Below are 55,845 nucleotides of genomic sequence, written 5' to 3'. Positions count from 1 at the left end.
GTGGTCGGGCGGCGCGGCACGGTGGATCAGCGCCTCCATCGTGGGCAGGAACTCGTCGGCCACGGTGCAGCACAGGCAGCCGTTCGCCAGCTCCACGATGTCGTCGTCGCCGCAGCCCTGGATGCCGCAGGCCGACAGGATCTCGCGGTCCATGCCGATGTCGCCGAACTCGTTGATGACCAGGGCGATGCGCCGACCGCCGGCGTTGGCCATCAGGTGGCGGATCAGGGTGGTCTTGCCGGCGCCCAGGAAACCGGTGACGACGGTGGTCGGGATCGGTCGGGCCAGGGCCATGCGGAGTCCTCCGGGCACGGGTGAGGGGGGCGGGTTGCCTCGCATGTAGGCATGCCGCCCGCCGGCTGGCAAGGCACCGGGCCGCCGGGAGACGTCCGTGTTCTTTGATCGTTCTTTTCGCTTGCACGTCGGAACAAAACGTGTACGGTCGGGACCGAGACCGAGGTCCGCGCGGCCCGGTCCACCGCGGCGACGGTCCCGCCCAGCGCGGACCATCCCGCCTTGCACCGCGCCGGACCCATGTGGAATAAGGGGGCACCCTCATGTCGCAAAGCGCGCTCCGCCTCGTGGATCGGGACACCATGGACAAACAGAAGGCGCTCGACGCCGCCGTCAGCCAGATCGAACGGGCCTTCGGCAAGGGCTCGATCATGCGTTTGGGCCAGCGCGACCGGGTGGTGGAGATCGAAGCCGTCTCCACCGGCTCGCTCGGGCTGGACATCGCGCTCGGCATCGGCGGCCTGCCACGCGGCCGGATCGTGGAGATCTATGGCCCGGAAAGCTCGGGCAAGACCACGCTGGCGCAGCACGTCGTGGCCGAGGCCCAGAAGCGCGGCGGCACCTGTGCCTTCATCGACGCCGAACACGCCTTCGATCCCAGCTATGCCCGCAAACTCGGCGTCGACCTCGACACCCTGCTGATGTCGCAGCCGGACGCCGGCGAGCAGGCGCTGGAGATCGCCGATACCCTGGTGCGGTCGGGCGCCGTCGACGTGCTGGTGGTCGACTCGGTGGCCGCCCTGGTGCCCAAGGCCGAGCTGGAGGGCGAGATGGGCGACGCCCACGTCGGCCTGCAGGCGCGCCTGATGAGCCAGGCGCTGCGCAAGCTGACCGCCTCGGTGGCGCGTTCGAACACGCTCATCATCTTCATCAACCAGATCCGGATGAAGATCGGCGTGATGTTCGGCAACCCGGAAACCACGACCGGCGGCAACGCCCTCAAGTTCTACGCGTCGGTGCGCCTGGAAATCCGGCGGACCGGCGCGGTCAAGAACAAGGAGGAGACAGTCGGCAACCAGACCCGGGTCAAGGTGGTCAAGAACAAGGTGGCGCCACCGTTCAAGACCGTCGAGTTCGATATCATGTACGGCGAGGGCATCTCCAAGATGGGCGAGATCCTCGACCTGGGTGTGCGCGGCAGTATCGTGGAAAAATCCGGCGCCTGGTTTTCATACAATTCCCAGCGCATCGGCCAGGGCCGCGAGAACGCCAAGCAGTTCCTGCGCGACAACCCGACCATCGCGGAGGAGATCGAGAACGCCATCCGCGCCAACGAGGGCCTGCTGGCCGACGCCATGATCTCCGCCCCGGGTGGCATGGACGAGACCGACGACGCCGCGCCCGCCGCCGGGACCGAGTAGGGGGGCGAACGCACGCCCCCGCCGGAGCGGGGGCGCGAGAGCCCATCCTGTCTTGGTCCCACGCGCCCGCGTGGGACCGCGGGACGCACGTACGCCCCCGCCGGAGCGGGGGCGCGAGAGCCCATCCTGTCTTAGTCCCACGCTCCCGCGTGGGAGCGCGTGACGCGCGTACGCCCCCGCCGGAGCGGGGGCGCGAGAACCCATCCTGTCTTGGTCCCACACTCCCGCGTGGGACCGCGTGACGCACGTACGCCCGCGCCGGAGCGGGGGCGCGAGAGCCTATCCTGTCTTGGTCTCACGCTCCCGCGTGGGACCCATGGAGCGCGCGTACGCCCCCGCCGGAGCGGGGGCGCGAGAGCCCATCCTGTCTTGGTCCCACGCGCCCGCGTGGGACCGCGTGACGAACGTACGCCCCCGCAGGAGCGGGGGCGCGAGAGCCCATCCTGTCTTGGTCCCACGCGCCCGCGTGGGACCGTGCGCGCGGCCGAGTAACGGGCGACCTAGTAGCGGTAGGTGTCGGGCTTGAACGGCCCCGTCGGCTCGACGCCGATGTAGGCCGCCTGCTCGGCCGAGAGCGTCTCCAGCTCCACGCCCAGCTTGCCCAGGTGCAGCGCCGCCACCTTCTCGTCGAGATGCTTCGGCAACACGTAGACCTGCCGCTCGTACTTGTCGGCGTGGTTCCACAGCTCGATCTGGGCCAGCACCTGGTTGGTGAACGACGCGCTCATGACGAAGCTGGGGTGGCCGGTGGCGCAGCCCAGGTTCACCAGCCGGCCCTCGGCCAGCACGATGATGCGCTTGCCGTCGGGGAACTCGACCTCGTCCACCTGCGGCTTGATGTTGTCCCACTTGCAGTTGCGCAGGGCGCCGATCTGGATCTCGCTGTCGAAGTGGCCGATGTTGCACACGATGGCACGGTCCTTCATCGCCCGCATGTGGTCCAGCGTGATGACGTCGATGTTGCCGGTCGCGGTCACGAAGATGTCGCCGCGCGGCGCGGCGTGGTTCATCGTGACCACCTCGTAGCCCTCCATCGCCGCCTGCAGGGCGCAGATCGGGTCGGCCTCGGTGACCAGCACGCGGCAGCCGGCCTGGCGCAGCGATTCGGCCGAGCCCTTGCCGACGTCACCGAAGCCCGCGACCACGGCGATCTTGCCGGCCATCATCACATCGGTGGCGCGGCGCACGCCGTCCACCAGGCTCTCGCGGCAGCCGTACTTGTTGTCGAACTTGGACTTGGTGACGCTGTCGTTGACGTTGATGGCCGGGCACAGCAGCGTGCCCGACTTGGCCATCTCGTACAGCCGGTGCACGCCGGTGGTGGTCTCCTCCGACAGGCCGCGCACGTCCTTCATCAGCTCCGGATGCTTCTGGTGCATGACCAGCGTCAGGTCGCCGCCGTCATCCAGGATCATGTTGGGGCGCCAGTCGTCGGGGCCGAAGATGGTCTGGTCGATGGCCCACCAGAACTCCTCCTCGCTCATGCCCTTCCAGGCGAACACCGGCACGCCGGCGGCAGCCACGGCGGCGGCGGCGTGGTCCTGGGTCGAGAAGATGTTGCAGGACGACCAGCGCACCTCGGCCCCCAGGGCCGTCAGGGTCTCGATCAACACCGCGGTCTGGATGGTCATGTGCAGGCAGCCGGCGATGCGCGCGCCCTTGAGCGGCTGGCTCGGCCCATACTCCTCCCGCACCGCCATCAGGCCGGGCATCTCGGTCTCGGCGATGGCGATCTCCTTGCGGCCCCAGGCGGCCAGATCGAGGTCTTTGACCTTGTAGTCGGTAAAACTCATGAACGCTGTCTCCGGTCGAGAAGGGATCGGGCGTGGGGGCGCGCGACGCCGGCGCGCCATTTGGTCGCCGCCGGTGGCCGCCGGTCGCCCAGGCGACGGCACGGCCCCGGCCGGGGCGCCGCGACGCAATGACGTGCGGAATATAAAGATATCTTTATATGTTTATCAAGCTCGATTCGCATGCCGCGGCACCGGCCTTTGCAGCGGCGCCGGGGCGGCGTATCCTCCTGCGCGCGCCCTCTCTCGGAGACCCGTCATGAGCCTGGACCTGTGGTTGCTCTATCTGGTCGCGGCCATCGGGCTGAGCCTGACCCCGGGCCCCAACGGCCTGCTGTCGCTCACCCACGGTGCCCGATTCGGCGTCCGCCGCACCGCCGTCACGGCGTTCGGAGCGATCTGCGGCTTCCTGCTGCTGATCGCGGCCTCCCTGGCCGGCCTGGGCGCCCTGATGGCCGCCTCGGAGCAGGCCTTCACGATCGCCAAGTGGATCGGCGCCGGTTACCTCGTCTGGCTCGGCCTGCGGCTGTGGCGGGCGCCACCGCCCCGCGTCACCCTCGACGCCGCGGACCACGCCGACGCCCGCCCGCTGCGCCTGTTCGCCCAAGGCTTCACGGTCGCGGTCTCGAACCCCAAGGTGCTGATCTTCTTCGCCGCCTTCCTGCCCCAGTTCATGACCCCCGGGGCCGGCTTTTGGCTCCAGTTCGCCGTCCTGGGCGGGACGTTCGCCGCCGTCGAGTTCGCCTACGAGGTGCTGCTGGCCGGGACCGCCCACCGGCTCGCGCCGTGGCTGGCGCGCGGCGGCCGCTGGTTCAACCGCGTCACGGGATCCACGTTCATCGGCATCGGCGGCCTGCTGACCACCGCCACCCGAACCGGGTAGCGGCCCGCGCCGCCTCAGGCGGCGCCGGCACGCTCCAGGAACACCACCGCCTTGTCGTGCGGGCCGTGGTCGCAGCGCCCGATCACCCCGAAGCCGAGGGCGGCATGGAAGGCGAGCGAGCCCGGATTCGGCGGCCGCTCGTTGACCTCGCAGACCACGCTGGCATACCCCTCGCACCGGGCCGCATCGAGCGCCGCCCGATACAGGGCGCGCCCCACCCCGCGCCCGCGCGCCCCCGGTGTGACCACCACCCGGTCGACGTAGAGGAACTGCGGCCGCCGCCCCACCACCCATCGGTAGTTGGCGCTGTCGTAGGGCAGGTCCGGCGGTAGCGCCAGCAGGAAGCCGAGCAGGCCGCCGTCGTCGCCCCGGGCGCCGAGGGCCACCGCCGCCCACGCCCACAGGCGGGCCAGGCCGTCGGCGTCGAGGACGTTGACATGGGGCGCGGCGGCGTTGTTGAGGGCCAGGGCGGCCGGGAGATCGGTCGGCGTCAGGGGGCGGGGCGCGAGCGGCATGGCGGCAGCGGGATCCGGAGTCCACATCGGGACGAGGGGCGAGACAGGCGACGAGACGGGATCATGACGGAACGGAGACAAGAGTATCATAGGCGCGTGCCGCGCCGCACACCAGATGATGCACCGCACGATCGCGCCTGCACCCGCTTGGCACCGGCCCCGGCGGCGGGCACAGTGGCGCCACCATGACGCCACCACCCCCGCATGCCCTGATCGACCGCCTGGTGTCCGGCTTCTCGCCGCTGGCGACGCTGGAGCCCGAGGCGCGTCGCCTGCTGGCCGACGCCGTACGCCCCGTGCGCGTGCCGGACGGCGCTGTGATGTTCCGCGACGGCGACACCTGCGAGAGCTACGCCCTGGTGCTGGACGGGCGCGTGCGGGTGCAGAAGGTCTCCGAAAGCGGCCGCCAGATCGTGCTGTACCGGGTCGAGGCCGGCCAGACCTGCGTTCTGACCACCAACGCCCTGCTGGCCGCGCTGCCCTACGGCGCCGAAGGCGTGGCCGAAACCCCGGTGCTGGCCGCCGTCCTGCCCGCCGACGCCTTCCACGCCCTGCTGGGGCAGTCGGCGGCGTTCCGCCGCTTCGTCTTCTCGGCCTACGCGACCCGCCTCAGCGACCTGCTGCTGCTGATCGACGACGTGGCCTTCGGCCGCATCGACGCCCGCCTGGCGCACCTGCTCTTGACCCGTGCCGACAACGGCGGGATCGTAAGGGCGACTCACCAGGATCTGGCGATCGAGCTGGGCACGGCGCGCGAGGTCATCAGCCGCCAGCTCAAGGATTTCGAACGCCGGGGCTGGGTCGGTGCCGCGCGCGGTCAGGTCCGGGTGACCGACGCCGGGGCCCTGGAGCGGATCCGCGGTCGCGATTGACCCGACGGCGCGGTGGCCGTCGGCGTGCCGGTGCGACCGGTCGGTCTCCGGTGAGACGGAGAACGAACTGCGCGGGGAGGGACGGCCCGGCCCACGGGATGCGCCCCGCCCCAGGAGCGAGGAGGGCAAGATGTTCCCGACCGAGAACAACGTCGGTTTCTACGATCAGATGGCACGCATCGTCGTCGGGGTCTTCTTTATCGCCGTCGGCGTGTTCGGCGGCCCCACCATGTGGATCATCGGCATCATCGGCCTGGTGCCGCTGATCACCGGCCTGACCGGCAAATGCCCGGCCTACAAGATGATGGGGGTGAACACCTGCAAGCTCGGCTGACACCCGGTCCGTGAGCGTCCGCCCGTCCTCGGGCGCCCGGCGCGGGCCGGCGCGGCGCGAGGACGGGTGGGGTTCCAGGTCCGAAGTCCCGGGGGTCCGCCAGTTTGTGTGACCCAGGTTCTGTGTGACCCAGGTTCTGTGTGACCCAGGTTCTGTGTGACTAAGTTACGGACCCCGGGCGGCCTGCGGTGTAGCGGTGAGGGTCAGCGGCGGGACCGGTCCCGCTGTCCCCTCCCCTGCCAACGGAGACTGACCCAATGACCAAGAACGTCGGCGGCATCGACCGCATTGTCCGGATCGTGATCGGCCTGGCCTTGATCGCCAGTGTCTTCATCTGGCCGGTGATGAACCCGTGGGGCTGGATCGGCGTGGTGCCGCTGGTCACCGGCCTGGTCGGCTGGTGCCCGGCCTACCTGCCGTTCGGCATCAAGACCTGCAAGTCGGCCTGAGCTGAGCTGACCTGACCTGACCGGCCCGGCCCGCCCACCGGCCGGGTCCGAACCTCCGCTCGACGCCCCCGGCGCCCCCCGCGCCGGGGGTTTTCGTGTCCGGACCCTGTGCCGCGATAGCCAGGGTTGAAGGTGGCGCGACAGCAATCCACATCGGGGTGAACCCGTCGGGACTGCGCTCCGCCCGCCCAGGCGCGGGCGAACAGATCCGCGACCCGGACGCGAACCCGACCCTCACCGGAGACGGAGGACCCATGACCTACACCTTCCACAAGACCTTGCCCGGCCGCACGGTCGACGAGGCCGTCACGGCGGTCACCGCGGCCTTGCAGGAGCAGGGGTTCGGCATCCTCACCGAGATCGACGTGCGGGCGACGCTGAAGCAGAAGCTGGATGCCGAGTTCCGCGACTACCGCATCCTGGGTGCCTGCAACCCGCCGCTGGCCCACCGCGCCCTCCAGGCCGAGGACCGGATCGGCGCCATGCTGCCCTGCAACGTGATCGTGCAGGCCCGCGACGATGGCGCCGAGGTCGCCGCCATCGACCCGGTGGCCTCGATGCAGGCGGTGGACAACGACGCCCTGCGTCCCATCGCGGAGGAGGTGCGAGACCGCCTCAAGAGCGTCGTCGAAACGCTCTGACGCGACCGCGGGACGGCGCTCCGGGGCCGGATCACGGTGTCCCCCGAACCGGTCCCGGAGCCGTCTCTCAGGCGCACGCGCAAACCGCCCGCCCCGCCGATCGGCGGGCGCGGGCGGTGGAGCGGGAGGTAGCGGGAGGTCGCGGGACGGGGGTCTCAGGATTCGGCGCGCGCGTCGCCGCGTCCCAGGCGCAGCATCCAGGCCCCGTTGAGCAGCAGTTCCACGGCGACCAGCACGCCCAGCAGCCACGGCGACACCACCGGCACCAGGAACAGGATCAGCAGCCCGACCACCAGCGCCAGCGCGCCGCTGCCCAGGGTCCAGTCCCATCCGTTCAGGCGCCGCATGGCCAGGCCGAAGACAATTTTCACCAGCCCGGAGGCGGCGAACAGCGCCCCCACCAGGAAGGTCAGGGTCATCGCGCCGGTGAGCGGCGAGACGATGAACAGGACGCCGGCCACCAGGGACACCAGCCCCAGGACGAGGTACCAGCCCGCACCGCGGCCGCGCCGGAGCGGGAGCGCGTGCAGGGTGGCGAAGCCGCCGGCGGCGACCAGGGCCGCGCCCAGCAGCCACTCCAGGGCGAGGGTGACGAAGCCGGGCACGATCAGCGCCACGGCCCCCGCGATCAGGAACATCACCCCGACGCGGGACAGGTCGCCGGGGTCGACGCCCCAGGGCTGGGGTTCATCCGCGCCGGCATTGCGCGACTCGGAGTCGGTGGCAGTCATGGATAGAGCCATGGTTGCAATCCTCCTGAATCCAGAGGGTCTGGGATTGAGAGGCGCTGGCCTGTCCGTCGGGTCACGCCGGCCGCCGCGCCAGAGCCAAGGGCGCCCCGGCCCGCGCCGTCGGGAGACCGCGGACCGAGGCGCGCCGCGCTAACGCCGCGAGGCGTCGAAGACCTTCTGGATCGAGCCCCACAGCGACTGCACGCCGCTGTTCACCTTCTGTGTTGCCGCATCGGCCGCGTCCTGGGCCTGGCGCGTCTTCTCGTCGTACTGGTCCTTGAGCGAGCCGGTCCCGGCCTGCGGGGTCGCGGCCTCATCCGACGTCTCGGGAGTGGTCTGGGGGGTCTGGGGGGTCTCGGTCATGGAGTCCTCCGAATCAGGGTGAGATGTCATGGGATGACGGTTACGGGATGAAGTTCGCGTGTGGGTATGGTTTGCTGATGGGTGGCGAGACCACTTTGCCCTGCCCCGCCCCGACTGTCCGTTGCGGGGCTTCGCGGGTTCTCGCCGCTTGCGACAATAACGCCACGGCTGGCTCAGGGTTCCGTCCGGATCGACCCGGAACCGGATCGAACGCCACCATCGGGCCGCCGCCGACGAGGGACGGCCGTGCGAGCCCGTGGAACGCCGGTCTCATCGGGGCGTTCCGGTGCCATGCCCCCTCTGCGAACACAGGAGACCCACCATGAAGAACGTGCTCATCGGACTGGCCGTGCTGGTCGCGGTCGCGCTCGCGGTCTACGCCGGCATGAGCCTGACGCAGGACCCGGCACAGGAGTCGGCGCAGCAGGCCTCGGAGCCGGTCGCCGAGCAGGCGAGTGAGGCGGTCGAGGACGCCGGCGATGCCATCGAGGACGCCGGCGATGCCGTGAACGAGGCGGCACAGGGCGCCGCCGAGCAGATCGGCGAGGACGTCGAGGCCGTCACGGACCAGGTCGAGGAGTCGGCCGACGACGCCGCCTCCTCGGGCAACTGAGTCCCGGGGACGGGCCAGCCGGTCTCGGGACCCTGGTCCCGGAGGCCGCCGGGACTCCCGTCACGCCACCCGCTGGGCGTGGCCGCCGTCGACGAAGGCGGCCGAGTCGGGGTCCCGGTGGTCTTCCCCCGCCCGTAAAACAGGCGGAAACACGAGTGTGAAGGTGGCCCCCCGGCCCAGGTCGCTGTCCAGCTCGATACGCCCGCCGTGGCGTTCGATGAGGGAGTGGACCAGGGCCAGGCCGAGTCCGGATCCCTCGATCTCGCGGGTCTGGTTGTTGATCGCCTGGCGGAAGGCCTGGAAGATGCGCCTGTGATCGGCCGGCGCGATGCCGACGCCGGTATCGGCCACCGCGACCTTGACGGTGCCGTCGGATTCGCGCCAGCCCGTGATGGTCACCGCGCCCCCGGGCGGCGTGAACTTGGCGGCGTTGGAGAGCAGATTGATCAGCATCTGACGGACGGCGCGCTGGTCGGCGATCAGGTCGCCGGCATCCGTGCGCACATCCACGGTTAGGCGCAGGGTCTTATCGCGCAACCGTTGCTTAATCATGTTGACGGCCTTGCCGATCTCCTCGCGCAGGTCGAGGTGCACCGGCTCCAGCGGGGCATGGCCGGTCTCGACCCGAGACAGGTCGAGGATATCGTTGATCAGGCTGAGCAGGTGGCTGCCACTGCTGTGGATGTCGGTGGCATAGTCGCCGTACTGGGGGACGCCGGCCGGGCCGAGCATCTCGTCCTTGATGACCTCCGCGAACCCCAGGATCGCGTTCAGCGGCGTGCGCAACTCGTGGCTCATGGAGGCCAGGAAGTCCGCCTGCGCCTTCTTCGAACTCAGGGCCATCTGAAGCGCCTGGTCGCGGTCGCGCTCGGTGCGGCGGCGCTCGGTGACGTCGATGATGACGCTGAACAGGTAGTCCTGGCCGTTGAGCGGGAAGGCGGACGCGAAGACCTCGGCGTCCCGCAAGGCGCCGGAGCGGGCCCGGAAGGGCATGATGAACCGGCGCGCGCGCCGTTCCAGGACCAATTGCCGGGCCTCGGTGAGCACCTGGGGCGTGGCGCCCCAGATGTCGTTCATGCTCATGGTCAGCAGGCTGGCGCGGTCGTAGCCGAACAGGGCACAGGCGGCCTCGTTCACTTCGGTGAGGGCACCGCTGGTGGGCTCGTTGACCACCATCGCCACCGGCGTCTTCTCGACGATGGTACGGTACTTGTGCTCGTTGGCCTCCAGCGCCCGCTGCGCGGCGGCGAGCCGCGTCAGCAGCCCGTTCAGCCGCCGCAGCAGGCGCCCCAGCTCGTTGCGGCGGTGGACGGCCGGAATCGGCAGCGGCTGCGCCCCCGGGCAATCGGGGTCGATGGCATCGACGCGCTGCGCCGTCGCCACCACGTGGCGCGAGATAAAGCCGTGCATCACCAGACTGGTGGCGGCGGCCACCACCAGAACGATGAACAGCAGCCCCAACGACTGGTTGGTCAGGCGGTCGGCAATTCCGGCGACCACGGCGCCATGGTCATAGACCAGGCGCACCTGCCCCAGCGGGCCGGACCAGCGCACCGGGGAGCCCAGGTCGGTCTCGTCCAGATGCAGCACCTGCACCCGCTCCAGGGCCAGAAGACCGGCGAGAAACCGGTGCAACGGCCCGGTGGACCTTGCCTGCGTCTCCGTGCCCTGGACCTCCGCCTGGGCGAACAGAGTGCCGTCCGGGTCGCGCACATCAATCCGGATCAGCGGGCGCGAGGCCAGGGTGCCCGACAGGATGGAGCGGGCGGTGTTGGCGTCGAAATGCCACAACGCCTCCGACAGGCCGGCGCGCAGCGAGGCGGCGGTGAGCGCCCGCTGCTCCGCGAAGTCCCGGTCCGCCTCGCGAATCTGCCACGCCCCCTGACCGACCAGGAACAGGGCGGCGGCCAGGACGCTGACGGCGACCACGCGAACCGTCTGCTGAAGCGCAAGGGACGAGACCGTCATCGGCGAGTCCTTCCCGTCGAGCCGCCCGCGGCCCAACGACCCGGCCTCCGACGGGGAACCGTCGGGCTGGGCGTCGGGCCCCGCCCCTGCCCCGGCGCCGGCCCGTCCGGGCGCAGCGGGGACGATGGCGGCGGTCGGCCCATCCGCGCCGCCTCCCGCGGACCCCAGCCGATCCGGCTGAGTATCGTCCAGTCTGTCCGGCACGTGGCCATCCCTTGGAGGAGCCTGCTTGTCCGAGGAGAAGTATCTTAAGAACGATCCGGGGAAACGCAAGCGAGGTCCGATCGGGCGCCCGACATCGGATCCGATACGAACAACAATACCAGAACCCCCGTGCCTGTATCGCCGTAAACCGGGCAAAAAAAGCGCGGACCGCCCCCGAACGAGGCTCACCCACAGAGAGTCCAGTCTTAGCACGGCTTGAGGCGCCATTTGCGGCGCTCCGCATCGGCCAATGCCATCAAGACTATTGACACGGGGGATGCCATTTTTCCTCTTATACTCACGGAATGCCTCTGCAGGGTTGCGTGCCCATCGGCTGTCCCGAACCAGTGGTCCACGCCGGTTCTCCTGCCAAGTCACGCCCGGGCGCCGCGCCGCCCCCTCCCCCCCCAGCCGACCGCATCACGTGTCCCGGGCGAGTCCTGAAGCGGTTCAGGTTTTCTACATATGGATGTTTGAGCGGACAAGATCGCTCTATAAGTCGAGCCTGCCCCCCTGTTTCCGGTCAGTTCATGATCGAGAACAGATCGTCCCCATGCGCCCCCAACATCGTGCGGTCGCCGACCACAGGGGGATAAGCCGGCCCTTCAGACCGATACAAGCAACCCGCATCGCCAGAACGGGGGCACCGCCATCTCTTTAAAAGAGCAGCACGGCTCACAAGAACTACGCCAAGAGTCGAGAAGAGATATAGGGCACATCGAATACTAAGCATCGACGCCTCGTTTAACATATTATTTATAGTCTAAGCAATTAAAATGCCATCAGATATCGGACAGGCGCATCGGTCACAGGGGGCAGGTTCATGACGCTCAGGAACATCAGGATCGGCACCAAGATCTGGTTCCCGACTCTGATCGCGGCTATCGGGTTCATGGTCTTGGTGGCCATCGCCGCCGTCATGACGCGCCAGGACATCCTGGCCGAACGGACAGCCCAGGTGCGCGCGGTCACCGATGCCGCCCGCAGTATCGCCGCCTTCTACCACCAGGAGGCCGAGGCCGGTCGCCTCGACACCGAGACCGCACAGGACCTGGCCGCCACGGCCATCCGCGCCATGCGCTACGGCGAGGGCGGCAGCGAATACGTCTTCGTCAACGATTACAGCGGCATTGCCGTCGTGATGCCGGTGCGTCCCGACTGGGAGGGCACCGACCTCCAGGGCTTAAAGGATGTCGACGGCAAGCCGATCGTGGTCGCGTTGACCCGGGCCGCCCAGACGGGCGGCGGCGCGGTGGACTACCGCTTCCCGCGCCCCGGCTCCGAGACGGCGGAGCCGAAGATCTCGTGGGCGTCGGGATTCGATCCCTGGCGCTGGGGCATCGGCACCGGTGTCTATGTCAGCGACGTCGACGCGGCGGCCCTCGACCAGGCGCTCGATCTGTCGCTCGCGGCCGGCCTGGTCCTGCTGGTGGCGGTCGGCACCGGCTTCGTCGTGATCCGCGGCATCGTTCAGCCTCTGCGCGGCCTGACCACCACCATGACCACGCTGGCCGGCGGCAACCTGGAGACGGAGGTGCCGGACACCGCGCGTCGCGACGAGATCGGCGAGATGGCCGGCGCCATCCAGGTCTTCAAGGACAATGCCCAGGAGGTCCAGCGGCTCCAGGCCGCGCAGGCCAGCGAGCAGGCCCGCAACGCACGTCGCGTCAAGGCCGAGATGCTGGCCCTGACCAATGCCCTGGACGAGGAGGTGCGCAGCGCCATCGCCGAGGTTCTGCACGGCGCCGACTCCATGCAGACGGCCACCGGGGATATGGCCGAGGCGGTCTCGGACACCGAGCGCGGGGCGGACGCGGCGGCCGCCGCGTCGCGCGAGGCGGCCGACAACGTGGACGCCGTGGCCGCGGCGTCGGAGGAGCTGTCGCACTCCATCGCCGAGATCGGCACCCAGGTCAGCAACGCCGTGGACGTGGCACGCCGCGCCGTCGAGGAAGCCGAAACCACCAACGAGCGCATCGCCGGCCTGGCCCAGGCGGCCCGGCAGATCGGGGAGGTGGTCGACCTCATCAGCGATATCGCCAAGCAGACCAACCTGCTGGCGCTGAACGCCACGATCGAGGCGGCCCGCGCCGGCGAGGCCGGCAAGGGCTTCGCGGTGGTCGCCAACGAGGTCAAGACGCTCGCCAACCAGACGGCCAAGGCGACCGAGAACATCGCCGACCAGATCGGCGGCATGCAGGCGGCAACCGAGGCGGCCGTGGAGGCCATCGCCGGCATCACGGGCGTCATCGGCCAGCTCAACGAGATCGCGACCGCGATCTCCGCCGCCGTCGAGGAGCAGACCGCCGCCACCGGCGAGATCAGCGCCAACGCCCAGCGCGCCGCGTCCAGCACGGAGAACGCCTCGCAGAACATCACCACGGTCTCCAGCAGCAGCGAGACGACCGGCACCCATGCCCGCTCGGTGCGCGCGTCCGTCGACGAGGTGCGCACGCGCATCGAGGGCATGCAGACGTCGCTGGCCCGCATCATCCGGTCCGGCAGCGACGCTGACGACGCGACCAGCGGAGCGCGCGTCGTCGACACCCGGGTGACCCTGAGCTTCGACGACGGCCGGACCGAGTCCTGCACGCTGCATGCGCTGTCGCTCGGCGGCGTCGGCACGCTCGATCGCGTCCTGCGGATCGACGGCGACCGCAGCTTCCGGGTGGCGCTGCCGGGCGTCGGCACGCTCTCGGGCGCCGTCGTCACCGCCACCGACATCGCCACCCACATCCGCCTGGAGATCGGCGAGGCGGAAAGCGATGCCCTGCGGGCCTTCGTGGACCGGCACGCCCGCGTCTGACCGCCGGGTCCCCTGACGATAACACCCTACCTCTCCCAGGGTTTACCTCCGCCGCGTCGGTGCCGTACAACGGGGACCCGCGGGGACAGCCCCCGGACGCAGCCCCGGCGCCCTTCGGGCCCCGGCGCGGATGAACAAGGAGCGTGCCCGGCGTGCGGGTCGGGTGCGGGCATCATGATCCGGATTGAGGACCTCACCCACGTCTACCCGGGCGGGCGCCGCCAGCCGCCGCGCACCGCGGTGTCGGACCTCTCGCTGCATGTCCCGGAGGGTCGGTTCGCCATCCTCTCGGGGCCCAACGGCAGCGGCAAGAGCACCCTGTTCCGCATCCTGTGCGGCCTGGCGCGGCCGAGCCGCGGGCGCGTTTTGATCGGCGGCCGCGACCTGCTGGCCGATCCGGCGGCGGCGCGTGCCCTGATGGGGGTCGTGTTCCAGAGCCCGGCGGTCGACAAGCATCTGAGTGTCCAGGAGAACCTGGCGATCCACGCGGCCCTGTACGGGCTCGCCGGCGCCGCCTTCCGGGACCGGATGGCGGAGGCGCTGGCCTGGACCGACCTGGAGGGCCGCCTGGGCGACCGCGTGGATACGCTCTCGGGCGGCCTGGCGCGCCAGGTGGAACTGGCCAAGTGCCTGCTGACGCGGCCCCGGCTGCTGCTGCTGGACGAGCCCACCACCGGCCTGGACCCGGCCAGCCGGCGCAGTTTCCTGACCGCCCTGACGCGGTTGCGGCGCGAGCGCGGCATGACGGTGCTGATGACCAGCCACATCTTCAGCGAGGCCGAGGACGTCGACAGCGTCGCCATCATGGCCAACGGCCGGCTGCTGGCCTACGATACCCCGCAGGCCCTGCGCGCGCGCCTCAGCGGCGACGTTCTGGTGATCGACAGTGCCGCCCCCGACGCGCTGGCCGCACGCCTGCGCGAGGACCTGGGGCTCACGGCCCTGCGCAACGGGGACGAACTGCGCGTCGACGATCCGCCCAACCAGGACGCCGTGGGGCTGCTGGAACGCGTTCTGGCCGCCTATCGTCCCCTGGTGCGCGGCATCACCGTCAAGCAACCCGCGCTGGAAGACGTCTTCATCCATGTCACCGCCGAGGCCCGCGACGACGCGGGCGACGGCCGCGGGGCGGCGACATCGGAGCATCAGGAGAGCGCCGCATGACCCTTGCCGGCCAGGCCCCGTCGCAGGTTTCGTCCCCCGGCGCGGACGACGACGCGCCCTTGTCGCGCGCCGACACCAACGCCGATGCCGACGCCGACGGGACGTCGGGGGCGTCGCTGTGGGCCGTCAGCACCGCCCTGGCCCGGCGCGAGTTCACCCGCTTCATCCGCCAACCGCACCGCGTCATCGGCTCGGTCGGACAGCCGCTGATCTTCTGGCTGCTGCTGGGCGCCGGCCTGACGCCAAGCTTCGACGCGCCCGGCCTGGGCGGCATGACGTACCTGGAGTACTTCTACCCCGGCGTGCTCATGATGCTGATTCTGTTCGCGTCCGTGTTCGCCTCCATCACCATCATCGAGGACCGCGATCAGGGCTTCCTGCAAGGCGTGCTGGTGGCGCCGGTGCCGCGCCTCGGCATCGTCATGGGCAAGGTTGGGGGCGCCTCGCTGGTGGCCCTGTTCCAAACCGCGATCCTCCTGTTGGCCGCCCCCTTCATCGGCCTGGGCGTCGGGCCGGGCGCGGCGGCGCTGCTGGCCGCGACCCTGGTCCTGATCTCCCTGGGGTTCACCGGGCTGGGCTTCCTGTTCGCCTGGGGCATGAAGTCGACGGCCGGCTTCCACGCCATCATGATGGTCATCATGATGCCCATGTGGGTGCTGTCGGGCGCCTTCTTCCCCGCCGCCGGCGTGCCGGGATGGCTGCACGGGATCATGCTCATCAACCCGGTCACCCATGCCATGACGCTGCTGCGGGCGCCGTTCTACAGCGATCCGGTGACGCTGTTCGGCCGCACCGACTACCTGATCGCGTTGGCGGTGGTGGTGGCCTGGGTGGTCGCCTGTCTGGCGCTGGCGGCGGCCCGGGTCAGCAAGCGAGACCGCGGCGTCACCGCCTGAGCGCGGCCGGCGGCGGCCGGCGCGAAACCGCCACCCGGGATGGGGTCACCCCTGGCGGTGGCGGCGACCATGGTGTAAACACGCCGGCGCAATCGCGACTCGTCGCCTCGTCGCCCAGGTCCGTCCCTCTTGCGGTGCGCCGGCATGCCGACCCCTCCCGTCTTTCCCAATCCGGTCTTCGTGGCCCTCGATACCGCCGACCTGGAGCAGGCCCGGGCCTGGGCGCGCGCCCTCGCGCCGGTGGTGGGCGGCGTCAAGCTGGGCCTGGAGTTCTTCGCCGCCCATGGCGCCACGGGGGTGCGGGCGGTCGCGGGCGCGGAGGGCGGCCCGCCGCTGTTCCTCGACCTGAAGTTCCATGACATCCCCAACACCGTTGCCGGCGCCGTGCGGGCGGTGGCCCCGCTCGCCCCGGCAATCGTCAACGTGCACGCGGCCGGCGGGCGCGCCATGATGGCCGCGGCCCGGGACGCGGCAACGGAGGCGGCGGACCGGCTCGGCGTGACGCCGCCGAAACTGATCGCGGTGACCGTGCTGACCAGCCTCGACGCCGCCGACCTGACGACGACCGGGGTCCCCGGCGCGGTCGCGGATCAGGTGCGCCGGCTGGCCGCCCTGGCCGTCGCGGCCGGGCTGGACGGCGTGGTGTGCTCGCCCCACGAGGCCGCGGTGCTGCGCGCCGACCTGGGCCCGGACGCGCTGCTGGTGACCCCCGGGGTGCGGCCGGCCTGGGCCGCGACGGGCGACCAGAAGCGGGTGACGACCCCGGCCGAGGCGCTCGCCGCCGGCGCCAGCCACCTGGTCGTCGGCCGCCCCATCACCCAGGCCGACGACCCGGCGGCGGCGGCGCGGCGCGTCGTGGCCGACCTGGCGACGTGACGGAGGCCCGGCCATGGCGCGGCGCCCCCCGATCGAGATCAAGATTTGCGGCCTCACCGACCCCGACGCCGTCGACGCGGCGGTCGAGGCCGGCGCCGACTGGCTGGGGGCCGTGTTCTTCGCGCCCTCGCCGCGCGCCGTGACGGCGGAACAGGCGGCCGACCTGTTCGACGGGCTGCCCGACGATGTGGGCACCGTGGGCCTGTTCGTGGACCCGGACGACGCTCTGCTCGACCAGGTGCTGACCCGTGTCCGGCTGGACCTGATCCAGCTCCACGGCCAGGAATCGCCGGCCCGGGTGGACGCCATCCGGCTGGAATACGGCCGTCCGGTCATGAAGGCCCTGGGGGTGGCGACGCGCGCCGATCTGGCGGCGGCGCAGGCCTATGCCGACCATGCCGACCGCCTGCTGCTGGATGCCCGCCCGCCGCCCGGGGCCGACCGCCCCGGCGGGCACGCGCGCGCCTTCGACTGGTCGATCCTGGCCGGCTGGACGGCGCCGCTGCCGTGGATGCTGGCCGGCGGCCTGACGCCGGAGACGGTGGCGGCCGCCCTGCGCGCCACCGGGGCGCCGGCGGTGGACGTGTCGTCGGGGGTCGAGCGCGCCAAGGGGGTGAAGGACCCGGCCCTGATCGCACGCTTCTGCGCCGCCGTGCGCGCGGCCGAGGCCGACCGGACAGAGGGGGACCGGGCATGAACGCACCACCGTTCCGTCAGCATCCGCAGCGTGAGGAGCTGGTGCGCGAGTTGCACGCGCGCCCCTCCGACCCGATGCGGCCGCCGCTCAAGCTGTCCCAGTTTTCCGTCCTGTCGGGCGAGCACGGCGCCGAGAGCGACCGCGCCCACCTGGGCCTGCTGTGCGCGCGCAAGGGTGGCACGGCGCCGGCGGCCGGCGCCAAGCATCACGTCACCGACCTGGGCGGCCTGACCGTCAAGTGGGAACGCCACACCGAGTTCTGTTCCTACCTGTTCTGGCGGCGCACCCACTTCACCGCGCCGTTCGAGGACACGGTGATGGACGAGCTGCCGGAGGACTGGCTGGCGGAAATGCCGGGCGAGGTGCTCTCCGCCCTGCACATGGCGCTACTCCCGGAGGACGTCGCCCTGCCGGAGAACGACGAGGTCTCGCTGCGCTACTTCAACGGCAACGCCCTGACCGGCAACACCGTGGCCGGCGGCAAGGCCATGGTGTGGGCCGACTTCCGCCTCCACGCCGACGGCTTCTCGCGCATCCTGATCCAGGACCGCGGTCTCGACGCGCGCCACGCCGGCCGCACGGTGCAGCGCCTGATCGAGTTGAACACCTACCGTGCCTTGGCCCTGCTGGCGTTCCCCTTGGCGCAGGAGGTGTTGCCCCGCCTGCGCACCATCGACGAGAGCCTGGCCGACGTCAGCACGCGCATGGCCGATGCCTCCGACCAGAGCACCGACGGCGAGTTGCTGGCGCGCCTGTCCGACCTGTCGGCGCAAATCGAGAGCCTGGCGGCCCGGACCAGCTACCGCTTCGCCGCCTCGCAAGCCTATTACCGGCTGGTGCAACAGCGCCTGCGCGACCTTCGGACGGCGCGCGCCGAGGGTCTGTTGACCATCGACGGCTTCATGGACCGGCGCATGGGGCCGGCGATGGCGACCTGCGAGTCCGCCAACGAGCGTCAGGAGTCCCTGGCGCAGCGCGCGGCCCGCATCGGCAGCCTGCTGCGGGCGCGCGTCGAGGTCGGCCTGGAGGAACAGAACCGCGACCTGCTCAACAGCATGAACGAACGCGCGCGCGTCCAGGTAAAGCTGCAGGAGACCGTCGAGGGCCTGTCGGTGGTGGCCATCAGCTACTATGCGGTGGGCCTGGTCGGATACCTGTTCAAGGCGATGGAGAGCGGCGGGGTGCCGCTGAACGTCGGTCTCGCAACCGGCCTCGCGGTGCCCGTCGTGGCCGGCCTGGTGTGGTACGGCGTGCGGCGGGCCAAGCGGGCGGTGGTCAAGCGCCGCGCCGACTGAGGTCCGGGCGCACCACGGTCAGGGGGAGGACCGAGTCATGGGCGTGGATCGCCTGTTCGAGAACAATGCCGCCTGGGTGGCCCGAAAGACCGCGGGCGACCCGGACTTCTTTCACCGCCTCATCAACCAGCAGGCGCCAGAGTTCCTGTGGATCGGCTGCTCCGACAGCCGGGTGCCGGCCAACGACATCGTCGGGCTCGCGCCGGGCGAGCTGTTCGTGCACCGCAACGTCGCCAACCTGGTGGTGCCGTCGGACCTGAACCTGCTGTCGGTGCTCCAGTACGCGGTGGAGATCCTGCGCGTGCGCCACGTGATGGTGTGCGGCCATTACGGCTGCGGCGGTGTCAAGGCGGCGCTGCGCCAGATCGAACTGGGGCTGATCGACAATTGGCTGCAACCGATCAAACAGCTCATGCTGACCCACGGCGCTGAACTCGACCGGCTCGACGAGACCGCGCGGCTCGACCGGCTGTGCGAACTCAACGTCATCGCCCAGAGCCGCAACGTCGCCGCCACCTCCATCGTCCAGGACGCCTGGGCGCGGGGCCAGCCGCTCCAGGTGCACGGCTGGATCTATGCCCTGGAAGACGGCCGCCTGCGGGACATGGGCTGCACCCGGTCGCGGGGCGAGGACCTGGACGCGGCCTTCCGCCTGGCCCGCGCCGACACCGGATGATCGTGATACACTTTCCCGCGTCCACTCTTCCGAATTGAAACGGTTTCGCCGCTGCGGTAGACTGTCCGCCGTCAAACGGGCGCGCGCTCGCGCCCGGCGACCAGGCGACAGGACACGCCGGCACGGCCCCCGGGGCCACCGGCCCCAGGATACGGGCCATGATGGATTCCCTTCAGATCATCCGGAACGAGCATCGCAATCTGTACCGCGTCGTGCACCTTCTGGGCTCGCTGGCGCGCGACCAGGCGGCCGGCCAGGCGCCCGATTTCGACGTCATGACCCAGATCGTGGACTACCTGGACACCTTCATGGACCGGTTCCACCATCCGAAAGAGGACCGCTACCTGTTCGCCCGCCTGCGCGACCGCGACCCCCAGGCCGGCGCCATCCTGGACGAACTGGAGGACGAGCACCGCCGCTGTCCGGTGGGTCTGATCGACCTGCGGCGCGCCCTGGAGGCCTACCGCGCCGGCCAGCCGGGGGCGGAGGCCGCGTTCCTGGAGGCGGTGCGCACCTACCTGCGCTTCCAGACCAAGCACCTCCAGAAGGAAGACGGCATCGTTCTGCCGATGGCCCGGCGCAGCCTGACCGCCGAGGACTGGGCCGAGATCGACGCCGCGTTCGCCGACAACACCGACCCCCTGTTCAGCGACTCGGCCCGGGCCGAGACCCGGGCGCTGTTCCACCGCCTGGTCAACGCCGCCCCGGCGCCCTACGGCCTGGACGGGTAGGGCCGGTCACGGGAACGGAGATCACGGGAACGGAGATCACGGAGCGGGACATCTCGGAGCGGGGCGTCACGGGCAGGGATACGTGAACTCGGCGTGGATCGCCTCGATGCCCTCCAGCACGCTGTCGGGCAGGGTCAGGTCCGCGCTGGCGAGGTTGCTGGCGAGCTGCTCCAGGCTGGTGGCCCCGATGATGGTGCTCGCGACGAACGGCCGGCTGGTCACATAGGCCAGGGCCATCCGGGCCGGGTCCAGCCCGTGCTCGCGCGCCAGCGCCACGTAGCGCTCGGTCGCCGCCACACCGCGCGGTTTCTGGTAGCGCGGGTAGGTGGCGTTGAACAGCGTCAGGCGCGCACCCTCGGGCCGGCGGCCGTCCAGGTACTTGCCCGACAGCGTGCCCATGCCCAGCGGCGAGTAGGCACACAGCGGCACCGCCTCGCGGATCGCCGGCTCGGCCAGCCCGACCTCGAACGAGCGGTTCAGCAGGTTGTAGGGGTTCTGGATGCAGGCCGGCCGCGGCCAGCCCCGGTCCTCGGCCAGCCGCACGGTGCGCATCAGGCCCCAGGCGGTTTCGTTGGAGAGCGCGACGTGCCGGATGGTGCCAGCCTGCACCTGCTCGTGCAGGGCCTCCAGCGTGTCCTCGATGGCGATGGCCTCGGCGTCGCGCACCGGATCGGGGACATAGCCCAGGCGGCCGAAGAAGTTGGTCGCCCGCTCCGGCCAGTGCAGGTAATAGACGTCGATGTAATCGGTGCGCAGACGGCGCAGCGAGCCCTCGACCGCCGCCCGGATGTTGGCCCGGTCCAGGCGCGCCGCGCCGCCGCGAAACTGCGGCATCGGCCCGGGCCCGACGATCTTGCTGGCCAGCACCACCTTGTCGCGGCTGCCGCGGCTGGCGAACCAGGAGCCGATGTAGGCTTCGGTGCGCCCCTGGGTCTCGGGCTTCGGCGGCACCGGATACAGCTCGGCCGTGTCGAACCAGTTGACGCCGTGGTCCAGGGCGTAGTCCATCTGGGCGTGGGCCTCGGCCTCGGTGTTCTGCTGGCCCCAGGTCATGGTGCCCAGGCACAGCGCACTGACGGACAGGCCGGACCGGCCGAGCGGACGATACTGCATGGCAAGGCTTTCGCGTTTTGGGGGATGTGGCCGGAAAGGGCGGACGCCCGGGCCGGGCGCACCATGACGGCTCGTGCCGCCCAGGGCAAGCCCGAGTCCGTGCCTGAGGCTTTGCGACCGCTCGGCGGTCTGTGGCAGGAGCGCGCGACCGCCCGGGCCGACGGGGCGGTGCCGGCGGTGGCGGGGGCCTACCTGCTGGCGGTGTGGCTGCCGGCCCCGGTCGCGCTGCCGCCGCGTCTCGTGACGGCCGCCCGGCCCGCGCTGGCGCCGGGCTGGGTGGTGTACGCCGGCAGCGCGCGCGGTCCCGGCGGGCTGCGCGCCCGGCTGGCCCGCCACCTGCGCCCCGACAAGCGCCGGCGCTGGCACGTCGACTGGCCGACCACGGCGCCCGGCGCGCGGATCTGGGTTCAGGCGGTCCCCGGCGGCGACGAATGCGCGCTGGTCGCCCGCCTGCTGGCGGAGGCCGGCGCCACGGTGCCGGTGCCCGGCTTCGGCAGCAGCGACTGCCGCACCTGCCCGGCCCATCTGTTGGCGCTGCCGGAGGCGCCGCGACACGGACTCCGGCGAATACGCCGGCGGGCCACCGGGACACTTGAATCCGCATCAGAATCAGTCCTGTAGAGCCGCCCGGCGTCGGCGACCGGACCGCATCTGCGGTTCCGATTTCGAACAATCGGCTCTATGATCGCGCCGCCCGGCGGCCGCGTGCCGCCGGCGGCCGCGATCCCGGGCGGCGCGTTCCGGGCAGCGATCCGAGAGCAATGTCCGTCTCCCCTACCGTACCCCCGACCGACCCGCCGGCCGCCCCGCCGGCCGCCCCGACCTCCGCCCGGGCCTCCGCCCCCGCCGGCCGCGCCGGCACGCTGGCCCTGGCGCGGCGCCTGATCCGCACCTTCCTGCGGCCGTACTGGGGGCGCATGGGTCTGGCGGTGGCCTGCATGGTGGTCATGGCGCTGGCCACCGCGGCCACGGCGTGGCTGCTGGAGCCGGCGATCAACGAGGTGTTCCTGGGCCGCAACGCCGCCGCGCTGTGGTGGGTCGGCGGCGGCATCCTGGCCGCGTTCGTGCTGCGCGCGATCGGCAACTACGGCCAGTCGGTGCTGGTCACGCGGGTCGGCTTCCTGATCCTGGCCGAGGCCCGCGACCGCCTGCACGCCAAGGTCTCGGCGATGGAGCTGCGGTTCTTCCAGGGCCACAGCACCGGCGACCTGGTGACCCGCTTCACGTTCGACATCAACCGCATGCGCTTCGCCACCGCCAATGCCCTGACCGGCCTCGGGCGCGACCTGGTGACCTTGGTGGCGCTGGTCGCCCTGGTGCTGTGGCAGGACTGGGTCCTGGGCCTGCTGGCCTTCCTGGCGGCGCCGCTCACGGTGGTGCCGGTGCGCCGACTGGGCCGCAAGGTGCGCAAGCGCGCGCGCCACACCCAGGAGGAGACCGGGCGCCTGCACGCGCTCATGACCCAGACCCTGCGCGGCATCCGGGTGGTGTGGATCGACGGCCGCGCCGACGACATGCGGGCGCGCGTCGACACCCTGATCGAGCGCATTTTCCGCCGCCAGGTCAGCGGCGAGCGCGCGCGCACCCTGATCACGCCGATCATGGAACTGGCGACCGGGATCGCGCTCGGCCTGGCGCTGTTCGTCGGCGGCCAGCGCATCCTCAGCGGCGCCAACGACCCGGGCTCGCTGACCTCCATGCTGGCGGCGCTGCTGATGGCCTACCAGCCGGCCAAGCGGCTGGCCAACCTGTATTCCATCGTGCAGGAGGGGCTGGCGGCGGTGGAACGCCTGTTCGCGGTGCTGGACACGCCCCCCGACATCACCGAGCGTCCCGGGGCGGTCGCGCTGCCGCCCGGGCCGGGGCGCCTCGAGCTTGCGGGCGTGCACTTCGGCTACGGCCCGGACGCCCCGGTGCTGCACGGCATCGACCTGAGCGTCGCCCCCGGCGAGGTGGTGGCGCTGGTGGGCGCCTCCGGGGCCGGCAAGTCCACTCTGCTCAACCTGATCCCGCGCTTCCTGGACGTCTCCGCCGGCGCGGTGCGGATCGACGGCCACGACGTGCGCGACGTCACCCTGGCGTCGCTGCGCGCCCGCATCGCGCTGGTCACGCAGGAGACCTTCCTGTTCGACGACACCATCCGCGCCAACATCGCCTATGGCCGTCCGGACGCGAGCGCGGCCGAGATCGAGGCCGCCGCCCGCGACGCCGACGCCTGGGACTTCATCGCCCGCCTGCCGGCGGGGCTCGACACCCGCATCGGCGACCTCGGGGGGCGCCTGTCCGGGGGCGAGCGCCAGCGCCTCGCCATCGCCCGGGCGATCCTCAAGGAGGCCGATATCCTGCTGCTGGATGAACCGACATCCGCGCTCGACACCGAGGCCGAGCGGCGGGTCCAGCGCGCCCTCGCCGCTCTCAGCCGCGGCCGCACCACGCTGGTGGTGGCGCATCGTTTGTCGACGATCCGGGACGCCGACCGCATCTGTGTCCTGGAGGCAGGCCGAATCGTGGAGCAAGGGCGCCACGGCGACCTGTTGGCGAAGGGCGGTCTCTACACCCTTTTTTGCAGCGGAGAGGCAACCGGTGGGGGGACCTGCGCGTAACGGAAAGGAGGGGATGCGCGGGGCATCCGGCACCGATCGGGCGAACCGGGTCCGGTGGGACTGAAAATAACGGTGGTCAGAGCTGACCTGGTCTGAAAGGATTACATCGAAAGGCTGTTGTTCGGTCCATGCGAGGGCATGCGCGGGGCGAGTGGCCGTTCCGCAGAAGGCGGCAACCTGGGGGGAAGCGGCGAGTCCAGATCATGACGGTGCGATCCAAGGATGCCATTGCGAACGATCCGCGCCTTCGTGCCACGGGGCTCCGGATCCGGCACGACGATCCGCGCCTGGCGCTGGATGCCGGGTCCTTCTGCGCCTTGGCCGAGACCGTGCCCGGAATCGTCTTCCGGCGTGTGCTGCACGCCGACGGCACGATCGCCTACCCGTATGTGTCGGCCTCCGCCGCGACCTATCTCGGCTTCGCGCCGAACGAGATGCAGGTGACCGACGACGGCTGCCTGGACATCATCCATTGGGCCGACCGGGACGCCTATCTCGATCGCCTGCGCCGCTCTGCGCGCACCGGGGAACGCTGCGAGGAGGCGTTCCGCGCCATCGCCCGCAGCGGCGAGATCCGCTGGCTGGCCGGCGCCAGCGTGCCGCACCACGACGACGACGGCGCCGTGGTCTGGGACGGCACCCTGATCGACGTCACGGAGCGCAAGCGGGCCGAACAGTGGCTCGGCACCATCCTGGATCACGCCGCCGACGTGATCGTGACCCTGGACGAAAACGGCTGCATCGAGTCCTCGAACGCCGCCTCGGCCACGGTGTTCGGCCACGACCCCGATGCGCTGATCGGCCGTCCCGCGTCGGTGCTCATGCCGCAACTGGACCAGGGCGACCTCAAGGAGGCGCTGGGCCGTTATCTGGTCACCGGCGAGGAGACGATGGTGGGCGCCGGGGCGCGCGAGCTGCTCGGCCGGCACCGCGACAACTCCCTGTTCCCGATCGAGATGGCGCTGTCCGAGGTGCTGACCGGCGACCGGCGCCTTTTCATTGCCGTCATCCGCGACGTCAGCCAACGCAAGGCGGCCGAGACCGCGCTGCTGGAGACCCAGCGGCGGCTCACCAATATCGCTGATAACCTCCAGGGCCTGGTGTTCCAACGCCTGCTCGGCGGGGATGGGCGGCTGCGCTTCCTGTACATTAGTGGCAGCGCCCTGGAGATCCTGGGCCACACACCGGATGCGGTGATCGAGAACGGCGACCTGATGCTGGACGCCATGGACCCGGAGGACCGGCACCGGTTCCTCGCCGACCTGCGCCGCTCGGCCCGGACGCTGCAACCGATGGAGGACGACTACAAGATCATCGGCCCCGACGGCACCGAGCGGTGGTTGCGCGGCTGGTCGCGCCCGCACCGCTCGCCCAACGGCGACGTGGTGTGGGAAGGGGTGGCGCTGGACGTCACCGACCGCAAGCACGCGGAAAGCCGGCTGATGTTCCTGGCCTATCACGACCCGCTGACCGGCCTCGGCAACCGGTCCCTGTTCCTGGACCGCTTCACGGCCGTCGCGGCGCAGGTCTGCGTCGAGACCACCGGCGCCGGCCGTCTCGCGCTGGTCGCCATCGGCCTGGACCGCTTCAGCATCATCAACGCCACGCTCGGCCACACCATGGGGGACCGGGTGCTGGTCGCGGTGGCGCAGCGGCTGCGCGACGCCCTCGGCCCCGACGGCCTGCTGTGCCGGAGCGGCGGCGACCGCTTCATGGCCATGATCACCGACTGCGCGGACGAGACCGCCCTGAAGGCCGCCCTGGGCCGTCTGTCCGCCGTGTTCCAGCGCCCGATCGAGGCCAGCGGCCACCAGTTCGATCTGTCCATCAGCATGGGGGTCAGCCTGTGCCCGGACCACGCCCGGGACGCCGAGACCCTGACCATGCACGCGGATGCCGCCCTGCACGAGGCCAAGCTGGACGGCGGAGACACCTGTCGGGTGTTCACCCCGGAGATCGTCGCACAGGCCAACCTGATCCTGACCATGCGCCACCGCATGCGGCGCGCGCTGGAAGAGAAGCAGTTCAAGGCGCACTTCCAGCCCCAGCTCGACCTTCAGACCAACCGCGTCGTCGGCACCGAGGCGCTGGCGCGCTGGATCGACCCGGACGGCACCATGGTCCCGCCCGGCGAGTTCATCCCGATCGCCGAGGACTACGGCCTGATCGACGAGATCTGCATTCAGGTGCTCCAGGATGCCTGCCGCTGGACCGCGCGCTGGAACGCGATGGGCTTCGGCCCGATCTCGGTGGCGGTGAACATCTCCGGCCGGCAGTTCCACAATCCGCGCCAGCTCATGGACATCGTCGGCAACGCGCTCGACCTGCTCGGGCTGCCGGCGCACCTGCTGGAACTGGAGCTGACCGAAAGCACCGCCATGAGCGACCCCGAGAACGCCAGCAAGGTCATGCGGCTGTTCACCGACCGGGGCATCGGCTGTTCGATCGACGACTTCGGCACCGGCTACTCGTCGCTGTCGGTGCTGAAGCGGTTCGCACTGCGCAAGCTGAAGATCGACCGCTCGTTCGTCCGCGACGTCACCACCGACGCCAACGACGCCGCCATCTGCGCCGCCATCATCGCCATGGCCCACGCGCTCAACCTCAAGGTCTGCGCCGAGGGCGTCGAGACGACTGACCAGCTCGCCTTCCTGCGCGAGCAGGTCTGCGATCAGGTCCAGGGCTTCCTGATCGCGCGGCCGCTGCCGCCTGTCGACCTGGAACGCCTGCTCCGCGACGGCGTGCCCGACCACGCGTCGTGAGCGACCAAGGCCGTGATACCCCTCGCCCCATGACGTGACGTCATGGGGCGAGGGGCCGATGCGACCGCACCGGCGCCGCCCGGCGGAGGGGCGGTTCCGCCCAGCGGCCGGAACCGCCGTTCCCTACTGGTCCAGGAACGCGTCCAGGGCGGGAGCGGCCTGAGCCATGGACAGCACACCGTCCAGGTGGCCACGCGTCCCCTGAAGCTCGACGATCTGCACCGGGGTGCCGTCGCTCTTGATGATCGCGGCGGTCTCGCGCACGGCATCGCCGGGGAAGATCAGGTCCTCGTTGGTGTGGATCATCAGGACCGGCGAGTCGATCGCCAAGAGGCCGGCGTACAGGGTCTCGCCATGGCCGGCGTAGAAGAGCTGGCACGCCTTCGCCAGGTAAAGGAAGTGGTTGGCGTCCGAGGTGGCGGCGCGGGCGGCGCCGGCGGCATCCAGCGTGGCCTCGATCTTGAACAGGTTGTCGAAGCTGTCGGCCGGGTCGGCGTCCTCTCCGGCCCAGGCACGGCCGAACACGCCGTTGGACCACTCCGGGTGCTGGGCGTGCAGGGTCACCACCTTGAGCGCCTCGGCGAGACCGCGGGTGGGCGGATCGCCGTCGTAGTAGGCCCCGCCGTTCCAGTTCGGATCCAGGCGGATCGGCGCGCTCCAGATGTTCATCCATGCGATCAGGTCGCCGTCGGCCCAGCCGGAGCCGATCACCGGGATCACCCGCTCGACCCTCTCCGGATAGCTGGCGGCCCACTCGTAGGCCTGCAGGGAGCCCATCGACGCCCCCATGACGGCATGCAGGGTGTCGATGCCGAGTTGATCGAGCAACGCCTTCTGGGTCTCGACGAAATCCCGGATCGTCAGGATCGGAAAGTCCATGCCCCAGGGCTCGCCCGTCTCCGGGTTGAGGGTGGCGGGGCCGGTCGTGATGACCTTCGGGTTGTGAACGCCCAGGTTGACCGGCGTGTCGACGGCGATAACGTAGTAGGCGTCGGTGTCGATCGCCTTGCCGGACCCGATGATGGCGTCCCAGTAGCCGGGCGCGGCGTCGTCGGCGCTGTAGCGGCCGGCGGCATGGGAGTTGCCCGAGAAGTAGTGCGTGATGAGGATGACGTTGTCCTTGGCCTCGTTCAGGGTGCCGTAGGCCTCCCAGCCGAGCGTCATGTCCCGGATGGTCTCGCCGCCCTGGGTGGTGAACGTGGGGATCGTGAAGCTCTGCTTCTCCACCAGTGGCTCGTAGGCCAGGGCGGGGGTCAGGGCCGGCGCCGTCAGCACGGCGCCCAGCATCGCGGCACCGGCGGCGGCGCGCGACAGATGGTGGGGCATCGGTGTCCTCCCTGTGTCGGTCCGCCCCGCATGGTCCGGGGGCGGTGCAAGCGCCACGCGCGCAACGTGCGCGGGCGTCCGGCATCATGACGCGGGACGCGACGTCTCGACAAGAGGGCACACGGGCGGAAGCGGGGGCGGGGGCGCGGAGGCCGGGCGCGCCGGTCAGCCCGCGCCGTCGGCCTCCAGCACCCGGTCCAACGCGGCGCGCAACTCGCTCAGACCGAACGGCTTGCGCAGGATGGCGTCGGCCATGTCGGCCAGATCGGCGAGGCTGGCGTCCCCCTCGATGGCGAAGCCGCTGGCCAGGATCACCGCCATGTCGGGGTGCGCGGCCTCGGCGGCGCGCAGCAGCACCCGCGCCCCGCCGCCCGGCATCGAGACGTCGGTGATGAGGACGTCGTGCTGGGCCGCATCGAGCGCCGCCACGGCCGTGGGCACATCGCCGGCCACCGTGACCTCGCACTCCTGGTCGCGCAGGAACTCGGCGATCTCGGTGGCGGCCTCCACCTCGTCCTCGGCCAGCAGGACCCGCACCGGACGGTCGTCGTCGACCGCCTCGCCGGCCGCGTCGGTCCCGCCACCCGGAGACGCCCCGGCGTCCGCGGCGCGTCGGCCGGTGACGCGGGCCAGATCCAGACGCACGCCCCGCAGCGCCCCCTGGTCGTCCACCAGCATCATCAGGTGCCCCCCCAGACCGGCCAGCGCCAGGGCCGCTAGGACCACGCGCCGCGACAGGGTCAGGTCGGGCGCCACCGGGACCAGCGGGGTGCCGCGGGTCAGGGTCTCGTCGCGCACCATGTCGACGATCAGCCGGCTGTCCCCGGCGGCCGCGCCGGCCTCGGGGTCGACCCGCACCACCACGGCCCCGACCGGCCCCGCCGCCGGACCACCGCGCCGCACCGCCGCGCCGCGCGCCTGCGCCCGCTCCGCCGCCTCGCCACCGACCGCCTCGGCCAACACCGTCAGCACGGCGAACCCGATCTGGAGCAACAGCACCGGTTCGCCCCAGGCCCGCGGCAGCTCGGCCGGCGTCACCACCTCGGGGCGCAGGCCGGCGGCGCGCAGCGGGCCGCGCGCCAGGTTGGCGGCCTGGCTCATGATCGCCCCCAGGTCCACCGGCTCCAGATCGGCCGGCCCCGCCACCGCCGGCGCCCCCTGGACCAGCGCGACGGTCCCGAACAGGGCCTCGGCCTGATCGGCCAGGCGCGCGAAGCGGTCGGCGGTGGGCGCCACACCAGCGCCGACGTCGCCCACCTCCGCTTCCAGGGCGGCGCGCTCGGCGGTCAGGCGGATGATGTTCAGCGGCTGACTCATCTGGTGGGCCAGGGCGCCGCCCATCTCCCCCAGCAGGGCGTGGCGCGCCAGCACCGCCATCATCTCGTCAAAGCCGCCCTCGTCGCCGCCGGAGGCGTGCGCCTGATCCTCGGTGACCCGGCACGGCCACAGGGCATGCAGCACGGCACCACCCGCGCCGACCTCCCCCCCCGCCGCCGGCGGCAGCGGCAAGGGCCGCGACCACACCCAGAACGGGGCCGTCCCGCCGCCGCCCAAAGGCAGGTCGCGCCAGCCGCCGCCGCGCTCGGCGCCCGACCCGGGCAGCCGGCCGGACCAGGCGGCCGCGTCGGCGTCGCTCAGCTCCAGCAGACGCCGCGCCCGCCGGTTCAGACGCCACGGCCGCCCCTCGGTATCGGCGATGACGAGGGCCTGTGGGGCCGCTTCGAGGGCAGCGTCGGCCAGGGCCTCCAGGGCCGCAGGTGGCAGGGACGGACGGTCGGTCACGGGACGGTCTCCGGTGAGCCTGCGCGGATGGTGAGGCGGACAGCGGGGCGGATACGACGAGCCAGGCGCCGCGCGACGGCCGACCATGCCGCGAAGCGCCGCGGCCGTCCAGTGCGCGACCGGCGGCGCACCGGCGCGGCGGGCGTTGACGGCCCGGGCCGCGCGGGTCAGAGTGCCGGCCATGACTCGCACCCCCCGTCCGCCGGAGGCCGGGGCGGCGCCGTCCGACCGCGACGATGCGTCCGCCGCGCCCGCTCCGCGACCGCGCCCCGACCGACTCGACCGCAGCGCCGCCGCCCTGCGCGCCAACTTGGCCCGCCGCAAGGCCCAGGCGCGGGCGCGCGCGGCCGGGGCGGACCGCGCCGGCGACGCGGACACGCCGGACCCCAACGGGCCGACCCGGAGAGACGACGCCTGATGGCCGTGATGCCCGATTCCTGGATCCGTGCGCGCGCCGCCCGCGACGGCATGATCGAACCGTTCGTGGACCGCCTGGAGCGCGCCGGCGTGATCTCCTATGGTCTGTCCTCGTACGGCTACGACGCCCGCGTCTCGGGCGAGTTCAAGGTGTTCACCAACGTCGATTCCGCCGTGGTGGACCCCAAGGACTTCTCCGACAAGAGCTTCGTCGACCGCCGGGTCGACGACCACGTCATCATCCCGCCCAACAGCTTTGCCCTGGCGCGCACGGTCGAGTACTTCCGCATCCCGCGCGACACCCTGGTGATCTGCCTCGGCAAGTCGACCTATGCCCGCTGCGGCATCATCGTCAACGTCACCCCCCTGGAGCCGGAGTGGGAGGGTCACGTGACGCTGGAGTTCTCCAACACCACCCCGCTGCCGGCGCGCGTCTACGCCAACGAGGGGGCGTGCCAGTTCATCTTCCTTCAGGGCGCGGAGACCTGCGCCGTGTCCTACCGGGACCGCAAGGGCAAGTATCAAGGACAGAAAGGTGTCACACTCCCCCGTCTCTGAGGCGCTTCTGATCGAGGCCGACGCCGATGGCGCCACGGTGCCGGGGGCCCCGGCCGGGAAGGGAAAGGGCGGCGTCATGGATCGGATCCGCATCCAGGGCGGGCGCCGGCTCGACGGCACCGTCACCATCGGGGGCGCCAAGAACGCAGCACTGGCGCTGATGCCGGCGTGCCTGCTGACCGACGCGCCGCTGACCCTGACCAACGTGCCCCGGCTGATGGACATCGAGTCCATGGTGACCCTGCTGGGCCAGCACGGCGTCGCCGTCGACGCCGCCTTCGACGGGACCGGGGGGGCCGGCGGCTGCGCCGGCCGTCGCCTGGTGCTGCGCGCGCGCACCATCGAGAGCGCCACCGCGCCCTACGACATCGTGCGCAAGATGCGCGCCTCGGTGCTGGTGCTGGGGCCGCTGCTGGCGCGCCACGGCCACGCCCGGGTCTCGCTGCCCGGCGGCTGCGCCATCGGCACCCGCCCGGTCGACCTGCACCTGAAGGCGCTGGAGGCGCTGGGTGCGGAGATCACGCTGGAGGGCGGCTACATCGAGGCGCGCGCCCCCGCCGGCGGCCTGCACGGCGGCACCATCGTGTTCCCCGGGGTGACCGTGGGCGGCACCGAGAACGCGCTCATGGCCGCCACCCTGGCCCGGGGCGAAACGGTGATCGAGAACGCCGCGCGCGAGCCCGAGATCGCCGACCTCGCCGCCTGCCTGATCGCCATGGGCGCCCGCATCGACGGCGTCGGCACCAACACCCTGCGCGTCCAGGGCGTGGCGGCCCTCGGCCCGGCGACCCATGCCATCCTGCCCGACCGCATCGAGACCGGCACCTACGCCGTGGCCGCGGCCATCACCCGGGGCCGCATCCGGCTGCGCCACACCCGGGCGGACATGCTGCAGGCCGTGATCGAGCACCTGGAGGAGGCGGGCGCGACCGTGGCCACGACCGCCGACGGCTTCGAGGTCGACGCCCGCGACCGCGTCCTGCGCGGGGTGGACGTGATGACCAAGCCCTTCCCCGGCTTCCCCACCGACATGCAGGCGCAGTGGATGGCGCTGATGGCGACCGCCGACGGCGCCGCCATGATCACCGAAAGCATCTTCGAGAACCGCTTCATGCACGTGCCGGAACTGGCGCGCATGGGGGCGGACATCAACATCCACGGCGCCTCGGCCATCGTGCGCGGGCGCCGCCACCTGTCCGGAGCGCAGGTGATGGCGACCGACCTGCGCGCCTCGGTGTGCCTGGTGCTGGCCGGGCTGGCGGCGCAGGGCGAGACCCTGGTCAACCGGGTCTACCACCTGGACCGCGGCTACGAGACGGTGGAGGCCAAGCTCGCCGCCTGCGGAGCGACCATCGACCGCGTGACCGGGTAGGCCCGCAGGCGGCGGCCGCGGCGGCGCCGTCCGAGCGCGTGTTTGAACGGCGGGGGCCGGCCCTTTACACTCCGGGGGGCCGGTTCGGACGCTGGTGCGATCACCACGCCCGCGGCCCCTGCCCCCGCCACCGGAGAATCCGCCATGGCCCGGCAAACCCCGCCGCCCGCGCGCGGCCGGACCCGAGACCAGAACGAGACGGAACTGGCCCGCCTGCGCAAGATGCGCGCGGCGCTGCCCGCCGATCGCACCACCGCCGCCCATCGACTCGACCGGCGCATGGCCACCCTGGAGAGCGCCTTGAAGACCAGGCCGGCCCCGCGCCCCGGGACCGGCCGTCTCCAGCGCATCCTGATCGGCGCGCTGCTCGGCGCCGCCAGCCTGGCCGTCGGCTTCCTCGGCGTCATTCTGGTGGAGCGGTTCGGCGTACTCTAGCGAATCGCCGCCGCGCGGCCCGCGGGACCATCCCGGGCTCACCCTACCGCGCCGCGGACGCCGCCGGCGCCAGATCCGGCACGCGGAGGCGCGCCAGTTCGCCGCCCAGGCTGCCAACGATCACGTCGCCGGCACGGTCGGCCAGCGGCGTCACGAAGGGCCGCGCCGGAAAGGGCAGGACGACCGTCGCCACCTCGGCGCCATCCTCCAGGTCCAGCCCGTGCAGCACGGCGGCCATGTCGAGCACCCACAGCCGGGCCGGACCGGCGCGCGGCGCGGCCAGCACCATGGACCAGTCGGCGGCGCCGTCATGGCCGAAGCGGTGGGTGCGGGTGCGCCACAGGCGGCGGCCGCTGCGGGCGTCCAGCGCCACCATCCAGCCGGTCGGCGACCAGAAGAACACCCGGCCGTCGTGCACGAGTTGGCTGTTGATGAAGTTGCCGGCGCGGTGGCGCCAGAGGATGCGGCCATCGGCGGGGTCGAGGCCGAACAGCTCATCCTTGTAGCCGCCGGCGACCAGCACCCGGCCGTCGGCGGTGGGGGCGAGCTGGCGCAGGTACTGCCACAGGTCGCCCCGGTCGACCGTCCAGCGCACGGCGCCGGTCGCGGCGTCCAGGGCCGTCAGAAGGCCGTCGCCGGCCCCCAGGTACACGGTGTCGCCGATCGCCGTCGGGGCGTAGTGCACCTTGGCGGCGCCGCTCACGGTGTAGCGCCACAGCGGGCGGCCGTCGGCCAGCGCGAACGCGACGACGTCGGAGCCGTCGCCCAGGACCAGCCGGCCGTCGTGCACGAACGGCGCCCCGAAGGCCGCGCGCGGCGTCGCCGCCCACAGCACCGCGCCGTCCGATGCGTCCAGCACCGCCAGGCCGTCCCGGCCGACCGCGACCAGACGCCCGTCCGCGACGCGCGGCCGGAAATGCGCCGGCGCCGCCAGCGGCGTGCGCCACGCCAGGGCCCCGTCGCGTGTCCAGGCCTCGGCCGCCGTCTCGCCGGCGGTGTACACGTGATCGCGCGCGAGGGTCGCGGGAACCAGGGTCGCGTTGTCGGAGATGACCCGCCACACCACCTCGGGTGCAGACGCTGCCGCCACCGGACCGAAGCCAGCGATCCCGGCGATGGCGGTGGCGGCGAGGACCCCCAGGATCGCCGCGCCGCGCGCGACGGCCCGCCGGCCGAGTCGGGAGGGGCGGCGCGCGCCGCCCTCCCCCACCCCGGGCGTACCGATCAGTCGCACGGGGCCCCCTGGTCGATCCACTGCATCAGGATCTGCATGTTGGGATGGTCGCGGTCCTCGCTCGGCTCGATCCCCGCCGGCATGCGGTTCTCCACCATCCGCTGGTACAGCGGCGAGGCTTCGGCGTCGCCGGGGATGACGATCGGCACCGGCGGCAGCCCCTCGGCGGCCTTGGCCACCGAATCGGCCCCCAGCATGACGCCCTCGTAGCTGGTCAGGTCGAGTTCGTGGAAGCTGGGCGGTTCCTGGTTGGACATGTGGCATTCGGCGCAGGCCTGGAAACCGCCAAAGGCGGTGCGGTCGCGGAACAGCGGCAGCACCTCCTGGCGGAAGAAGTCGTCGTCCTCGGCGCCGCTGTCGATCCAGGTCTTGATGGCGCGGATATTGGCGGTGTCGCGGGGCGCGTCGAACGGCACGCCGTAGGGCATGCGGTTGTTGCGCAGGTAGCGCCGCAACAGGCTCTCCTCGGAGTTGCCGGCCTCGAAGATCAACCGCTGCGGCTCCTGCATGGACCCGCGCTTGATGCCGTCGCAGGTGGTCAGGTCGAGTCCCCGGTAGCTGTGCTCCGGATCGTTCGAGGAATGGCACAGCACGCAGGCCGCCCCCTCGCCGAAGGCGTTCGGCGTGCGCATCAACATGGAGACGTACTCGTAGGGAATGGCGATGTTGCGGTTGCGCACCAGCTTCATGACGGCCAGTTCATGGCCGTTCATGCCGCCGTATTCCTCGTCGTAGCGGGCGTAGAACTCGGCCAGCCCGTCGGACTCCGACCCGATCTCGTCGTGGTCGTCGTCGTCGTCATCGTCATCGTCATCGTCGTCGTCATCATGGTCGGCTTCATCCGCCGCTCCCATGGCGTCGGTCTCGTAGCCGGTGTCGGATCCGGAGTCGGCCATGACCGCCGCGTCGTCGGCGGCGCCCTCGGTCGTCGGCGCGGCGGGCGCGCCGGTGCCGGACAGCGCCGAGACCGCCGCCTCGACGCCGTCGACCGACTCGACGGCCGCGCGAACCGCCGCTCCCGCCGCCTCGTCCGCGGCCGCAACGCTCAGCGTGGGCGCCGACAGCAGCGCGGAAAGGGCCACCGACAGGGCCAGCGTCCGCACGGGCGGTCGCGGCCGGAATGACGGGCCGGCCGGAACAGAAACACGTATCATGGTAGTGACCTCCCTGGTCGCGTGAAGTGTGGTCACGCGCAGGAGGGACCGGACGGCGCCCCGATCGACCGTCACGTCATGCAGACCCTGCACTCTCTTACTGGGAGTCTAGAATGCCCGACCTGGTGTCCAGCTCCCCCCGATCCCCCCGGCCCGTGCGATGTTGTTTTTATTGGTTGCAGATCCGCGGAAAGACCCGCAGACCCCAACACAATGACAGATCTCAATCGGCCACATAAGAAAAATCGTTTTTGCACCGCAACGTGCACATGTGTCTCAGGATCATTCAGAGGATCCCGACCGGACCGCGCGCGTCCCCCCTGTCCGACGCCCCGCATGCCGCCCCGTTCTGGGTCACCACCGGCGACGCGCAGGGCCGCCGCCGACGGGCTTCGGCACCCCGTCGACCTGCGCGCGCCGCGACCGGCGCCCGGTCCGCCCCGGCCCCCGACTCGACACGCCACGCCCCGCCGGCCGCGCGGGGTCTTGGCATCCGGACCCGACCCCGTGCTACACAGACCCCGTCCCGCCACCTGCCGAGCCGTTTCATGAACCCGGATCCCTTGGTCATCGCCCTGCCGAAGGGGCGCATCCTCTCGGAGGCCATGCCGCTGCTGCGTGCCGTCGGCATCGAACCGGAACCCGATTTCGACGACCCCAAGTCCCGCGCCCTGCGCTTCCGCACCAACCATCCCCATATCGACCTGATCCGGGTCCGCTCGTTCGACGTCGCCACGTTCGTCGCCTTCGGCGCCGCCCAACTCGGCATCTGCGGACAGGACGTGCTCATGGAGTTCAACTATCCAGAGTTGTACGCTCCGCTCGACCTGGGCATCGGCGCCTGCCGCCTGGCGGTGGCCGAGCCGGCGGCCTTGAGCGGCCAGGACGACCCCGGACGCTGGTCGCACGTGCGCGTCGCCACCAAGTATCCTGCGGTGACCCGGCGCCACTTCGCGGCGCGCGGCGTGCAGGCCGAATGCATCAAGCTGAACGGCGCCATGGAACTGGCCCCCGCCCTGGGGCTGTGCCGGCGCATCGTGGACCTGGTCTCGACCGGCAGCACCCTGCGCGCCAACGGGCTGGTGGAGATCGAGCACATCGCCGACATCACCTCGCGCCTGATCGTCAACCGCCCGGCGCTCAAGATCCGGGCCGCCGAACTGAACCACTGGATCGACGCCCTGAGCGAGGCCGTGACCGATGACCGCTGAGCTGACCACCACCGACCCCGGCTTCGCGGCGGCCTTCGCCGGCCTGCTGGCCGCCCGCGCCGCCTTCGATACCAGCGTCGACCCGGTCGTCGCCGACATCCTGGCCGACGTGCGCGACCGCGGCGACGCCGCCGTGCTGGAGTACACCCAGCGCTTCGACCGCGTGCACCTGACCACCGACACGATGCGCCTGGACGACGAGACCATCGACACCGCCGCCGGCCGGGTCGACCCGGAGACCCTGGCGGCCCTCAACACCGCCGCCGAGCGCATCACCCGCTTCCACGAGCACCAGAAACCCCAGGACATCGCCTTCACCGACCCCACCGGCGTACGGCTGGGCCAGCGCCACACCCCGGTGGACGCGGTCGGGCTATACGTGCCGGGCGGCACGGCGGCCTATCCGTCCTCGGTGCTGATGAACGCCATTCCGGCCAAGGTCGCCGGAGTCGGGCGTCTGACCATGGTGGTGCCGACGCCGGACGGGGTCATCAACCCGCTGGTCATGGCCGCCGCCCGGCTGGCGGGGGTGGACGAGATCTTCCGCATCGGCGGCGCCCAGGCCGTCGCCGCCCTGGCCTACGGCACCGACACCATCGCCGCGGTCGACAAGATCGTGGGACCGGGCAACGCGTATGTGGCCTCGGCCAAGAAGCAGGTCTACGGCACGGTGGGCATCGACATGATCGCCGGCCCGTCGGAAATCCTGGTGGTCGCCGACGCCGACAACGATCCGGCCTGGATCGCCGCCGACCTGCTTAGCCAGGCCGAGCACGACGAGGCCGCCCAGGCCATCCTGATCACCGACGACCCCGGCTTCGCCGCCGCCGTGGCCAAGGCCGTCGAGGGCCACCTGGCCACCCTGCACCGCACCGCCATCGCGCGCACGAGCTGGGAGCACCACGGCGCCCTAATCGTGGTCGAGGACCTGCTGGACCAGGCACCGGCCCTGGTCGACCGCATCGCCCCGGAACACCTGGAGCTGGCCGTCGCCGACCCGGATGCGCTGGCCGCGCGGGTGCGCCACGCCGGCGCCATCTTCCTCGGCCGCCACACCCCGGAGGCGGTGGGCGACTACGTCGGCGGCCCCAACCACGTGCTGCCGACCTCGCGCGGGGCGCGGTTCTCGTCCGGCCTGGGGGTGCTCGACTTCATGAAGCGCACCACCCTGCTGGGCTGCGACGCCGCCGCCCTGGCCACCATCGGGCCGGCGGCGGTGCGGCTGGCCGAGGCCGAGGGCCTGGGCGCACACGGCCTGTCGGTGGCCATCCGCCTCAACATGCCGCGTCCAGACGCGGCACAACCGACCACGCCGCGTCCAGACGCGGCACAACCGACCACGCCGCGTCCAGACGCGGCACAACCGACCACGCCGCGTCCAGACGCGGCGCAACCGACCACGCCGCGGTCGACCGCGGCCGGGCGGGCCTGATCCATGGCGCCCGGCGGCCGGGGCACCACGTTCAAACCGGACCACCGGCTGGTGGACGTCCGACTGGACGAGGTGACCCTGGTGCGCCGCCGGCCCGAGGTGGAGCACGAACGCGCGGTCGCCATCTTCGACCTGCTGGAGGAGAACCGCTTTCGCCTCAACGGCGCCCGCGGGCCCTACGTCCTGCACCTGAGCCTGGAGGACGCCCGCCTGGTGCTGGACGTGCGCAGCGAGGACGGCCGCCCGCTGCATCGCTTCCTGCTCTCGACCAAGCCCTTCCGGCGCATCATCAAGGACTACTTCATGGTGTGCGAGAGCTACTACGGCGCCATCAAGTCCGGGGCCTCGCCGTCGCGCATCGAATCCATCGACATGGGCCGGCGCGGGCTCCACAACGAGGGCGGCGACCTGCTGGTCGAGCGCCTGGCCGGCAAGATCGAGATCGACCACGACACCGCCCGGCGCCTGTTCACCCTGATCTGCGTCCTGCACATTCGGGGCTAACGGCGGTGGCGACCCGCACGACCACGCTGCGGCCGGCGGCCCCGGTACCGGGCCCCGGGGCGCCCGCGGCCGCCCCCGGAACCCTGCCCGGCGCGGTGCTGTTCGCCTGCACCCACAACGCTTTGCGCTCGCCGATGGCGGCCGGCATCCTGCGCCGCTACCACGGCACCCGCATTTTCGTCGATTCGGTGGGCGTGCGCCCGCACCAGACCGACGGCTTCATGATCGCGGTCATGGACGAGATCGGCGTGGACCTGAGCGGCCACCATCCGCGCAGCTTCGAGGAACTGGAGGACGAGAACTTCGACGTCATCGTCTCGCTGTCGCCGGAGGCCCAGCACAAGGCCGTGGACATGACGCGGACCATGCACTGCGAGGTCGAGTTCTGGAACACCTTCGACCCGTCGCTGATCAAGGGCAACCGCGAGACCCGGCTGGCCGCCTACCGGGAGGTGCGCGACCAGCTCGAACACCGCATCCTGGCGCGCTTCCCGGTGCCGACGATGGGGCGGCTGTAGCCGCCCCTCACAAGCTCTCCGGTCCCACGCTCCCGCGTGGGACCGCCGCGCGCCGGCCAAGCGCCCCCGCAGGAGCGGGGGCGGGAGAGTCCTCTGCTTTCTCGGTCCCATGCTCCCGCGTGGGACCGCCGCGCGCCGGCCGAGCGCCCCCGCAGGAGCGGGGGCGGGAGAGTCCTCTGCTTTCTCGGTCCCACGCTACCGCCTCTCTCTCGGTCCCACGCTCCCGCGTGGGACCGCCGCACGCCGGCCGGGCGCCCCCGCAGGAGCGGGGGCGGGAGAGTCCTCTGCTTTCTCGGTCCCACGCTCCCGCCTCTCTCTCGGTCCCACGCTCCCGCGTGGGACCGCCGCGCGCCAGCCGGGCGCCCCCGCTGGAGCGGGGGCGGGAGTTTCCTCTGCTTTCTCGGTCCCACGCTCCCGCCTCTCTCTCGGTCCCACGCTCCCGCGTGGGACCGGCGCACGCCAGCCGAGCGCCCCCGCAGGAGCGGGAGCGGGAGAGTCCTCTGCTTTCTCGGTCCCACGCTCCCGCGTGGGACCGCCGCGCGCCAGCCAAGCGCCCCGCAGGAGCGGGAGCGGGAGAGGGGGCCAGGGTCACCGGTCAGGCACGGGCGGATCGCGGGCGGGCCAGCCATGGCGCCGCCATGTCCGCACCGCGGGTCTGGCCCGCGGGCAGCACGACGCCGCCCGAGTCGGCGCCCGCCGGGACTTGACCCAGGGCCGAATCGGGTTCATGTCATGGCCGCTTCGCGTCACAAACAAGGATCCCTCATGGCCAAGGAAGATGCCATCGAATTCAACGGCACGGTCACGGAGCTGCTGCCCAACGCGATGTTCCGCGTCAAGCTCGACAACGACCACGAGGTGCTGGCCCACACCAGCGGCAAGATGCGCAAGAACCGCATCCGCGTGTTGGCGGGTGACCGCGTCAACGTCGAGATGACGCCCTACGACCTCACCAAGGGTCGCATCACCTTCCGCTACAAGTAGGGGCACCGTGGGCGCCTCGCCCGACGCCGCGGACCGTGCCGCGTCGCGGCCCCTGATCCTGGCGTCCGCCTCGCCGCGCCGTCGCGACCTGCTGGCCCAGATCGGCGTGACACCGGACCGGATCGACCCGGCCGACCTCGACGAAACCCCGCTGCCCCGCGAGCTGCCGCGCGATCACGCCCGCCGGCTGGCGCGGGCCAAGGCCGCGGCGGTCGCCGCGCGCCATCCGGGGGCCTATGTCCTGGCCGCCGACACCGTGGTGGCGCGCGGCCGCCGCATCCTGCCCAAGCCGGCGGACGCCGCCACCGCCGGGCGCTGCCTCGACCTGCTGTCGGGCGCCGCCCACCACGTCTACGGCGGGGTGGTGCTGATCGCCCCCGGCGGCCGCACGGCCGAGCGGCTGGTGGACACCCGGGTCGCCTTCAAGCCCCTCGACGCCGGCGAGCGCGCCGGCTACCTGGACAGCGGCGAATGGCACGGCAAGGCCGGCGGCTACGCCATCCAGGGCCGCGCCGCCGGGTTCGTGCGCCAGCTCGTCGGGTCCTACTCCAACGTCGTCGGACTGCCGCTGTTCGAGACCCGGGCGCTGCTGCGCGGCCTCGGCTACCCGGCGCCGTGACCGGCGACCCGGCCGCGGAGGCCATCGCGGCGCCGGCCGCCCTGGTGGTGGCGGCGGCGCCGGGCGAGACCCGCCTCGCCCGCCTCGACCACGGCCGCCTGACCGCCGTCAGCCACCATCGCCCGTGGGCCGCCGACCCCGGCGCCGTGCTGCTGGGCCGCCTGGGCGCGCGCCTGCCCGACGGCGGCGCGGTGGTGGACCTGGGACCGCTGGGCACCGGCGTGCTCGACGCCCGCGAGATGAAGGGTGAGCGCCCGCCGGACGGCGCCGCCGTGATGGTCCAGGTGCGTCAGGCGGCCCGCACCGAGCCCCATGGCGGCGTCAAGGCGGCGCGCCTGACGCGCGCGGTGGCGGTGACGACGCCACGGCTGGCGCTGGGCGGGCGGCGCCCGGGCGCGGCGGTGTCGGAGCGCATCACCGACGCCGGCGAGCGCGCCCGCCTGCTGGACCTGCTGAAAGGGATGGTGGCCAAGGGGGAGTCGCTGGTGGCCCGCACCCGGGCGGCCGGCGCCGACCCGGGGGCGCTGGCGGCGGACCTGGCCTCCCTGCGTGCGGCCTGGGCCGACCTGGCGGCCCGGGCCGAGGCGAGCCCCGCCCCGGCCCTGCTGCGTCCACCGCCGGTGGACTGGGACGCGCTGCTCGGCCCGGCCGATCCGCCCCCGGCCCGGATCGTGGTGGACGACGCGGCGGCCGTGCCCGGCCTGACGGCGGATCTGGCAGCGTGGCTCGATCCGGTGCCGCCGGTCGCGCTCCACCACGACCCGGCGGACCTGTTCGAGGCCACCGGCGCGGCCGAGGCGCTGGACGCCGCCCTGGCCCCGGTCGTTCCCTTGCCCGGCGGCGGCCGCCTGATCGTGGAGCCGACCGCCGCCCTGGTCGCCATCGACGTCGACGCCGGCGCCGGCGACGCCCGCACCGCCAACGCCGAAGCCTTGGCCGACCTGCCGCGCACGGTGCGCCTGCGCGGGCTGGCGGGCGCGATCCTGGTCGACCTGATCCCGGGCGGCGGGCCGCGCCTGCCCGGGCCGGCCCGGCGTGCGCTGGAGGCCGCCCTGGCCGCCGACCCGGCGACGGCCCGGCTGGCCGGGGTGTCGCGCCTGGGCCTGCTGGAGATCAGCCGCGAGCGGCGCGGCCCCGCGCTGGCGAGCGTCGCGACGGGACCGGCCGCGCAGGCCCTCGCCGCCCTGCGGGCCGCCGACCGCGAGAGCCGGGCCACCGCCACCACCGCCCTCGCCCTGGACGTCTCGCCGGCCGCCGCGGCGCTGCTGGACGGCCCGCTTGCGACCACCGTGGCGACCCTGGAACGGCGCCGCGGGCTGCGCCTGGTGGTCCGCCCCGGGACCACACCGGTTGACGCCCCGCCGCGGGTCACCCCACCTTGACCCCAGTTGGACCCATCGGAGACGGCGCATGACGCACCCCCCCAACTCCCGCGACGCGCCCCGGACCGCCGAGGAGGAGGCCAATGGGAACGCCAACGGGAACGCCGGCAAGACGGTGACCGCCCGGCTGTCAGCGACCGCCTGCCCGGTGTGCGGCAAGCCGACGGCGGCCCGCTACCGGCCGTTCTGTTCGCGCCGGTGCGCCGACGTCGACCTGTCGCGCTGGCTCGGCGGCGGCTATGTCGTGCCCGGCCACGAGCCCGCCGACCCCGAAGACGTCGCCGCCGCCCTGGGCGGCCGTGGTCTCGACGATCCGCCGCCGGAGCGGTAGCACCGGCGGGCGTCCGTCTCTGAACCGGCTGCGAAGACAAGGACCCGGGCTGGATCGACGGCCGCGATCGGACGCACGACGGGATCGCGCCCCCGGACCCTCTGCGCACGGGCAACGCGCCACGGATAGGACTCGTGCGGCGCCCTTGTACGGCGCGAATCTAGCCTGGAATCAAGACCATAGAGCCGAACCACGGCCGCGCCCGGACCGCATTTCCGGTTTCGGTCTGGCACGATCGGTTCTAGACTGCGGCGGAACGGGGCCGTGCCGTCCCGCCCGGATGCCGCGGCCCCCGTCGCGCCCGAGACCGCCGCCTGCGCCGATGACCGTCCGCTTCGACAGTGCCGATCCCCGCCTCGACCCGGAGCCCCGCCGGGCCGCGCTGGCCGTGCGCGCCAACCCGGGCGAACGACGGGACTACACCGTCACGCTGTCCCAGCCGCTGCCGATCTTCAGCGGGCCGGCGCGCGGCCTCCAGGTGACGGTGGATTACGTGCCGGACCGCCACGTTCTGGACCCGGACAGCCTGACCCGCTACCTGGCGGGGCTCGACCGCTGGATCTGGAGCGGCCTCGAAGCCCTCGGCCTGGCGATCCTGGACGACCTCAACAACGAACTGGTGCCGCGATGGTTGCGGGTGACGGTCAGCGCCAGCGCCACCGGTCCGCTGGAGGGCCTCGACACCGGCCGGCCGCGGCGCCAGACGGTGACTCTTGAGGACCGTCAGCCGCACTGGTCGCCGGCGGTCTGGCCCCCCGGCGGTCTGGACTGAGCGGGCATGAGCCAGGTGGTGCGCGACCCCAAGGGCTATTACGCCATGCTGGGGGTGACCCCCGCCGCCGACGCGGCCGCCGTCAAGCGCGCCTACCGCACTCGCGCCAAGCTGCTGCATCCGGACCGCAATCCGTCGCCCCGGGCCTCGCGCGAGTTCCACGCCCTGACCGAGGCCTACCACGTGCTGGCCGACCCGGCGGCACGCCAGGCCTACGACACCGGCCGCAGCCCGATCGCCGCGTCGGGGACGGGCTCGGGCGCCGCCGCCGCGGACGCCGCGCTGACCCCGCGCACCTGCCGGGTCTGCGGGCGCGCCACCATCGACCTGCGCCACCGCGTGCTGCACCGGGTGCGCGGCCGCGGGATCCGGGTCGAGCGCCGGCCGATCAGCGGGGTGTTCTGCCGCGTCCACGGCGACCGCACGGCGGTGGCGGCCAGCCTGTATTGCTGGGCGATGGGGTGGTGGGCGCTGCCGTGGGGGCCGGTCGCCACCCTGGCGGCGCTGTGGCACAACCTGTGGGGTGGGCAGCTTCCGGCGGCGGAGAACTACCAGCTCCTGACCTTCCAGGCCCGCGCCTTTTTGGCCCGCGGCAACCTGCCGATCGCCCGCGCCCTGGCCGAGCAGGCGCGGCCCTTCGCCCACAGCGCGGCCGAGCGCCAGCATGTCGCCCAGCTCCTGGAGGCGCTGGCCGACCAGCCCCGCCCGCGCGGTGGCGGTGGCGGGGGTGGGGGTGGGCGCCGGCCCTGGTTCGGCTCGGCCCAGGTGGCGCAACTGGCCCCGCTGCTGCTGATCGCCGCGCTGGCGCTCTACGTGGCCGGACCGGCACGGGTGATCGGCGGCCTGCTGGCGCTGTGGCCGGCCCCGGTGCCGGAGCAGGGTCCGATCGGTGGCGCGACCGAAGACGCGGGCGCCGACGCCCTGCCCGGCCCCCAGGGGCCGTTCACCGGCCGCACCCGGCCGCCGGGCGCGGCCGATCCTTTCGCCGGACTGGTCCCGGAGGCAGCCGCGGTTGTCCCGGGGCGGTTGTACGCGGCCCGGCCGGCCCGCTTGACGGTGCGGGCCACGGCCAGCCCGCACGCCGCGGCGGTGGCGGCGGTCGGCGGCGGGACGGTGCTGATGGTCACCGAGGTCTCGCCGGACGGCGCCTGGAGCCGGGTGCTGTCGGCGCGCGGCGTCAGCGGCTACGTGCCATCGGTGGCCCTGGCGCCGGCCGGCGCCGCCGCGGTGGAGCCGGAGGGCTGAGACGCCGCCCCGAACAGGTCCCGCGCGCATTCTGAAGCAGCGCGCCCGTGGCCGCAGACCGGGCGGTCGCCCCGTCACCCCTTCGGCTCGCGGGGGCAGGGGCGGGTCTCGTCCAGCTTGGTCTCGATGCGCAGCAGGTGCGCGGTCAGGCGCCCTTCCACATCCTTCAGGGTGGCGATGGAGGCATAGGTCTTGGCCACCTCCAGCTTGTGGGCGGCCAGCGCCTCGGTCATGCGCGCCAGCCCGATCTCGGCGTGGCGGCGGGCCTCCCCGAAGCGGGTCTCGCAATCGCGCCGGGTGTGCCAGATGAGCCAGAACAGGGCGCCCATCACGGGCAGCTCCACGGCGGTGACCCAGAGCAGGACCGTCTGGTCTTCGAACATGCGGAACTCCGTTGAAGAGACGTTACGGCCGGGGACAGCGCCCCCGCCGGAGCGCGGGCGCGAGACTGCAATGTTTTCTCGGTCCCACGCTCCCGCGTGGGACCGGCCAACGCGCCCACGCGGGAGCGCGGGCGCGAGACTGCGATGTTTTCTCGGTCCCACGCTCCCGCGTGGGACCGGCCAACGCGCCCACGCGGGAGCGTGGGCGGGAGACTGCGATGCTTTCTCGGTCCCACGCTCCCGCGTGGGACCGGCCAACGCGCCCACGCGGGAGCGTGGGCGGGAGAGAGGGGGAATCCGCGCGCCCCCGCAGGCCCCCGCTCACACCGCCCACCCGCCGCTGTCGGCGATGACGGACCCGGTGCCGGGGCGCCAGTCGCCGGGTCGCGCGGCGCCGCCGGCATGGCCGCGACCCAGCCGCACCGGTTCACTCGCCAGACAGCCGGCGACCGCGTCCAGGCCGTCGTCCCGGCCGCCCCCCTCGGGGCGCCACGCCCGCATCTCGCTGATGAACGGTGTATCCCACACCGCGCGGTGCACCCACAGCACGCGCTCGGCCAGCACCGGGTCGAAGGCATCGACGATGCGCCGCGCCTTGGCGCGGGTGGCGACATGCTCGATGACCGCCGCCGCCACCCCGGCCTCGCGCAGCGCCTTGCGCAGCAGCCCGGGCAGGAAGCGGCCGATCCCGTTGGTCTCCACCGTGACCGCCGGCAGGTGCAGGTCGGCCACGATCGCCGCCACCTGACGACACAGCGCGGAGGCGGCGTCGTCCCCGGCGTCGGCGCGCAGGTACGCCACCCGGTGCAGCCAGTAGGTGCCGTCCTCGGCCGTGAACAGGGCCGCCAGCACGCTGGCATCGCCGCCGCGCGCCGGATCGCCCAGGGCCGGATCCCACCAGCACGCCGCCGACACCAGCCGCCGCTCGCCCAGCCGCAGCAGCGGCCGGCCGCCGGCCTCGCCATAGGCCAGGGCGTCGTCGTAGTGGCGCAGGCGGTCGGGATCGAGCCGGCTGTCGGCGATGTTGACCGGCTGCAACTGCATCTGACTGGCGAAGGCGTTCGGCCCCTGACGGCGGCGCAGGGCGGCGATGCGCGCCGGGGTGAAGCGCTGCGGCCAGGCGCTGCGCCCGGCGTCATCGAGCAGCGGGATTTCCAGGCGCGCGAAGCCGTCCAGGAACGGCACGGCTTCGCCCGCCTCGGGGCGGGCCTCGGCGGCATAGATGGAGTGCCAGGCGTGCGGCGTGCCGACGTAAAGCTGCATCCCGTCCGGGGTCAGCACGTAGTCCAGTTCGCCCAGCCGGGCGCGCAGGTGGGCGCGCTTGACCACCGTGTCGCTGGTGTTGGGCACCTCGACGTCGTCGCACACGATGACATCGGCGCGCGCACCGGTGATGTTGCCGGTGAGACCGCGCGCCACCATCGACGGGTCGCGGGAGTCGAGCGGCCGTTCCACGGTGAACTGGTCGGCGGCCCACTGCTCCGGCTGGCGCGGCTTGAGGCCCCGGGTCGCCGGGTGACGCTCCAGGATGCGCTTGACGTTGCGCACCATGCGGGTGGCCAGGGCGTGCTCGGCGGCCAGCACGAGCACGCGGGTCTGCGGCGCCCGCGCCAGCAGCCAGGCACAGAACAGCCCGACGACGCTGGACTTGCCGGCGCCCCGGAAGGCCATCAGCAGGCCCCCGCGCACCTGGTCCGCGGACTGACGCTCCAGCCACCGCGCCATGCGCAGGTGATGGTCCGGCGTCGTGCGGCCCTGTACATGGTTCCAGATCCAGACGAATTCCGGGAAGGACAGGCCCGGGTCAGTCATCCGCGTCGTCCTCCCCCTCGTTGCCCTCATGGTCGCCCCCATGGTCGCCGTCCGGGCCGGTCGGGCCGTCCGCCACCGCGGCCCGGGCGCGTGCCAGCAGGGCGGACAGCGCGGCCCCGTCGTCCACCGCGCCCGGGGCGGGTCCGCTCAGGTCCAGCCCGACCCGCGCGGCCAGCTTCAGCAGCAGCTCGACATGGGCCAGCACCGCCTTGCAGCCGCCCTGCCAGGCAGCGAAGGCCTTGTCGTCCTCCGGCACCGGGCGGGCGGCCACCGCGTCATAGGCGTCGAGCGCCCGGTGCAGCGTATCCGGCAGGGTGCCGCGCAGGCGGTCGCGGGCGGCGGACAGATCGGCGGCGGTCATGACGGACTCCGGTGTCGAGGGCAGGTCGGGCGGGTCGGGCGATCCGGGCCGGGCAGACCCGGGGGAATGCGGGTTACAGGGTGAGGGTCTGGAGATCGTCGTCGGCCAGCCGGCGGGGGAACACCCCGATCTGGCGCACCCAGCAGCGCGGTCCCACGACCCCGGCGCCGGTGCCGCCGACCGTCAGCGTGGTGGGCGACGCCGGCAGCGCCCCGGCGCCGTCGGTGGCGACGGTGCCGCCGCCCACACCGAAGGCGAAGTCGTCGACGGCGTAGGCGGCGGCGGCGCGCACCAGGGTCCCCGCCGTCACCCCGCCGTGGCTCAGGCTGGCGACCGTGGCGCCACCGGTCACCACGGTGAAGGCGGCGGTGCCGGCGTCGGGGTCGAGCGTGACGGCAAACCGATGGCCGGGGCCGCCGTCACCGATCTCGCACAGGGTGGCGGTGGTGCCGGCCTCGGCCGCGCCGCTGACCAGCAGCGCCCCCTCGCGCGGGTTGAACGGCCGCCCCGCCAGGGTCAGGTGGATGGCGTCGGCGGCCCGGGTGACGGGGGCATCGGCGGTGGGGATATAGCTGGTGGGGAAACCGCCCCCCTCCATCTGGGCCCCCCACAGGTGCACGCCGCTGACGCCGTCGCCGGGGTAGTCCGACACCCCGCCGCTGTCGCGCAGGCGGAAATGGGCGTTGCTGGTGCCGCCCGCGACCGCAGTCGCCGTCAGGGCGCAGCGCACCCAGCCGTCGGGCAGCGCCCGCAGGCTGGTGGTGACCGTCCCCTCGGTGAAGCCGACCGTGCCCGTGGTCAGGTCGAACACCGCCGAATGGACGGTGCCGAACGCCGTCGACGGCAGCACCAGTTGCAGGCGCTCGCGCCCGTGGCTCTTGGCGAACACCGACAGGGTGTGCGGCTGGCCGGCCGCGTAGGCGAGGCCGTCCTGGTACAGCGTGTGCACCGTGCTGGCGCTGTCCTCGGTCAGGGTGTCGGCGCCGGTCAGGCCGTCCGGCCCGGTGACGGTGTCGCTGGTCAGGCTGGCGCCCGTGGTCTGCCAGGGGGACGGCGCCATGGACTCGGACGAGACGATGCGGTTGGTGCGCGCCTCCTCGATCAGCCAGCCGCGATAGTGCCCGGTGTCGGGGTCGTAGTCGTGGCGCAGGCTGTCGGCGGCCACCGCAACCACCCGCCCCAGGGGGTCGATGCGGGTCGCCGCCGAGGGGCGCGCCACCGTCAGCGCCGAGGGCTGGACATCCGGACGCGCCAGCAGGGTGATGGTGGGATAGATCAGGCTCATGGCGTCTTCCTCGCGTGGATGGCGGTCCAGACCCCGGCGGGCGCGGTCCAGGCGCTGGCCTGGCCGCGCACGACCAGCGGCCGCTCGGCGCCGCGGGCGGTCAGGGGTAGAGTTCGATCTCGTTGACGCCGATCCAGCCCGAGCCGCCGGGCAAAAAGGTCAAGCGGAACAGGCTGGCGCGCACGGTGGCGAAAGTGTCGACGTTGAGCGTGCCGCTGCCGGCATATGTGAGCCCCGACACGAAGACCCAGCCGATCCCGTCCCAGCGATGCACCGTCACGGTCCCCGCCGCGTGCTGCGCCGTGTTCTGGTAGGCGATACGGGTTTCCGACAGGTCGGTATCGGCTGGCGTCCGGATCCAGACCCACATGGTCTGCCCGCTCGTGTTCCACATCGTGGCGCTGGTGTCGCCGTCATTGAACCGCGCGGGATCGGTGCCGTAGGTGCTGTTGGTCCCGATTTCCTCCGCAGCGACCTGGCTTTCCTCGGTCAGGCCTTGGCGGGCGGTGTAGAGCATGGGAACTCGCAGGAAATTGACGCCGGGCGGGTAGTGGGACGACGGCGCGCTTGATGACGCCGCCAGTCCGCGCAGGGCGGCCTGACTCAGCATCACGACGCCCCCCCGGCGTGTGCGGCGATCAGGTCGCTGCCGTCATGGGTCAGTACCACCAGGTCGAAGGCACCGTCCGTCGTCTGCCACGCGGGGGGGGCGCCACCGAGCCACACGGCGGCGACCCCGCCCGCCTTCTCGACACCCGGAACCCGGTTGCCGGTGGCATCCTGAATCAGCTTCAGCGTCACCGAATAGCCATAGCCGGCCGCCGGGTCGGGGAGCGTGAAGATCGTATCGGCGCTGAGCGTGAAGACCTGGACCTCGCCGTGTGACAGGTCGATGGTCACCGATGTTCCAGCAGCGGCGCTGGATACCCGGAACTGGGCGGCGGCGTAGCGCAGCGCCGCCGGCAGGGTCAGCGCGGCGCCGTCCCACGTAAACCCGGGCACGGAGTCCAGGCGCACGGCCGCCGCATTCCAGTACGGCACGGCGTTCGCCTCGGGGGCGTCCTGGCGTGTGGCGACCGCTTGCTCGGTGCCGTCGGGGCCGACCACAAAGGCGTCGTCGCTCTCGCGGAAGGCGAACCGGTAGACAGTCTCGGTGCCGCGATCGACCACCATACCGGCCACACCGGCCGTGACGCCCGCCCCGACCTCGCCATGGTTCAGCGTCAGCATCGGACTGCGAACCAGGAGGGTCTCCACCTCTCCGGAGCCGTTTCCGGAGAGGCTGGCCAACCAGGCCGACAGCGCCGCATCCTCGGCCCAGCGTTCGGCCGCGGCGGCCGCAACCACGGCCGTCGACAGGGCGACGCCGGCGCCGTCCTCGTTCAGCCCGACCAGCCACGCCGACAGGGCGGTGTCCTGGGCCCAGGATTCCGCCTCCCCGGCCGCCGTCACCGCAGTGGCGCTGGCCACGATGGCGGCCGAGACCGTGCCCAGGGCGGCCTGGAGGTCGTCGCGCGCGCTCTGGATCTCGGTCGCCAGCCCGGCGAAGTCGACCGGGTCGTTGACCAGCGCCGAGGCGCTGTCGTTCCAGCCCAGTACCGCCCCGGGCTGGGGCGGCGGCAGGATGAGTCCGGCGCTTTCGGCCGCACCCGGGGCCAGGCGCACGGTGCGGCTCAGGGCGTCGTCGAGCTGCTGGTCCACCGCGGTCAGGTAGTCCAGTTCGTCGTTCAGCGTCGCGGCCCGCAGCGGCCCGCCGGCCTGGAAGTCGGTGATGCGCGTCAGCGCCAGCCGGCGCACCAGCGTGATCCGGGTGCCGGCGGCGGGCGCCACGGTGAAGGTGACGCTGCCACCGTCCGAGGCCCCGGCGCCGGTGACCGAAAACCCCGACGTGACCCGGGTGTCGTCCTGGTAGACGTGCAGGTCGACGGCCTGGAAGATCGGAAACGGATAGGGAAAGACGGTCTGCGCCCCGGAGGCGACGTACTGGACGCGGGGCCGGGTGTCCCCGATCTGGATGTGCGCGGGCATGGTGGAAGGCTCCCCGTCGGTGGGCGGCGCGGCGGTCCCGCGCCGGAGCGGAGGGGCGGCCCGGTTACGACAGCCCGAGACCGCGCCCGATCGCGCGACCGGCCGGATCGACCAGCCCCAGGGCGGCGCGCTGGTTGCTGAGGGTCAGGTCCAGCAGGTCGCGGCGGTCGGCCGCGCGCCGCTGCACCCCGAGTTCATGCAGGCGCGAGTCCAGGGCCACCTGACGGTTCCAGAGGTCCAGGTTGGTCCGCTCGGTGCGCGCGGTGGTCTGGTCCGCCGTGGCCCGCCAGCCGTCGGCGATGTCCGCCGCCGCCGCCTCCCGGCGGGCGCCCGCCTCGGCCCGCAGCGCGTCGCGGCCGCGGCGGGTGTCGCGGGCCGCGTCGGCACCCAGGCCCAGCAGCACCGCCCGGGCCGACCCGGCCGCCGGATCGAGCCCGGCGTCGGCGAAGCGGGCGCGCTCCCCGGCACTGGCCCGGCGCAGGGCTTCGGCGCGCTCCAGCTCGGTGCGGGCGAAGTCGCGGTTGAGGGCGTCCAGCTCGGCGTCGGTGCGGCGCCCGACGGCCTCGGCCTCGCGGTCGTACGCGGCCCAGTCCAGGCGGTTCTGACGGTCGGCGGCGCGGGCGGTGGTGCGGGCCTCGCCGCGCGCACGGGCGCGCGCCGCCTCGGCGCTGGCCTGGGCCGCGGCGGCCCGCTCCTGCTGCTCCCGCTGATAGAGGTCGTATTGCTGGTACTGCTGCCAGGCGGTCGAGGCTGCCTGCAACGCAAAGGGGACGAAGACGGAGGCGAACTGGGCCATGGGCCGGAACCTTTCATACTGGTCGGCCTTGATCCTGACCCGTCAGGATCAAGGCCCCACGCGGCGTCGCCGCGCCGGCGCGGTCGCGTCGGCCGGTCTCAGACTGTTCGACGGATCGGGTGGCGGCGTCAGTCGGTTACCTTCACCTCGGTGGTGACGCTGAGCACCGTGCACGGCAGCGGCGCGTCCTGGACCACGCGCCACAGCGGCACCAGGGCGTCGCGCTGCCAGCCCAGGGCGCGGATCGACAGGTCGCCCGACAGCGGGGTCGGCGGGGTGTCGAACACCGCGTGGCCGCCGAACCGCAGGAACGGCTGGATCGACGGCCCGGCGCCGGTGTCGAGCCACAGCGCGGCCGTGTCACGCAGCCGCAGGGTGGCACGGATCAGCCGCACCAGCGTGCCCGGCCCGCCGCCGCGCCCGCCCGACACCGCCGGCGGCAGGGGCGCGATCTCGTGCGCGAACGGCAGCCCGACGACCACATCGGTGGCCGGCGCGGGCAGGGTCACGGCGCCGCCGCTCACCGTCGCCGGGCCGGCATCGGCGCCGTCGGCGAGGACGCGCACGCTGCGGCCCTCCAGGTGGTCCAGGCCGGTCCAGGTATCGCGCGGGGTGTCGTCATGCCCTGGCAAGGCGGCGTCCAGCGGCATGGCGGGATCGAACCGCTCCAGCCCAACACCGCCCGCCCGCTCCACCGCCACGTAGACGGTCCCGCCGACCTCGGCCACGGCATGGATGGCGCCGTCGGTCTCCTGCACGGTCCAGGCGGTCACCTTCTCGGCGCGGTAGTTGGTCATGGTCGCCAGCCGGCCGTCCGCCAGCACCAGATGCAGCAGGCGGCGCACCGGGTCGTAGTCCATGTCCACCGGGTCGCGGATCAGGTGACGGGCCAGCAGCGCCAGGTCGGCGGCCTGGTAGGCCTGCTCCAGGTCGGTGTACAGGTACTCGCGCACGTCCTGGCCGGTGGCGCCGACGAACAGCGTGGCGCCGTCCACCCGGCGCGGTGGCACGCTGTGCGGCCCCACGGTGCCGATGCGGGTCTGCCGGGTCGCGGTGACGGTGGCCGGGGTCAGCGGGCTGCCGCCGACGGTCCATTCCGCGCCGGAGGTGAACACCTGGAGGTCGCTGGCCGAGAACACCCAGCGGATGGCATTGAGCTGATCCGAGACCAGACCGAAGGACAGGGCCTCGTCGTCCAGACCCTCGCCGGTGTCGAAGTTGAACAGGTCGCCGACCTTCGACATCCAGATGTGGTGCGGCACGTCGCGCGAGCCGCCGATGACCAGCCGGTTCTTGTGGAACGTCACACTGCGGGCGAAGCCGTGGGCCGGCGACAGCGCCTGCTCCACCCAGTCCCGCGTGGGCGCCGCGGTGCTCACCGCCGTGTGGATGGTCGCGCCCACCTCGGTCTCGGAGGTGTAGTCGGTGATCGAGACCGGCTGGCCCCGCAGCAGCAGGCGGGTACCGACATGGGCCGCGGTGAACACCGGCGACGAGGCGGTCAGGGTCACCGCGCCCTCGACGTCCGACGGCGTCAGGCTGATGAGCGGATGGGCGAAGCGGTAGTAGGGCTCGTAGTAGCGGTGCCCGTCGTTGGGGTGGCTCCAGGGGGTCAGGGTCCAGGCGGTGTGCGAGGACCGGGTGATGCGGCGCGGCGCCGTCTCCGGATGCACCACCAGAAGCGTGTCCGCCATCTGGGTCCAGTTGATCTGTGACAGGTGCCAGGTGTCCCAGGGGGTGGCGGTCTGGAACACCCGCACGCCGTCCAGGTAGACGTCCATGCGCCAGGCCGTGAACACCAGAAGGTAGCTCTGCTCGCTGTTGAACTCGAAGGTGACCAGGCGCGCGCGCCCCGCCAGACCGTCGACATGGCGCAGGCCGTCGCGGCGCGATACGCCGCCGGTCGGGTGCAGGAAGACGTTGCGCAGCCGCGCCGCGCCGTTGACGTAGGCACGCAGATCCGCGCGGCCGTACAGGTCGGGCGACAGCTCCCCGGCCGTGAAATTGGTCTGGGTGACGGTGACGCGGGTCATCCGCGTGCCTCCAGCAGCGGGAAATGGGTCAGGCGGTGCGGCGTGTCCTGCTGGCTGTCGATCAGACGCGCCTGGCGCAGGGCCTCGTCGGCCAGGCGGTGCAGCAGCTCGCCACGGCTGGTACTCTCGGTCAGGGGCAGGCAGAACTCGGCCGCCAGGCGGGCCGACAGGGCCTCGACGAACACCGGCGGAAAGGCGCTCTCGTCGGGCCGGAAGATGTAGGTCAGCGACACCCTGCCAGCGTCGGTCAGCAGGCGGTCCTCGACCTGTCGATAGACCAGGCCGGCGCCGCGCCCGTCGCCGCCCGCCGACAGGGTGCGCAGGTGGTCGGCCGGAAGCTGGTAGGCGTGGGCGTAGTCGGCCACCGGCACGCCGGCCAGGCGGGCCAGCGTCACCTGGGCGGTGGCGAAGGTCCAGGGATGGGCGGACAGCAGGGCATCGCGCACGTCGGCATAGAGCGTGCGCGCCACCTCGGCCTCGGCGGTGCCTTCGTCGAAGCTGACCAGGGGGCGCGCGCCCAGCTTGATGAGCGCCCGCGCACACAGCGCGATGGCGGAGACGGGCATGGGAGCCTCCGGGCATGAGAAAAGCCCCGGCCGCGGGGCACGGGGCTTTGATCGGGGCGACGGTTGAGCGGCCGAAGCCGCCGGCGCCGTCCAGAGCAGGGGGTCAGGGAAGGGTCTGGATATACTGCAACCCGGCCACCGTGGCGGCGACGATGGCGGCGCACAGGGCGAACACGGTCATGACGGTGCCGACCATGAAAAACCGGCCGGGTTTCTCGGCGATCCGGCCCAGAAGATCCGCACGGGAGGTCTCCATGCGCTCGATCAAGTCCGTGCGGACCTGCTCGATCTTGATCTCGAGGTCGGCGCGGCTCTGCTCGATCTTGACCTCGAGATCGGCGCGGCTCTGCTCGATCTTGATCTCGAGGTCCGCGCGGCTTTTCTCGATCTTGATCTCGAGGTCCGCGCGGGTCTTGTCGATCTTGAGTTCCAGATCTGCGCGCGCCGCGTCCAGATCCGCTTTGGTCGCGACGTGATTCAACCGCTCGTCGATCCGGATGAGCAGGGGCTCAAGCCGCCCCATGGTTTCCTCGAGCGCCGTGACGCGCCGGCTCAGGTCCGTCATGTCGCCGTTGTCTCCCTCCCGTCCATCGGCACGGGGCAGGCCGTTCGCATGATCCAATCTATTCGTTCCGCCCCTGGACGTCACCCCGGCGCCGACGGCTGAAACGGCCCTGCCCTACACCGCCGCCACCGTGACCACCCCGCCGGTGTTGCCGGAGACGCGGTAGAAGCCGGCGGACGGGGTGCCGTCGGTGTCGATGTTGCACACCAGCACGTCGCCGACGCGGACATAGGGCGCGGCGGAGTCGAAATAGCTGGCGCCGGTGACGGCGGCGTCGGGCGTGGTGTAATGCCACAGCGTGAAGCCGTTGGCGTAGCTGAGCACCGAGAGGTTCTGGGGCACGAAGGCCATGGCGGGAACTCCTGTGGGGGACCGGTCCGTCAGCTCTCCAGGCAGCGCAGCGAGACCACGCCGGCCTGATCGATCAGGACCGCGCCCTGCGACATCATGTTGTTCACGAAGTGCGCCGCCCGGTCCCCGTGCCAGGTGATATCGGACTGCACGTCGGCGCCGATGGCGTGGCCCACGGCGGTCTTGTGGTACCAGTGGCAGTGTCGCACGGTGCCGTTGAGCGACAATCCGGAATGCGGGAACCAAAGCGTCCCCAGCCACCGCTTGGCCTGGGTACCGCGCCACGGCAGGTCGTCGGCGCCCACGTAGTCGGCATTGGAGAACTCGTCGATCTGCATCAGTTCCGACCACTGCTTCCAGCCCACCACCGCGTAGCGCTCGCCGTCGTCGGGCACGTCGGCGCCGCCCAGCATCTCGAAGGCGGTCATGATCTTGGTCAGGGTCAGCGCGGTGGTGCCGTCCAGGGCATGGTTGGTCGAGGTGTCCAGCTCGGCGATGATGAGTTCGTCGGTCTTGCGGCCGAGCGCGTAGGCCCCCGCGTTGACGAGGATCTGGCGCTCGTCGATGTTGACCTTGAGTTCGTCGAGGCGGTCCACCCAGTCACCGGCGTAGAAGTCCTGCAGGTCGCACTCGACCGGGGTGTGGTCCAGATTCATGACCGGCACCGTGCCGTGGCGGGCCTTGGTGGCCGCGGTGCCCTTGCCGACCTTCTGGAACACGGTGGTGGCGCCGCGGATGTTGTCCTTGACGCGCACGGTGTTGCGCAGCTTGGAGCCCATCTGCTGATAGGCGAGGTGGACGTCGGCCTGGAAATGCTTGATGAACGACTGATCAATACTGATCGACATCGGCGGGTGTCCCTAGGCTTGGGGGAGACGGAGACGGAACGGACCGGCACGCGGCGAACGACGGCGGACCGGGCCGATCAGGCCCCGCCGGGGTAGAGCCGGCGGAAGCCGTCAGCGACGCGGCGCACCACCGCGGGGTCGCGGTGTTTCCAGTAGCGGGGATCGCGCATCAGCGCCTTCAGGTCCTCTTCGCCCGACCCGCCGGGGCCGGCCGCGCCGGCGCCACCGCCGACCAGATCCGGCTCGCCCTCGGCCATCATCCGGAACAGCGCCAGCACGCCCTCGCGCGTCGAGGCCAGCGCGATGTACACGTCCTCGGGCAGATGCGCCTTGCCCCAGGCCGAGAGCTGGCGGCTGATCTCGGCCCAGCGGTCCGCGCCGCCGAAGTGCTCGACCAGGGCCGCGAGGTCGGCCTCGGCGCGCTGGCTCTCGCCCAGGGCCTCGATCACCGGCATGACCCGCTCGACCGCGAGGTCGTAGACGAGTTGCGCCTGCGCCGGGGTGAAGGCGGCCTCGTGCAGGCGCCGGTTGACGTCCGGATCGACGGCGAGCCGCGGGTGGTTGACCGCAATCCGGTAGGCGTCGGGCGTGTCGGGCACGCCGAGGGCGCGGCGGAACTGCGCGCGGGCGGTGTCGTCGGCGTCCGGCCCCGGGATCGCGACCATGCCGGCCACGGCCCGCAGCAGGTCCTCATACGCGGCGATCAGGCCGGCCACGTCGACCCGGCCGGTCTCGGGGTCCAGGAACGGGGCCAGCGGATCGGCGGGCGCGCGGGCGGGCGCCGCCCCGGCGGCGGAAACGCCAAAAGGCGCCGCCCCGGCGGCGGAAACGCCAAAAGGCGCCGCCCCGGCGGCGGAAACGCCAAAAGGCGCCGCCCCGGCGGCGGAAACGCCAAAAGGCGCCG

Annotated in this window: 55 protein-coding genes and 1 pseudogene (1 of these 56 only partly in view); 32 read left to right on the top strand and 24 right to left on the bottom strand. The window is 72.3% G+C overall.

Annotated elements, in window-relative coordinates:
• Positions 1-294, bottom strand: partial view of a cobalamin biosynthesis protein CobW gene (gene cobW, locus GGD88_RS04375; RefSeq protein ID WP_184432110.1) — the beginning only. Its footprint begins 795 nt before the window's first position; the window shows 294 of its 1,089 coding nt (coding positions 1-294); its start codon is at positions 292-294; its stop codon lies off the left edge, out of view.
• A gap of 263 nt (positions 295-557) precedes the next feature.
• Between cobW and recA the strand changes: the two genes are divergently transcribed.
• Positions 558-1,655, top strand: coding sequence for a recombinase RecA (gene recA / locus GGD88_RS04370; RefSeq protein WP_184432108.1), 1,098 nt, complete (start codon positions 558-560; stop codon positions 1,653-1,655).
• Positions 1,656-2,155: 500 nt separating this feature from the next.
• On the opposite strand, the gene ahcY is transcribed toward recA, so the two are convergent.
• Positions 2,156-3,448: an adenosylhomocysteinase gene (gene ahcY / locus GGD88_RS04365; protein ID WP_184432106.1), complete on the bottom strand. Its 1,293-nt coding sequence runs from the start codon at positions 3,446-3,448 to the stop codon at positions 2,156-2,158.
• Positions 3,449-3,704: 256 nt separating this feature from the next.
• Here ahcY and GGD88_RS04360 point away from each other — a divergent pair, with 256 nt between their 5' ends.
• Positions 3,705-4,328, top strand: coding sequence for a LysE family translocator (locus GGD88_RS04360; RefSeq protein WP_184432104.1), 624 nt, complete (start codon positions 3,705-3,707; stop codon positions 4,326-4,328).
• 14 nt (positions 4,329-4,342) lie between these two features.
• Here GGD88_RS04360 and GGD88_RS04355 read toward each other — a convergent pair whose 3' ends face one another.
• The gene (locus tag GGD88_RS04355; protein WP_184432102.1) at positions 4,343-4,843 is read right to left on the bottom strand and encodes a GNAT family N-acetyltransferase; all 501 of its coding nucleotides are present in this window, start codon (positions 4,841-4,843) and stop codon (positions 4,343-4,345) included.
• Positions 4,844-5,028: 185 nt separating this feature from the next.
• On the opposite strand from GGD88_RS04355, the gene GGD88_RS04350 reads away from it, so the two are divergent.
• From GGD88_RS04350 to GGD88_RS04335, 4 genes are all read left to right on the top strand, one after another.
• Entirely contained in the window at positions 5,029-5,715 is a 687-nt protein-coding gene (locus tag GGD88_RS04350; RefSeq protein ID WP_184432100.1) for a Crp/Fnr family transcriptional regulator, read from the top strand.
• 130 nt (positions 5,716-5,845) lie between these two features.
• Entirely contained in the window at positions 5,846-6,049 is a 204-nt protein-coding gene (locus GGD88_RS04345) for a YgaP family membrane protein (protein WP_184432098.1), read from the top strand.
• 257 nt (positions 6,050-6,306) lie between these two features.
• Positions 6,307-6,498, top strand: a complete 192-nt coding sequence (locus tag GGD88_RS04340) for a YgaP family membrane protein (protein ID WP_184432096.1) — start codon at positions 6,307-6,309, stop codon at positions 6,496-6,498.
• 254 nt (positions 6,499-6,752) lie between these two features.
• Complete coding sequence (locus tag GGD88_RS04335) at positions 6,753-7,139, top strand: DUF302 domain-containing protein (protein WP_184432094.1); 387 nt, start codon at positions 6,753-6,755, stop codon at positions 7,137-7,139.
• A gap of 155 nt (positions 7,140-7,294) precedes the next feature.
• On the opposite strand, the gene GGD88_RS04330 is transcribed toward GGD88_RS04335, so the two are convergent.
• Both GGD88_RS04330 and GGD88_RS04325 read right to left on the bottom strand, forming a co-directional pair.
• A complete protein-coding gene (locus tag GGD88_RS04330; RefSeq protein WP_184432092.1) occupies positions 7,295-7,882 on the bottom strand; it encodes an HdeD family acid-resistance protein in 588 nt (195 codons plus the stop codon).
• 138 nt (positions 7,883-8,020) lie between these two features.
• Positions 8,021-8,233: a hypothetical protein gene (locus GGD88_RS04325; RefSeq protein ID WP_184432090.1), complete on the bottom strand. Its 213-nt coding sequence runs from the start codon at positions 8,231-8,233 to the stop codon at positions 8,021-8,023.
• 322 nt (positions 8,234-8,555) lie between these two features.
• Between GGD88_RS04325 and GGD88_RS04320 the strand changes: the two genes are divergently transcribed.
• The gene (locus tag GGD88_RS04320; RefSeq protein ID WP_184432088.1) at positions 8,556-8,846 is read left to right on the top strand and encodes a hypothetical protein; all 291 of its coding nucleotides are present in this window, start codon (positions 8,556-8,558) and stop codon (positions 8,844-8,846) included.
• 60 nt (positions 8,847-8,906) lie between these two features.
• On the opposite strand, the gene GGD88_RS04315 is transcribed toward GGD88_RS04320, so the two are convergent.
• Positions 8,907-10,814 (bottom strand): sensor histidine kinase, encoded by a 1,908-nt coding sequence (locus GGD88_RS04315; protein ID WP_184432086.1) that lies wholly within the window; start codon positions 10,812-10,814, stop codon positions 8,907-8,909.
• Positions 10,815-11,841: 1,027 nt separating this feature from the next.
• Between GGD88_RS04315 and GGD88_RS04310 the strand changes: the two genes are divergently transcribed.
• The 8 genes from GGD88_RS04310 to GGD88_RS04275 all read left to right on the top strand — a co-directional run bounded on the left by GGD88_RS04310 (position 11,842) and on the right by GGD88_RS04275 (position 20,159).
• Complete coding sequence (locus tag GGD88_RS04310) at positions 11,842-13,824, top strand: methyl-accepting chemotaxis protein (RefSeq protein WP_184432085.1); 1,983 nt, start codon at positions 11,842-11,844, stop codon at positions 13,822-13,824.
• 174 nt (positions 13,825-13,998) lie between these two features.
• Positions 13,999-14,988, top strand: coding sequence for an ABC transporter ATP-binding protein (locus GGD88_RS04305; RefSeq protein ID WP_184432083.1), 990 nt, complete (start codon positions 13,999-14,001; stop codon positions 14,986-14,988).
• Positions 14,985-15,884 carry an ABC transporter permease gene (locus GGD88_RS04300; protein ID WP_184432081.1) on the top strand — a complete coding sequence of 300 codons (900 nt, stop codon included), beginning with the start codon at positions 14,985-14,987 and terminating at the stop codon, positions 15,882-15,884. Before GGD88_RS04305 ends, GGD88_RS04300 begins: the two co-directional genes overlap by 4 nt.
• A gap of 144 nt (positions 15,885-16,028) precedes the next feature.
• Positions 16,029-16,760, top strand: coding sequence for an orotidine-5'-phosphate decarboxylase (gene pyrF / locus GGD88_RS04295; RefSeq protein ID WP_184432079.1), 732 nt, complete (start codon positions 16,029-16,031; stop codon positions 16,758-16,760).
• Between the two features lie 13 nt (positions 16,761-16,773).
• Positions 16,774-17,457, top strand: a complete 684-nt coding sequence (locus GGD88_RS04290) for a phosphoribosylanthranilate isomerase (protein ID WP_184432077.1) — start codon at positions 16,774-16,776, stop codon at positions 17,455-17,457.
• Positions 17,454-18,752, top strand: coding sequence for a DUF3422 family protein (locus GGD88_RS04285; protein ID WP_184432075.1), 1,299 nt, complete (start codon positions 17,454-17,456; stop codon positions 18,750-18,752). The genes GGD88_RS04290 and GGD88_RS04285 overlap by 4 nt, the downstream gene beginning before the upstream one ends.
• Positions 18,753-18,789: 37 nt before the next feature.
• On the top strand, positions 18,790-19,428 hold the full coding sequence (gene can, locus GGD88_RS04280; protein WP_184432073.1) for a carbonate dehydratase: 639 nt from the start codon (positions 18,790-18,792) through the stop codon (positions 19,426-19,428).
• Between the two features lie 158 nt (positions 19,429-19,586).
• On the top strand, positions 19,587-20,159 hold the full coding sequence (locus GGD88_RS04275) for a hemerythrin domain-containing protein (protein WP_184432071.1): 573 nt from the start codon (positions 19,587-19,589) through the stop codon (positions 20,157-20,159).
• Positions 20,160-20,225: 66 nt separating this feature from the next.
• Here the strand turns inward: GGD88_RS04275 and GGD88_RS04270 are convergent, their stop codons facing one another.
• The gene (locus GGD88_RS04270) at positions 20,226-21,272 is read right to left on the bottom strand and encodes an NADP(H)-dependent aldo-keto reductase (RefSeq protein ID WP_184432069.1); all 1,047 of its coding nucleotides are present in this window, start codon (positions 21,270-21,272) and stop codon (positions 20,226-20,228) included.
• Positions 21,273-21,335: 63 nt separating this feature from the next.
• Here GGD88_RS04270 and GGD88_RS04265 point away from each other — a divergent pair, with 63 nt between their 5' ends.
• The 3 genes from GGD88_RS04265 to GGD88_RS04255 all read left to right on the top strand — a co-directional run bounded on the left by GGD88_RS04265 (position 21,336) and on the right by GGD88_RS04255 (position 26,637).
• Positions 21,336-21,893, top strand: a complete 558-nt coding sequence (locus GGD88_RS04265) for a GIY-YIG nuclease family protein (protein ID WP_184432067.1) — start codon at positions 21,336-21,338, stop codon at positions 21,891-21,893.
• A gap of 140 nt (positions 21,894-22,033) precedes the next feature.
• A complete protein-coding gene (locus GGD88_RS04260; RefSeq protein WP_246423559.1) occupies positions 22,034-23,875 on the top strand; it encodes an ABC transporter ATP-binding protein in 1,842 nt (613 codons plus the stop codon).
• Positions 23,876-24,078: 203 nt separating this feature from the next.
• A complete protein-coding gene (locus GGD88_RS04255) occupies positions 24,079-26,637 on the top strand; it encodes a sensor domain-containing protein (protein ID WP_184432065.1) in 2,559 nt (852 codons plus the stop codon).
• Between the two features lie 123 nt (positions 26,638-26,760).
• Here GGD88_RS04255 and GGD88_RS04250 read toward each other — a convergent pair whose 3' ends face one another.
• Together GGD88_RS04250 and GGD88_RS19265 are read right to left on the bottom strand one after the other, a co-directional pair.
• Complete coding sequence (locus tag GGD88_RS04250; RefSeq protein ID WP_184432063.1) at positions 26,761-27,963, bottom strand: E22 family MetX-like putative esterase; 1,203 nt, start codon at positions 27,961-27,963, stop codon at positions 26,761-26,763.
• A gap of 165 nt (positions 27,964-28,128) precedes the next feature.
• On the bottom strand, positions 28,129-29,745 hold the full coding sequence (locus GGD88_RS19265) for a response regulator (RefSeq protein WP_184432061.1): 1,617 nt from the start codon (positions 29,743-29,745) through the stop codon (positions 28,129-28,131).
• 181 nt (positions 29,746-29,926) lie between these two features.
• On the opposite strand from GGD88_RS19265, the gene GGD88_RS04240 reads away from it, so the two are divergent.
• The 4 genes from GGD88_RS04240 (at position 29,927) to GGD88_RS04225 (ending at position 32,527) form a co-directional block, all read left to right on the top strand.
• Entirely contained in the window at positions 29,927-30,163 is a 237-nt protein-coding gene (locus GGD88_RS04240; protein ID WP_184432349.1) for a hypothetical protein, read from the top strand.
• On the top strand, positions 30,163-30,720 hold the full coding sequence (gene dcd / locus GGD88_RS04235) for a dCTP deaminase (protein ID WP_184432059.1): 558 nt from the start codon (positions 30,163-30,165) through the stop codon (positions 30,718-30,720). The genes GGD88_RS04240 and dcd overlap by 1 nt, the downstream gene beginning before the upstream one ends.
• A gap of 76 nt (positions 30,721-30,796) precedes the next feature.
• Positions 30,797-32,092, top strand: a complete 1,296-nt coding sequence (gene murA, locus GGD88_RS04230; protein ID WP_184432329.1) for a UDP-N-acetylglucosamine 1-carboxyvinyltransferase — start codon at positions 30,797-30,799, stop codon at positions 32,090-32,092.
• A gap of 144 nt (positions 32,093-32,236) precedes the next feature.
• A complete protein-coding gene (locus GGD88_RS04225) occupies positions 32,237-32,527 on the top strand; it encodes a hypothetical protein (RefSeq protein ID WP_184432057.1) in 291 nt (96 codons plus the stop codon).
• A gap of 43 nt (positions 32,528-32,570) precedes the next feature.
• On the opposite strand, the gene GGD88_RS04220 is transcribed toward GGD88_RS04225, so the two are convergent.
• Positions 32,571-33,761, bottom strand: coding sequence for an outer membrane protein assembly factor BamB family protein (locus GGD88_RS04220; protein ID WP_184432055.1), 1,191 nt, complete (start codon positions 33,759-33,761; stop codon positions 32,571-32,573).
• A complete protein-coding gene (locus GGD88_RS04215) occupies positions 33,752-34,915 on the bottom strand; it encodes a hypothetical protein (RefSeq protein WP_184432053.1) in 1,164 nt (387 codons plus the stop codon). Before GGD88_RS04215 ends, GGD88_RS04220 begins: the two co-directional genes overlap by 10 nt.
• A gap of 548 nt (positions 34,916-35,463) precedes the next feature.
• Here GGD88_RS04215 and hisG point away from each other — a divergent pair.
• From hisG to GGD88_RS04165, 10 genes and pseudogenes are all read left to right on the top strand, one after another.
• On the top strand, positions 35,464-36,126 hold the full coding sequence (gene hisG / locus GGD88_RS04210; protein WP_184432051.1) for an ATP phosphoribosyltransferase: 663 nt from the start codon (positions 35,464-35,466) through the stop codon (positions 36,124-36,126).
• Positions 36,116-37,405, top strand: a pseudogene (hisD, locus tag GGD88_RS04205) (histidinol dehydrogenase); the annotation flags it as partial. The gene hisG and the pseudogene hisD, both read left to right, overlap by 11 nt.
• A gap of 156 nt (positions 37,406-37,561) precedes the next feature.
• Positions 37,562-38,062, top strand: a complete 501-nt coding sequence (locus GGD88_RS04200) for a UPF0262 family protein (protein WP_184432047.1) — start codon at positions 37,562-37,564, stop codon at positions 38,060-38,062.
• An 83-nt stretch (positions 38,063-38,145) separates the two neighbouring features.
• Positions 38,146-38,580, top strand: coding sequence for an arsenate-mycothiol transferase ArsC (locus GGD88_RS04195; RefSeq protein ID WP_281392816.1), 435 nt, complete (start codon positions 38,146-38,148; stop codon positions 38,578-38,580).
• Between the two features lie 765 nt (positions 38,581-39,345).
• Positions 39,346-39,564: a translation initiation factor IF-1 gene (gene infA, locus GGD88_RS04190; RefSeq protein WP_092785396.1), complete on the top strand. Its 219-nt coding sequence runs from the start codon at positions 39,346-39,348 to the stop codon at positions 39,562-39,564.
• 7 nt (positions 39,565-39,571) lie between these two features.
• On the top strand, positions 39,572-40,183 hold the full coding sequence (locus GGD88_RS04185) for a Maf family protein (protein WP_343056254.1): 612 nt from the start codon (positions 39,572-39,574) through the stop codon (positions 40,181-40,183).
• Complete coding sequence (locus GGD88_RS04180) at positions 40,180-41,565, top strand: ribonuclease E/G (RefSeq protein WP_184432045.1); 1,386 nt, start codon at positions 40,180-40,182, stop codon at positions 41,563-41,565. Before GGD88_RS04185 ends, GGD88_RS04180 begins: the two co-directional genes overlap by 4 nt.
• Positions 41,566-41,593: 28 nt before the next feature.
• Positions 41,594-41,896 carry a DNA gyrase inhibitor YacG gene (locus tag GGD88_RS04175; protein ID WP_184432043.1) on the top strand — a complete coding sequence of 101 codons (303 nt, stop codon included), beginning with the start codon at positions 41,594-41,596 and terminating at the stop codon, positions 41,894-41,896.
• A 322-nt stretch (positions 41,897-42,218) separates the two neighbouring features.
• Positions 42,219-42,668 carry a hypothetical protein gene (locus tag GGD88_RS04170; protein WP_246423558.1) on the top strand — a complete coding sequence of 150 codons (450 nt, stop codon included), beginning with the start codon at positions 42,219-42,221 and terminating at the stop codon, positions 42,666-42,668.
• Between the two features lie 6 nt (positions 42,669-42,674).
• Positions 42,675-43,913 carry a J domain-containing protein gene (locus GGD88_RS04165; RefSeq protein WP_184432041.1) on the top strand — a complete coding sequence of 413 codons (1,239 nt, stop codon included), beginning with the start codon at positions 42,675-42,677 and terminating at the stop codon, positions 43,911-43,913.
• Between the two features lie 74 nt (positions 43,914-43,987).
• On the opposite strand, the gene GGD88_RS04160 is transcribed toward GGD88_RS04165, so the two are convergent.
• The 13 genes from GGD88_RS04160 to GGD88_RS04100 all read right to left on the bottom strand — a co-directional run.
• Entirely contained in the window at positions 43,988-44,296 is a 309-nt protein-coding gene (locus GGD88_RS04160; protein WP_184432039.1) for a hypothetical protein, read from the bottom strand.
• Positions 44,297-44,617: 321 nt separating this feature from the next.
• Positions 44,618-46,108: a phage terminase large subunit gene (gene terL / locus GGD88_RS04155; RefSeq protein WP_184432037.1), complete on the bottom strand. Its 1,491-nt coding sequence runs from the start codon at positions 46,106-46,108 to the stop codon at positions 44,618-44,620.
• The gene (locus GGD88_RS04150; RefSeq protein WP_184432035.1) at positions 46,101-46,469 is read right to left on the bottom strand and encodes a hypothetical protein; all 369 of its coding nucleotides are present in this window, start codon (positions 46,467-46,469) and stop codon (positions 46,101-46,103) included. The genes terL and GGD88_RS04150 overlap by 8 nt, the downstream gene beginning before the upstream one ends.
• Positions 46,470-46,542: 73 nt before the next feature.
• The gene (locus GGD88_RS04145) at positions 46,543-47,754 is read right to left on the bottom strand and encodes a phage head spike fiber domain-containing protein (RefSeq protein ID WP_184432033.1); all 1,212 of its coding nucleotides are present in this window, start codon (positions 47,752-47,754) and stop codon (positions 46,543-46,545) included.
• A gap of 100 nt (positions 47,755-47,854) precedes the next feature.
• Positions 47,855-48,364 (bottom strand): hypothetical protein, encoded by a 510-nt coding sequence (locus GGD88_RS04140; protein ID WP_184432031.1) that lies wholly within the window; start codon positions 48,362-48,364, stop codon positions 47,855-47,857.
• Entirely contained in the window at positions 48,364-49,782 is a 1,419-nt protein-coding gene (locus tag GGD88_RS04135; protein ID WP_184432030.1) for a hypothetical protein, read from the bottom strand. The genes GGD88_RS04140 and GGD88_RS04135 overlap by 1 nt, the downstream gene beginning before the upstream one ends.
• A gap of 64 nt (positions 49,783-49,846) precedes the next feature.
• Positions 49,847-50,578 carry a hypothetical protein gene (locus GGD88_RS04130; RefSeq protein ID WP_184432028.1) on the bottom strand — a complete coding sequence of 244 codons (732 nt, stop codon included), beginning with the start codon at positions 50,576-50,578 and terminating at the stop codon, positions 49,847-49,849.
• Positions 50,579-50,706: 128 nt separating this feature from the next.
• On the bottom strand, positions 50,707-52,611 hold the full coding sequence (locus tag GGD88_RS04125; protein WP_184432026.1) for a phage tail protein: 1,905 nt from the start codon (positions 52,609-52,611) through the stop codon (positions 50,707-50,709).
• Positions 52,608-53,177, bottom strand: coding sequence for a phage connector family protein (locus GGD88_RS04120; RefSeq protein WP_184432024.1), 570 nt, complete (start codon positions 53,175-53,177; stop codon positions 52,608-52,610). Before GGD88_RS04120 ends, GGD88_RS04125 begins: the two co-directional genes overlap by 4 nt.
• Positions 53,178-53,280: 103 nt before the next feature.
• A complete protein-coding gene (locus tag GGD88_RS04115) occupies positions 53,281-53,742 on the bottom strand; it encodes a hypothetical protein (protein ID WP_184432022.1) in 462 nt (153 codons plus the stop codon).
• Between the two features lie 114 nt (positions 53,743-53,856).
• Entirely contained in the window at positions 53,857-54,093 is a 237-nt protein-coding gene (locus GGD88_RS04110) for a hypothetical protein (protein WP_184432020.1), read from the bottom strand.
• Between the two features lie 29 nt (positions 54,094-54,122).
• The gene (locus GGD88_RS04105) at positions 54,123-54,941 is read right to left on the bottom strand and encodes a phage capsid protein (protein ID WP_184432018.1); all 819 of its coding nucleotides are present in this window, start codon (positions 54,939-54,941) and stop codon (positions 54,123-54,125) included.
• A 77-nt stretch (positions 54,942-55,018) separates the two neighbouring features.
• Positions 55,019-55,845: capsid assembly protein (locus GGD88_RS04100; protein ID WP_343056251.1), on the bottom strand; the 827-nt coding region annotated here is incomplete at its 5' end.

It is taken from the genome of Roseospira goensis (genome assembly GCF_014197795.1).
GTDB lineage: Bacteria > Pseudomonadota > Alphaproteobacteria > Rhodospirillales > Rhodospirillaceae > Rhodospira > Rhodospira goensis.
The sequence above is the reverse complement of the archived record's forward strand: the minus strand, read 5'-3'. Positions and strand labels throughout refer to the sequence as shown.

Coding starts and splice junctions, on each gene's coding strand:
- GGD88_RS04300 (WP_184432081.1), top strand. CDS start 14,985: ATGACCCTTGCCGGCCAGGCCCCGTCGCAGGTTTCGTCCCCCGGCGCG.
- pyrF (WP_184432079.1), top strand. CDS start 16,029: ATGCCGACCCCTCCCGTCTTTCCCAATCCGGTCTTCGTGGCCCTCGAT.
- GGD88_RS04335 (WP_184432094.1), top strand. CDS start 6,753: ATGACCTACACCTTCCACAAGACCTTGCCCGGCCGCACGGTCGACGAG.
- GGD88_RS04240 (WP_184432349.1), top strand. CDS start 29,927: ATGACTCGCACCCCCCGTCCGCCGGAGGCCGGGGCGGCGCCGTCCGAC.
- GGD88_RS04360 (WP_184432104.1), top strand. CDS start 3,705: ATGAGCCTGGACCTGTGGTTGCTCTATCTGGTCGCGGCCATCGGGCTG.
- infA (WP_092785396.1), top strand. CDS start 39,346: ATGGCCAAGGAAGATGCCATCGAATTCAACGGCACGGTCACGGAGCTG.
- GGD88_RS04200 (WP_184432047.1), top strand. CDS start 37,562: ATGGCGCCCGGCGGCCGGGGCACCACGTTCAAACCGGACCACCGGCTG.
- GGD88_RS04120 (WP_184432024.1), bottom strand. CDS start 53,177: ATGCCCGTCTCCGCCATCGCGCTGTGTGCGCGGGCGCTCATCAAGCTG.
- GGD88_RS04130 (WP_184432028.1), bottom strand. CDS start 50,578: ATGGCCCAGTTCGCCTCCGTCTTCGTCCCCTTTGCGTTGCAGGCAGCC.
- GGD88_RS04290 (WP_184432077.1), top strand. CDS start 16,774: ATGGCGCGGCGCCCCCCGATCGAGATCAAGATTTGCGGCCTCACCGAC.
- recA (WP_184432108.1), top strand. CDS start 558: ATGTCGCAAAGCGCGCTCCGCCTCGTGGATCGGGACACCATGGACAAA.
- GGD88_RS04270 (WP_184432069.1), bottom strand. CDS start 21,272: ATGCAGTATCGTCCGCTCGGCCGGTCCGGCCTGTCCGTCAGTGCGCTG.
- GGD88_RS04170 (WP_246423558.1), top strand. CDS start 42,219: ATGACCGTCCGCTTCGACAGTGCCGATCCCCGCCTCGACCCGGAGCCC.
- GGD88_RS04110 (WP_184432020.1), bottom strand. CDS start 54,093: ATGGCCTTCGTGCCCCAGAACCTCTCGGTGCTCAGCTACGCCAACGGC.
- ahcY (WP_184432106.1), bottom strand. CDS start 3,448: ATGAGTTTTACCGACTACAAGGTCAAAGACCTCGATCTGGCCGCCTGG.
- GGD88_RS04175 (WP_184432043.1), top strand. CDS start 41,594: ATGACGCACCCCCCCAACTCCCGCGACGCGCCCCGGACCGCCGAGGAG.
- GGD88_RS04320 (WP_184432088.1), top strand. CDS start 8,556: ATGAAGAACGTGCTCATCGGACTGGCCGTGCTGGTCGCGGTCGCGCTC.
- GGD88_RS04325 (WP_184432090.1), bottom strand. CDS start 8,233: ATGACCGAGACCCCCCAGACCCCCCAGACCACTCCCGAGACGTCGGAT.
- GGD88_RS04225 (WP_184432057.1), top strand. CDS start 32,237: ATGGCCCGGCAAACCCCGCCGCCCGCGCGCGGCCGGACCCGAGACCAG.
- GGD88_RS04115 (WP_184432022.1), bottom strand. CDS start 53,742: ATGACGGACCTGAGCCGGCGCGTCACGGCGCTCGAGGAAACCATGGGG.
- hisG (WP_184432051.1), top strand. CDS start 35,464: ATGAACCCGGATCCCTTGGTCATCGCCCTGCCGAAGGGGCGCATCCTC.
- GGD88_RS04330 (WP_184432092.1), bottom strand. CDS start 7,882: ATGGCTCTATCCATGACTGCCACCGACTCCGAGTCGCGCAATGCCGGC.
- GGD88_RS04350 (WP_184432100.1), top strand. CDS start 5,029: ATGACGCCACCACCCCCGCATGCCCTGATCGACCGCCTGGTGTCCGGC.
- murA (WP_184432329.1), top strand. CDS start 30,797: ATGGATCGGATCCGCATCCAGGGCGGGCGCCGGCTCGACGGCACCGTC.
- GGD88_RS04135 (WP_184432030.1), bottom strand. CDS start 49,782: ATGCCCGCGCACATCCAGATCGGGGACACCCGGCCCCGCGTCCAGTAC.
- GGD88_RS04140 (WP_184432031.1), bottom strand. CDS start 48,364: ATGCTGAGTCAGGCCGCCCTGCGCGGACTGGCGGCGTCATCAAGCGCG.
- GGD88_RS04250 (WP_184432063.1), bottom strand. CDS start 27,963: ATGCCCCACCATCTGTCGCGCGCCGCCGCCGGTGCCGCGATGCTGGGC.
- GGD88_RS04275 (WP_184432071.1), top strand. CDS start 19,587: ATGATGGATTCCCTTCAGATCATCCGGAACGAGCATCGCAATCTGTAC.
- GGD88_RS04215 (WP_184432053.1), bottom strand. CDS start 34,915: ATGATACGTGTTTCTGTTCCGGCCGGCCCGTCATTCCGGCCGCGACCG.
- GGD88_RS04255 (WP_184432065.1), top strand. CDS start 24,079: ATGACGGTGCGATCCAAGGATGCCATTGCGAACGATCCGCGCCTTCGT.
- can (WP_184432073.1), top strand. CDS start 18,790: ATGGGCGTGGATCGCCTGTTCGAGAACAATGCCGCCTGGGTGGCCCGA.
- GGD88_RS04260 (WP_246423559.1), top strand. CDS start 22,034: ATGTCCGTCTCCCCTACCGTACCCCCGACCGACCCGCCGGCCGCCCCG.
- GGD88_RS04150 (WP_184432035.1), bottom strand. CDS start 46,469: ATGACCGCCGCCGATCTGTCCGCCGCCCGCGACCGCCTGCGCGGCACC.
- GGD88_RS04355 (WP_184432102.1), bottom strand. CDS start 4,843: ATGCCGCTCGCGCCCCGCCCCCTGACGCCGACCGATCTCCCGGCCGCC.
- GGD88_RS04105 (WP_184432018.1), bottom strand. CDS start 54,941: ATGTCGATCAGTATTGATCAGTCGTTCATCAAGCATTTCCAGGCCGAC.
- GGD88_RS04305 (WP_184432083.1), top strand. CDS start 13,999: ATGATCCGGATTGAGGACCTCACCCACGTCTACCCGGGCGGGCGCCGC.
- GGD88_RS04345 (WP_184432098.1), top strand. CDS start 5,846: ATGTTCCCGACCGAGAACAACGTCGGTTTCTACGATCAGATGGCACGC.
- terL (WP_184432037.1), bottom strand. CDS start 46,108: ATGACTGACCCGGGCCTGTCCTTCCCGGAATTCGTCTGGATCTGGAAC.
- dcd (WP_184432059.1), top strand. CDS start 30,163: ATGGCCGTGATGCCCGATTCCTGGATCCGTGCGCGCGCCGCCCGCGAC.
- GGD88_RS04285 (WP_184432075.1), top strand. CDS start 17,454: ATGAACGCACCACCGTTCCGTCAGCATCCGCAGCGTGAGGAGCTGGTG.
- GGD88_RS04160 (WP_184432039.1), bottom strand. CDS start 44,296: ATGTTCGAAGACCAGACGGTCCTGCTCTGGGTCACCGCCGTGGAGCTG.
- GGD88_RS04340 (WP_184432096.1), top strand. CDS start 6,307: ATGACCAAGAACGTCGGCGGCATCGACCGCATTGTCCGGATCGTGATC.
- GGD88_RS04265 (WP_184432067.1), top strand. CDS start 21,336: ATGACGGCTCGTGCCGCCCAGGGCAAGCCCGAGTCCGTGCCTGAGGCT.
- GGD88_RS04145 (WP_184432033.1), bottom strand. CDS start 47,754: ATGAGCCTGATCTATCCCACCATCACCCTGCTGGCGCGTCCGGATGTC.
- GGD88_RS04315 (WP_184432086.1), bottom strand. CDS start 10,814: ATGACGGTCTCGTCCCTTGCGCTTCAGCAGACGGTTCGCGTGGTCGCC.
- GGD88_RS04125 (WP_184432026.1), bottom strand. CDS start 52,611: ATGACCCGCGTCACCGTCACCCAGACCAATTTCACGGCCGGGGAGCTG.
- GGD88_RS04310 (WP_184432085.1), top strand. CDS start 11,842: ATGACGCTCAGGAACATCAGGATCGGCACCAAGATCTGGTTCCCGACT.
- GGD88_RS04165 (WP_184432041.1), top strand. CDS start 42,675: ATGAGCCAGGTGGTGCGCGACCCCAAGGGCTATTACGCCATGCTGGGG.